The organism is Providencia sp. wls1943, from assembly GCF_009706275.1.
GTDB classification, from domain to species: Bacteria; Pseudomonadota; Gammaproteobacteria; order Enterobacterales; family Enterobacteriaceae; genus Providencia; species Providencia zhijiangensis.
In genome coordinates this window covers 1-57671 of sequence record NZ_WLTU01000011.1, presented here as the reverse complement: position 1 = coordinate 57671, position 57671 = coordinate 1, and the positions used below count along the sequence as shown (strand labels likewise).

The 57671-nt window shown below is 42.9% G+C and carries 49 protein-coding genes, 1 tRNA gene, 2 rRNA genes and 2 pseudogenes (1 of these 54 running past the window's edge); 35 read left to right on the top strand and 19 right to left on the bottom strand.

Annotated features, from left to right (window positions below; genetic code table 11):
* On the top strand, positions 1 to 6 hold the final stretch of the coding sequence (locus GKR48_RS05330) for a hypothetical protein (protein WP_230088607.1). It extends 783 nt beyond the left edge of the window; 6 of the gene's 789 nt are visible here — the last part of the coding sequence; its start codon lies off the left edge, out of view; it ends in the stop codon at positions 4 to 6.
* A gap of 620 nt (positions 7 to 626) precedes the next feature.
* Here GKR48_RS05330 and GKR48_RS05325 read toward each other — a convergent pair.
* Positions 627 to 1844: pseudogene (locus GKR48_RS05325) on the bottom strand (IS3 family transposase).
* A 624-nt stretch (positions 1845 to 2468) separates the two neighbouring features.
* Between GKR48_RS05325 and GKR48_RS05320 the strand changes: the two are divergent.
* From GKR48_RS05320 to GKR48_RS05260, 13 genes are all read left to right on the top strand, one after another.
* A complete protein-coding gene (locus tag GKR48_RS05320) occupies positions 2469 to 3017 on the top strand; it encodes a tyrosine-type DNA invertase (RefSeq protein ID WP_154627310.1) in 549 nt (182 codons plus the stop codon).
* A 396-nt stretch (positions 3018 to 3413) separates the two neighbouring features.
* Positions 3414 to 3728: a helix-turn-helix domain-containing protein gene (locus tag GKR48_RS05315; protein WP_154627309.1), complete on the top strand. Its 315-nt coding sequence runs from the start codon at positions 3414 to 3416 to the stop codon at positions 3726 to 3728.
* Between the two features lie 10 nt (positions 3729 to 3738).
* Entirely contained in the window at positions 3739 to 3969 is a 231-nt protein-coding gene (locus tag GKR48_RS05310; protein WP_154627308.1) for a helix-turn-helix domain-containing protein, read from the top strand.
* Between the two features lie 204 nt (positions 3970 to 4173).
* On the top strand, positions 4174 to 4710 hold the full coding sequence (locus GKR48_RS05305; protein ID WP_154627307.1) for a fimbrial protein: 537 nt from the start codon (positions 4174 to 4176) through the stop codon (positions 4708 to 4710).
* 68 nt (positions 4711 to 4778) lie between these two features.
* Positions 4779 to 5315 (top strand): fimbrial protein, encoded by a 537-nt coding sequence (locus GKR48_RS05300; RefSeq protein WP_154627306.1) that lies wholly within the window; start codon positions 4779 to 4781, stop codon positions 5313 to 5315.
* A gap of 92 nt (positions 5316 to 5407) precedes the next feature.
* Positions 5408 to 8077, top strand: coding sequence for an outer membrane usher protein (locus GKR48_RS05295; protein WP_154627305.1), 2670 nt, complete (start codon positions 5408 to 5410; stop codon positions 8075 to 8077).
* A 56-nt stretch (positions 8078 to 8133) separates the two neighbouring features.
* Positions 8134 to 8922 carry a fimbria/pilus periplasmic chaperone gene (locus GKR48_RS05290; RefSeq protein ID WP_154627304.1) on the top strand — a complete coding sequence of 263 codons (789 nt, stop codon included), beginning with the start codon at positions 8134 to 8136 and terminating at the stop codon, positions 8920 to 8922.
* Positions 8923 to 8961: 39 nt separating this feature from the next.
* Positions 8962 to 9570 carry a fimbrial protein gene (locus GKR48_RS05285; protein WP_154627303.1) on the top strand — a complete coding sequence of 203 codons (609 nt, stop codon included), beginning with the start codon at positions 8962 to 8964 and terminating at the stop codon, positions 9568 to 9570.
* 10 nt (positions 9571 to 9580) lie between these two features.
* Positions 9581 to 10117 carry a fimbrial protein gene (locus tag GKR48_RS05280; RefSeq protein WP_230088605.1) on the top strand — a complete coding sequence of 179 codons (537 nt, stop codon included), beginning with the start codon at positions 9581 to 9583 and terminating at the stop codon, positions 10115 to 10117.
* A gap of 10 nt (positions 10118 to 10127) precedes the next feature.
* On the top strand, positions 10128 to 10625 hold the full coding sequence (locus GKR48_RS05275) for a fimbrial protein (RefSeq protein ID WP_230088604.1): 498 nt from the start codon (positions 10128 to 10130) through the stop codon (positions 10623 to 10625).
* Between the two features lie 2 nt (positions 10626 to 10627).
* Entirely contained in the window at positions 10628 to 11140 is a 513-nt protein-coding gene (locus GKR48_RS05270; RefSeq protein ID WP_154627316.1) for a fimbrial protein, read from the top strand.
* Positions 11141 to 11158: 18 nt separating this feature from the next.
* The gene (locus GKR48_RS05265; protein ID WP_154627301.1) at positions 11159 to 11689 is read left to right on the top strand and encodes a fimbrial protein; all 531 of its coding nucleotides are present in this window, start codon (positions 11159 to 11161) and stop codon (positions 11687 to 11689) included.
* 6 nt (positions 11690 to 11695) lie between these two features.
* Positions 11696 to 12562 (top strand): MrpH family fimbial adhesin, encoded by an 867-nt coding sequence (locus tag GKR48_RS05260; protein ID WP_154627300.1) that lies wholly within the window; start codon positions 11696 to 11698, stop codon positions 12560 to 12562.
* A 735-nt stretch (positions 12563 to 13297) separates the two neighbouring features.
* Here GKR48_RS05260 and GKR48_RS05255 read toward each other — a convergent pair.
* Together GKR48_RS05255 and GKR48_RS05250 are read right to left on the bottom strand one after the other, a co-directional pair.
* Positions 13298 to 14507, bottom strand: a pseudogene (locus GKR48_RS05255) (tyrosine-type recombinase/integrase).
* Between the two features lie 209 nt (positions 14508 to 14716).
* Positions 14717 to 14811 (bottom strand) — tRNA-Sec (locus tag GKR48_RS05250).
* A 282-nt stretch (positions 14812 to 15093) separates the two neighbouring features.
* Between GKR48_RS05250 and prlC the strand changes: the two genes are divergently transcribed.
* Positions 15094 to 17136 (top strand): oligopeptidase A, encoded by a 2043-nt coding sequence (gene prlC / locus GKR48_RS05245; RefSeq protein ID WP_154627299.1) that lies wholly within the window; start codon positions 15094 to 15096, stop codon positions 17134 to 17136.
* Positions 17129 to 17899, top strand: coding sequence for a 16S rRNA (guanine(1516)-N(2))-methyltransferase RsmJ (gene rsmJ, locus GKR48_RS05240; RefSeq protein WP_154602148.1), 771 nt, complete (start codon positions 17129 to 17131; stop codon positions 17897 to 17899). Before prlC ends, rsmJ begins: the two co-directional genes overlap by 8 nt.
* A gap of 83 nt (positions 17900 to 17982) precedes the next feature.
* Here the strand turns inward: rsmJ and gdhA are convergent, their stop codons facing one another.
* Complete coding sequence (gene gdhA / locus GKR48_RS05235) at positions 17983 to 19317, bottom strand: NADP-specific glutamate dehydrogenase (protein WP_154627298.1); 1335 nt, start codon at positions 19315 to 19317, stop codon at positions 17983 to 17985.
* A gap of 268 nt (positions 19318 to 19585) precedes the next feature.
* A complete protein-coding gene (uspA, locus tag GKR48_RS05230; RefSeq protein WP_006657449.1) occupies positions 19586 to 20020 on the bottom strand; it encodes a universal stress protein UspA in 435 nt (144 codons plus the stop codon).
* Between the two features lie 433 nt (positions 20021 to 20453).
* Between uspA and uspB the strand changes: the two genes are divergently transcribed.
* On the top strand, positions 20454 to 20789 hold the full coding sequence (uspB, locus tag GKR48_RS05225; RefSeq protein ID WP_036950083.1) for a universal stress protein UspB: 336 nt from the start codon (positions 20454 to 20456) through the stop codon (positions 20787 to 20789).
* A 99-nt stretch (positions 20790 to 20888) separates the two neighbouring features.
* Here the strand turns inward: uspB and pitA are convergent, their stop codons facing one another.
* Positions 20889 to 22376, bottom strand: a complete 1488-nt coding sequence (gene pitA, locus GKR48_RS05220) for an inorganic phosphate transporter PitA (protein ID WP_154627297.1) — start codon at positions 22374 to 22376, stop codon at positions 20889 to 20891.
* Positions 22377 to 22754: 378 nt separating this feature from the next.
* Here pitA and GKR48_RS05215 point away from each other — a divergent pair, with 378 nt between their 5' ends.
* Both GKR48_RS05215 and GKR48_RS05210 read left to right on the top strand, forming a co-directional pair.
* A complete protein-coding gene (locus tag GKR48_RS05215) occupies positions 22755 to 23951 on the top strand; it encodes an NAD(P)/FAD-dependent oxidoreductase (protein WP_336431118.1) in 1197 nt (398 codons plus the stop codon).
* A gap of 485 nt (positions 23952 to 24436) precedes the next feature.
* Complete coding sequence (locus GKR48_RS05210) at positions 24437 to 25135, top strand: pirin family protein (protein WP_154602147.1); 699 nt, start codon at positions 24437 to 24439, stop codon at positions 25133 to 25135.
* A gap of 99 nt (positions 25136 to 25234) precedes the next feature.
* Here GKR48_RS05210 and pckA read toward each other — a convergent pair whose 3' ends face one another.
* The 4 genes from pckA to GKR48_RS05190 form a co-directional block, all read right to left on the bottom strand.
* On the bottom strand, positions 25235 to 26854 hold the full coding sequence (gene pckA, locus GKR48_RS05205; protein ID WP_154627296.1) for a phosphoenolpyruvate carboxykinase (ATP): 1620 nt from the start codon (positions 26852 to 26854) through the stop codon (positions 25235 to 25237).
* Between the two features lie 203 nt (positions 26855 to 27057).
* Entirely contained in the window at positions 27058 to 27930 is an 873-nt protein-coding gene (gene hslO / locus GKR48_RS05200) for an Hsp33 family molecular chaperone HslO (protein WP_154627295.1), read from the bottom strand.
* A 28-nt stretch (positions 27931 to 27958) separates the two neighbouring features.
* Complete coding sequence (gene hslR / locus GKR48_RS05195) at positions 27959 to 28399, bottom strand: ribosome-associated heat shock protein Hsp15 (RefSeq protein ID WP_154627294.1); 441 nt, start codon at positions 28397 to 28399, stop codon at positions 27959 to 27961.
* A gap of 67 nt (positions 28400 to 28466) precedes the next feature.
* Complete coding sequence (locus tag GKR48_RS05190; RefSeq protein ID WP_154627293.1) at positions 28467 to 30566, bottom strand: IgaA/UmoB family intracellular growth attenuator; 2100 nt, start codon at positions 30564 to 30566, stop codon at positions 28467 to 28469.
* Between the two features lie 277 nt (positions 30567 to 30843).
* Here GKR48_RS05190 and nudE point away from each other — a divergent pair, with 277 nt between their 5' ends.
* Positions 30844 to 31398: an ADP compounds hydrolase NudE gene (gene nudE / locus GKR48_RS05185; protein ID WP_108479672.1), complete on the top strand. Its 555-nt coding sequence runs from the start codon at positions 30844 to 30846 to the stop codon at positions 31396 to 31398.
* A gap of 96 nt (positions 31399 to 31494) precedes the next feature.
* Here nudE and mrcA read toward each other — a convergent pair whose 3' ends face one another.
* On the bottom strand, positions 31495 to 34035 hold the full coding sequence (mrcA, locus tag GKR48_RS05180; RefSeq protein WP_272521967.1) for a peptidoglycan glycosyltransferase/peptidoglycan DD-transpeptidase MrcA: 2541 nt from the start codon (positions 34033 to 34035) through the stop codon (positions 31495 to 31497).
* Between the two features lie 116 nt (positions 34036 to 34151).
* Here mrcA and pilM point away from each other — a divergent pair, with 116 nt between their 5' ends.
* The 11 genes from pilM (at position 34152) to trpS (ending at position 43911) form a co-directional block, all read left to right on the top strand.
* Positions 34152 to 34997, top strand: a complete 846-nt coding sequence (gene pilM / locus GKR48_RS05175) for a pilus assembly protein PilM (RefSeq protein WP_154627291.1) — start codon at positions 34152 to 34154, stop codon at positions 34995 to 34997.
* A gap of 1 nt (position 34998) precedes the next feature.
* Positions 34999 to 35538, top strand: a complete 540-nt coding sequence (locus GKR48_RS05170; RefSeq protein WP_154627290.1) for a PilN domain-containing protein — start codon at positions 34999 to 35001, stop codon at positions 35536 to 35538.
* Positions 35531 to 36073, top strand: coding sequence for a hypothetical protein (locus tag GKR48_RS05165; RefSeq protein ID WP_154627289.1), 543 nt, complete (start codon positions 35531 to 35533; stop codon positions 36071 to 36073). Before GKR48_RS05170 ends, GKR48_RS05165 begins: the two co-directional genes overlap by 8 nt.
* Entirely contained in the window at positions 36060 to 37103 is a 1044-nt protein-coding gene (locus GKR48_RS05160; RefSeq protein WP_154627288.1) for a transporter, read from the top strand. The genes GKR48_RS05165 and GKR48_RS05160 overlap by 14 nt, the downstream gene beginning before the upstream one ends.
* Positions 37104 to 37608: 505 nt before the next feature.
* A complete protein-coding gene (aroK, locus tag GKR48_RS05155; protein WP_036950109.1) occupies positions 37609 to 38130 on the top strand; it encodes a shikimate kinase AroK in 522 nt (173 codons plus the stop codon).
* 40 nt (positions 38131 to 38170) lie between these two features.
* On the top strand, positions 38171 to 39259 hold the full coding sequence (aroB, locus tag GKR48_RS05150) for a 3-dehydroquinate synthase (protein ID WP_154627287.1): 1089 nt from the start codon (positions 38171 to 38173) through the stop codon (positions 39257 to 39259).
* A gap of 284 nt (positions 39260 to 39543) precedes the next feature.
* Positions 39544 to 40473, top strand: coding sequence for an SPOR domain-containing protein (locus GKR48_RS05145; protein ID WP_154627286.1), 930 nt, complete (start codon positions 39544 to 39546; stop codon positions 40471 to 40473).
* Positions 40474 to 40556: 83 nt separating this feature from the next.
* Positions 40557 to 41393, top strand: a complete 837-nt coding sequence (dam, locus tag GKR48_RS05140) for an adenine-specific DNA-methyltransferase (RefSeq protein WP_154627285.1) — start codon at positions 40557 to 40559, stop codon at positions 41391 to 41393.
* Between the two features lie 36 nt (positions 41394 to 41429).
* Positions 41430 to 42104: a ribulose-phosphate 3-epimerase gene (gene rpe, locus GKR48_RS05135; RefSeq protein ID WP_108479679.1), complete on the top strand. Its 675-nt coding sequence runs from the start codon at positions 41430 to 41432 to the stop codon at positions 42102 to 42104.
* Positions 42101 to 42787 (top strand): phosphoglycolate phosphatase, encoded by a 687-nt coding sequence (locus tag GKR48_RS05130; RefSeq protein WP_154627284.1) that lies wholly within the window; start codon positions 42101 to 42103, stop codon positions 42785 to 42787. Before rpe ends, GKR48_RS05130 begins: the two co-directional genes overlap by 4 nt.
* 80 nt (positions 42788 to 42867) lie before the next feature.
* Entirely contained in the window at positions 42868 to 43911 is a 1044-nt protein-coding gene (gene trpS / locus GKR48_RS05125) for a tryptophan--tRNA ligase (protein WP_154627283.1), read from the top strand.
* A gap of 76 nt (positions 43912 to 43987) precedes the next feature.
* Here trpS and GKR48_RS05120 read toward each other — a convergent pair whose 3' ends face one another.
* Together GKR48_RS05120 and GKR48_RS05115 are read right to left on the bottom strand one after the other, a co-directional pair.
* Entirely contained in the window at positions 43988 to 44533 is a 546-nt protein-coding gene (locus GKR48_RS05120) for a toxin-antitoxin system YwqK family antitoxin (RefSeq protein WP_154627282.1), read from the bottom strand.
* A 261-nt stretch (positions 44534 to 44794) separates the two neighbouring features.
* Entirely contained in the window at positions 44795 to 45472 is a 678-nt protein-coding gene (locus GKR48_RS05115; RefSeq protein ID WP_132497197.1) for a hydrolase, read from the bottom strand.
* Positions 45473 to 45735: 263 nt separating this feature from the next.
* On the opposite strand from GKR48_RS05115, the gene GKR48_RS05110 reads away from it, so the two are divergent.
* Entirely contained in the window at positions 45736 to 46614 is an 879-nt protein-coding gene (locus tag GKR48_RS05110; RefSeq protein ID WP_154627281.1) for a pirin family protein, read from the top strand.
* Positions 46615 to 46646: 32 nt separating this feature from the next.
* On the opposite strand, the gene GKR48_RS05105 is transcribed toward GKR48_RS05110, so the two are convergent.
* From GKR48_RS05105 to sodA, 3 genes are all read right to left on the bottom strand, one after another.
* Positions 46647 to 47552 carry a LysR substrate-binding domain-containing protein gene (locus tag GKR48_RS05105; RefSeq protein ID WP_154627280.1) on the bottom strand — a complete coding sequence of 302 codons (906 nt, stop codon included), beginning with the start codon at positions 47550 to 47552 and terminating at the stop codon, positions 46647 to 46649.
* 36 nt (positions 47553 to 47588) lie between these two features.
* The gene (gene yiiM, locus GKR48_RS05100) at positions 47589 to 48269 is read right to left on the bottom strand and encodes a 6-hydroxyaminopurine reductase (protein ID WP_272521999.1); all 681 of its coding nucleotides are present in this window, start codon (positions 48267 to 48269) and stop codon (positions 47589 to 47591) included.
* A 141-nt stretch (positions 48270 to 48410) separates the two neighbouring features.
* Positions 48411 to 49037, bottom strand: a complete 627-nt coding sequence (gene sodA / locus GKR48_RS05095) for a superoxide dismutase [Mn] (protein WP_132497200.1) — start codon at positions 49035 to 49037, stop codon at positions 48411 to 48413.
* Between the two features lie 397 nt (positions 49038 to 49434).
* Here sodA and acs point away from each other — a divergent pair, with 397 nt between their 5' ends.
* From acs to actP, 3 genes are all read left to right on the top strand, one after another.
* Positions 49435 to 51390: an acetate--CoA ligase gene (acs, locus tag GKR48_RS05090; RefSeq protein ID WP_036965034.1), complete on the top strand. Its 1956-nt coding sequence runs from the start codon at positions 49435 to 49437 to the stop codon at positions 51388 to 51390.
* 205 nt (positions 51391 to 51595) lie between these two features.
* Complete coding sequence (locus tag GKR48_RS05085; RefSeq protein ID WP_006663518.1) at positions 51596 to 51907, top strand: DUF485 domain-containing protein; 312 nt, start codon at positions 51596 to 51598, stop codon at positions 51905 to 51907.
* Positions 51904 to 53553, top strand: coding sequence for a cation/acetate symporter ActP (actP, locus tag GKR48_RS05080; protein ID WP_154602125.1), 1650 nt, complete (start codon positions 51904 to 51906; stop codon positions 53551 to 53553). The genes GKR48_RS05085 and actP overlap by 4 nt, the downstream gene beginning before the upstream one ends.
* Before the next feature lie 58 nt (positions 53554 to 53611).
* Here the strand turns inward: actP and GKR48_RS05075 are convergent, their stop codons facing one another.
* The 3 genes from GKR48_RS05075 to GKR48_RS05065 all read right to left on the bottom strand — a co-directional run bounded on the left by GKR48_RS05075 (position 53612) and on the right by GKR48_RS05065 (position 57654).
* Positions 53612 to 54040 (bottom strand): hypothetical protein, encoded by a 429-nt coding sequence (locus GKR48_RS05075; RefSeq protein ID WP_154627279.1) that lies wholly within the window; start codon positions 54038 to 54040, stop codon positions 53612 to 53614.
* 450 nt (positions 54041 to 54490) lie between these two features.
* Positions 54491 to 54606 (bottom strand): 5S ribosomal RNA (gene rrf, locus GKR48_RS05070).
* Positions 54607 to 54748: 142 nt separating this feature from the next.
* Positions 54749 to 57654: ribosomal RNA gene (locus GKR48_RS05065) — 23S ribosomal RNA — on the bottom strand.
* Positions 57655 to 57671 lie beyond the last annotated feature (17 nt).

Genomic DNA, 57671 nt, shown 5'->3' with positions numbered 1-57671 from the left:
CTATAAATGAAAATACAAAATTTTATTTTGACCATAAAAAAGGATTTAATTTAAAATCAGCAATAGAATTAGATAATAAGCATGGTATTTTCTGGAAGGACGTTTTAAGTAAAATCAATACTGAATGTGATTGTATAAGACTCAAGAAATGCGATTGTAGTTTGTCATGTAAACATTATGATGGATTCGGAGATAATCTATTAAATAATACATTAACGTATATTAACACAAAGAACCCTAAAAAATATAAGCCTATATTAACACCTATTCTTGAAAAAAAGTGGTATTATTTAGGGAAAAGTTTTTTTAGTTGGAGCTGTGGGCCGTATAAAAAATCTAGAGTTAGCTAATGATGATGATGATGATGGGTATTGGCCCTTCATCATTACTCTATATAACCATCATTAATATTTCATTGATATACAATATTATTATTGGCTTATTCTTATTTCTTTAAAAAATCTTCAACATTCGCTCTTCCCCTCTAATTATTTTTAATTAGTGATACCTTTTCGAAAGAATCGTTTCTTGATTGGATGATAAATGGTTTGCTATCATGATAGAAATTTTTTCACCGGTAGATAAACGAGCAGCCAATTAACACGAATATGTTTGAACTGTAGTGGTCAATAAAATTTGGTCACAGTTTTAGAGCTTTTCCAATATAATCGTTCTGACTCATTGGGCGTTAAGCCACCGTTATATTGATGCGGTCTAATCTGACTATAATACCCAATGATATATCGGGTTATTTCTTGCTGTGCTTCTATAAAATTACGGTAACCTAAAATAGGTACCCATTCTGTCTTTAAGCTTCGAAAAAATCGCTCCATCGGCGCATTATCCCAGCAATTACCTCGTCGAGATAAACTTTGCTTTATCTGATAACGCCATAGTAATTGGCGATATTGACGGCTTGTATAATGACTTACTTGATCTGAATGAAACAGCATATTTCTTGGCTTACCTCTTGATTCAAAAGCCATTGATAATGCTTTTCCCGTTAGTTGGCTATCGGGTGAAAATGACACAGCCCAACCAACGGGCTTTCGAGCAAATAAATCCATCACAACCGCAAGATACATCCAGCGATTACCTGACCAAATATACGTTACGTCACCTACCCAAACTTGGTTTGGCTCCGTGACTGCAAATTGTCGCCCGAGATGATTCGGTATTTCAACGTGCTCTTGAGTTGATTTTGTATATCGATGCTTCCGTGTTTGGCAACTCACCAAGCCAAGTGATTTCATAATCTGAATTGCACGATAGCGCGTTAAAGGAACCTGTTTTGTCTTCGATACAATATCAGCAATAGTACGAGCACCCGCAGAACCGCGACTGCTTTTATGAACTTCTTGAACAAGGGGCTGAAGCCGAATTTGCTCCGCTGATGGTGTTTTTGCACGGTGACGCCAGTATTGATAGCTACTGCGATGAACACTGAACACGTTACACAGTTGTTTAATACTAAAGCGCCGGCTGAGTTTCTCGATCAGCGAGAATTGTTCAGAGAGTCCGACATCACCAGCGCTGTAGCCTTTTTTAAGATCTCATTATGCTCTTCAAGTTGCGCGATTTTCTTTTTTAATTCACGGATTTCAACCTGCTCAGGCGTCATGGGTGACGCTTTCGGTGAAATGCCCTTGCGTTCTAGCTTGAGTTGCCGAACCCATTTGTCCATGGTTGATTTACCGACGCCCATCGCGTTGGCGGCCTCGACCACGGAATAGTTTTGGTCAAGCACCAGTTGAGCCGCTTCAAGTTTGAATTCTGCGCTGAAAAGCCGTCTTATACGTTTTACCATAATTGTCACCTATCTGTTTATGAGGTGATGATATCACCTCTGAGTTGGTGACCAAATTAACTATGCCATTACACGCTTAGTGTATAGAATAAACTTCCTGATCCTTTATCGCAGGAAGCTGATGTCAACATTCGCGTCCGCGTTGATTCCTTCTATTACATTACCACCCAAAGCAAAAAGTCGTACACCCAAATAAGTACATTCACTTAAAATAATTTCTCTTCACTAAGCAAGTTAAGTAGCTTATCTCATCAATTTAGTTATTCAGAAATACGGTATAAGTTGATATGGTTATGTCGGTATAACTTAGTGTTAGAGCTTCTACTGTATAATTACAATAAAATTCTTAAGCTAAAATCAAAAAAAAACAAAATATGAATTAGTTTATTGATTAACAAGGAAAAATCAGAAAAAACAGCTTTTATAAATTAGTTTGCATTATTTTGTGAGTAGCTTTTTCCTTCACATCCATAAATAAACTAACAATAACTTTACAGATATAAATTTTAGTTAATTACGCTTTGATTGCAAAGTTAGTGGACAACAAATGAATTTTTATTCCAACCATAGAATAAAATCATGATATTTATCTAAAAATTAATGTGTTAAGTTATATAATTTAGATATGATTGGCTTTTTCTGACTAAAATGGGAAACACTCATGTCCACTCGTAAGTATTTAACTCCCCAAGAAATATCTCGACTTTTAGCTGCTTGCCGTTTATCTCGACACCCCGAACGTAATTCTTGCTTAATTTATATGAGCTTTATACATGGATTGAGAGCAAGCGAAGCCCTATCGCTAAAACTATCTGATCTTAACTTAGAAAGTAAAGAGCTATATGTACATCGTTTAAAGAATGGCTTTTCAGTGAATCATCCACTCATTGATGAAGAAATCCCACTTATTAAAGCTTGGTTAAATGTAAGACGTACATGGAAAGGAGAAGAAAGTCAGTGGCTATTTTTATCAGAAAGAGGAACAGCTATGACTCGTCAGCGCTTTTATCAACTGTTTTCACGACTCGGCGAGTTAGCTAAGCTGACTTTAGGTATTCATCCTCATATGTTAAGGCATGCATGCGGTTATGCATTAGCGGATAAAGGTGCAGATACGCGTTTAATTCAGGATTATTTAGGACATACCAATATACAACACACTGTGCGATATACGGCAAGTAATCCAGCAAGATTCCGAGGAGTATGGTGAACAACACTAACTAAAAGAGTTGTCAAAATGTACCAAATTGACAAACGTAATAAATTAGGTGCATCTTAAGTTAAATGAAAATACTCGTCAAATACGTAGCGTGTAAATAACGCTATGTATATATTATTAAAATCAAGCGAGCTCCATTATTAAAAATCATTGAATTTGTTAATTTTTTCACTTTTTAAAACCCTTCATAACTCTCCACTCTTACACACTGTAATGTTTTGAATTATTTATCTTGAATCATTTTACCAATTATTTCTTAAATAAAAAATAATAATCAATATTTAATATATTATTCTAGGCAAGCATTACGTTTGTCAATTTGGTACATTTTGACAATAGTTAAACAACCGTTAATAGGTGACTCATTTATTTCACGGAGAGAATTTTATGCAATCTAACTTATCTCCTAAGGAAATTGTTGGGAGCAATATACTTAGAGCCCGTCGAGCAAAAGGCTTAAGTGGTTCTGATCTAGCTGATTTACTTTTATGCTCACAACAACATGTGTCACGTATTGAGCGTGGAGTTATTCGGCTGCATTTAGAACAAATTCAGCAAATTGCTAGCTCGCTTGATGTCGATATCAATTATTTATTAGATGGCGTTGGATTTCAAAATAGCTCAATAAATTATATCCATAATATGGAGTATTATTTTAAATCTGAAGGGTTATTTTTCCTATCTAGTCAATGTCTGAAATAGGTTTGACATTATGTTAATTATCACAAAAACACAAAATTTTAATATTATTGTCGGAAGGAAAATAAAAAAATACAGAAAGGAAATGAAATTAACCGCCGAGGAGTTAGGGCAATATATTGGCGTAAGCCAGCAACAAATTTCTCGTTATGAATCAGGTGAAAACCATATAAACATTGATTTTCTGGCTCAGTTTTCAGAGTTATTTAAGGTGCCAATCCAAGTTTTTTTAACAGACGACTAAATATATTTTTTGATTTTAATTTTTAATTAACAACTCAATTTTATTTTTTAGGATTTGATTTTTTGAATCAAGTCTTCGGGCTTTGCTTTTTCCAGTTCTTTTCCAGTTCTTTTCCAGTTCATTGCAAATTGAGTGTCTGCAATGAGCAATGAAAACTGACACTCATACTTTATTTATTTAACAAAAACATAGGACTATATATTCATGAAAATGAAATCTATTGCAATGGCAACTTTTATGGCTCTAGGATTGGCTTCTGCAGCAAATGCTGCTGATCAAGGCCACGGTAAAGTAACGTTTAAAGGCGCTATTATCGATGCCCCATGCTCAATCTCTCCTAAATCAATCGACCAAACTGTTGAATTAGGTCAAATTTCTAACATGGCATTAGTTGATGGTGGTAAATCAACTCCACGCCCATTTGAAATCGCTTTAGAAAACTGTGATATCACTAAACTGACTAAAGGCGTTCAATTAACCTTTAGTGGTGCAGCTGCATCTTTCGATAATACAAATAAAACATTAGGTATTGTTGGTACTGGTGCTGGTGCTGGTGTTCAGATCACTAATGGTAGCGGTAATGTGGTGACTTTAGGAACAGCTGCACCATTCCAACAAATTCAAAATGGTAATAACACCCTGAATTTCGCAGCTTACTTAAAAGGTAATGGTGGCGATATCAGTACGATCACTGCCGGTGACTTTAGCTCAGTAGCGGATTTCACTCTGTCTTACGAGTAATTCATCCTGAGCCAACAAAATTCATTTGTTGGCTCATTTCGACTGAATTGAGTGTAAGAGAGGAAGCAATGAATAATTCGATAACCTTTGGAATGTTTTCATTGATCTTAAGTTTAAGCCTGTTAACCGCAGCATCAACTGCAAAGGCTCAAGGCTCAGTGAATATGAATGGAAGCATTATTGAAACAGCATGTGCTATTGATGTCGGCAGCCGTGATCAAACTATTGATATGGGAAGTATTGCACTGACTCAAATTCGCCGTGATGGGCAAGGACCTGCTCGCCCTTTTGTTATCCGATTAGTGAATTGTGTTCTTGAACGCCAAAGTCCTGATAAGCCGAATTGGCAATACTTTCGTATAACATTTGATGGCTCTCATGACAGGGGGTTATTTGGTGTTAACGGACAAGCTCAAGGTGTTGGATTACAAATTCAACGTGAGGGGGATGGTGAAATTGCCATACCAGGACAAGGAATGTCCGTAAATTTACTGACGGCAGGAACAAAAGATCTCACCTATCGGCTGCGATTGGTGGCAAATAATCGCCCATTAGCATCAGGTCAATACCACAGTCAACTACGTTTCAAACTGGATTATGAATAGTCGGTTCCTCTCATGAATGAGGATCGCCTTTAACAGGTGAGCTTCACAAGCGAAATGACATTACGCATAAAAGAACACAAAAGAAGGTCGAGATGATGACCCTGAATTTCATTCACACGCCTGTGTTACGGATAACTCGGCCTTGCAGATTAGGGCTTTTAGTCGCATTGGCTATTAGCTTTGGTGGTCACGCATCCGATATTAAATTTAATATGGATATGCTAGACGTCAATGATCGTAGCAATATTGATTTAAGCCAATTTTCGCGCCCAGGTTACCTCATGCCTGGTGAATACAGTTTTACGGTTTTCTTAAACAAACAAAGCATGCCGGAAGAAACTGTCTTTTATTATGCACCTAAAGATGAATCGGATGAGAGCCTCCCTTGCCTGAGTCCCACTTTAGTTGAAAAGTTCGGTATCAAGCCTGAATTGATGTCAACATTAAAGTGGTGGCACGATGGACAGTGTTTATCTCTTGAAAGTTTACCCGGAACTGAGGTTAAAGCCGATCTTGCGACTTCTGCTATGTATATCAGTCTGCCGCAAGCCTACCTCGAATATACCGCTGAGAATTGGGATCCCCCAGCTCGCTGGGAAGAAGGGTTACCTGGTGCACTGTTTGATTACAACCTCAATGCCCAAGTCGGACAACAAACTCGTTCAGGACAACAAACCAACTACAGTACCAGCGGTAATGGTGTTGCTGGTGTTAACTTGGGAGCTTGGCGTGCTCGTGCAGACTGGCAAATGCGTATTGATAAGCAACAAGGACAAAGCACGACTACGTCCTTAGATTGGACTCGCTATTATGTCTACCGAGCCATCAAATCATTAGGCGCAAAACTCACCTTAGGTGAAGATTATCTAACCTCTGATATTTTTGATAGTTTCAGATTTACAGGGCTTAGCTTGGTTACGGATACCAATATGCTACCGCCTAATCTACGTGGGTATGCTCCAGAAATTACTGGGGTAGCAAAAAGCAATGCAACCGTCATCGTAAGCCAACAAGGACGAATTATTTATCAAACTCAAGTTGCTGCGGGTCCATTTCGTATCCAAGACCTGAACGATGCATTAGCAGGGCAAATCGATGTCGAAGTTAAAGAACAAGATGGCTCAACACAGAGCTTTACGGTAAATACTGCAAGTGTTCCGTATTTAACACGACCTGGACAACTGCGCTACAAATTAGCCGCTGGACGCCCAACAAATTGGCGTCACCATGTGAGCGGCGATACGTTTGCAAGCGGTGAGTTCTCTTGGGGAGTTAACAACGGCTGGTCACTCTATGGTGGTGGAATTGGCGCGGAAAACTATGCATCAGCGGCTATTGGGGTTGGTCGCGACTTAATGGCATTTGGTGCATTATCATTCGATATCACCCATGCTCGAGCGCATTTAACTAATTTAAGTGATGTGGGAAATAAAACGTATCGCGGTAGTTCATACCGCTTAAGTTACTCAAAACGTTTTGATACTTATAACAGCCAAGTGACATTTGCAGGATATCGATTCTCTGAGCAAGGCTTTATGAGTATGTCTGAGTATTTGGATGCTCAGGAAACGGGTGCTCGTCAATACAATAGCAAAGAAATGTATACCATTTCTTATAACCAGCAATTTTCAGAGTTAGGGCTCAGCGCATTTATCAACTATTACCACCAAACCTATTGGGATCAGCCCGATAATGACCGCTACAGCATTTCATTAGCGCGCTATTTTGATATTGGTAAATGGAAAAACCTTAGTCTCAACTTGACTGCGTATCGAAATCGTTATCGTGAAAGTAATGATGATGGTGTATATGCCTCGCTCACAGTGCCCTGGGGAGAAAAAAGCTCTGTTAGTTACAACAGTAGCTGGGATAAAAATGATAACTCACAGCGTGTGAATTACTACAGCACTATCGATGAAAGAAATAATTACCAACTAAGTACGGGGTGGGCACGTTCAGGCGCACTCGTGAGTGGCTATTACACCCATCAAGGAGATTTAGCACAGCTCAATGCAAATGCAACTTACCAACAAGATCGTTATCGGTCAGCGGGATTCTCTTTACAAGGTGGCTTCACTGCAACGGAAAAAGGTGCAGTACTACATCGTAGCAGCCAAATTGGCGGTACTCGCATATTTGTTGATACCGATGGTGTACCTAATATCCCATTACGTGGTTATGGATCTATTGTACGTACCAACCGCTTTGGACAGGCAGTTATTAGTGATGTGAATAGCTATTACCGTAACCAAGTTAGTGTTGATTTGAATGCATTGCCAGATGAAGCGCAAGTCTCTCAATCGATAAAGCAAGGTACTTTAACCGAAGGAGCGATTGGCTACCGTCAATTTGATGTTGTCGCTGGAAGCAGTGCAATGGCGTTGTTAAGGCTGTCGGACAATAGCACACCGCCTTTCGGAGCAATTATCTTAAACGGTCGTGGCCAGCAGGTCGGTATGGTGGGTGATGATGGAAATGCCTATCTCACGGGTTTAAACGCAAAAGATACCTTGCAAGTCCGCTGGGATGACCAAGTGCAGTGTGAAATAACACTCCCTGATACCTTGCCAGAAGATGAATATTTGCAAGCAAACTGGTTATTACCGTGCCACAACCCAGGAACAAAAGCCGCATCGCCAGCAACCATAAAGACGCAATCAGCCAGCCGTGCATTAGACGCTGTGCCGAAGGCATCAGAACTTGTTGTGCCAGTTGTTGAAAAAACAGTTCCAAAGGAATCAAGTCGTTGGTTACAAAAATAATAAAAATGATGGTATGCAAAAACGGTGAGTTCTCCTTAACCCTAGAAGATAACAATATGATGAATAACAAGATGAAAAATAAAATGATGAATAAAAAAAATACCCATAGAGCAGCATTTGCATTGGTTGGAGTTGTATTAACTTCAGCAACGCTATCTTCTGCTCAAGCAGCGGTTGCATTAGACAGAACTCGAGCGATTATTACGGGAGATGAAAAATCGATAAGTTTAAATATTAGCAATGAAAACAAACAATTACCTTATCTCGCTCAAGGTTGGGTGGAGAATGAAAAAGGTGAAAAAATAAGTGACCCATTTACGGTATTGCCACCAGTACAGCGTATTGAGCCTGGTGCAAAAAGCCAAATAAAAATTCAAGCTCTGCCAAGTGCCGCTTCGCTGCCACAAGACAGAGAATCAGTGTATTACTTTAATTTGCGAGAGATCCCACCGAAAAGTGATAAGCCCAATACACTGCAATTGGCATTACAGACACGTATCAAATTGTTTTATCGGCCGAAATCAATTATTCCAACACGTGAACAAATGGATAACCCATGGCAAGAAAAAGTGACTCTTACGCGCCAAGGTAACCAATATACGATTAACAACCCAACCGCATATTACGTTTCTTTTGTCGATGCAGTACCAAGTAAAAATGGACAAACAGTCACCGGTTTTGAGCCAGTAATGGTGGAACCAAAGAGCAGTAAAGCACTAAACGTTAGTGCAGATGCATTAGGCAATAAACCTGTGCTGACCTATATCAATGATTATGGTGGTCGCCCAACGCTGTCGTTTACATGTCAGGGAAATAACTGCCATGTGGTACCTGAAAAAAAATAGACTGATTTGAAATGCGTGATGAAATAGCAGGAGAATATCATGGCAAACACAAGCAGGATGCTCCGTTATGTGGGCTTAGGAAGTTTAGCGCTGAGTTTATTCAGCAATGTGGCCGCGGGAACAGCCCTAAATAAAGTTGATAACTGGGATGTCGACGGTTCACATGGCACGCTATATGTTCATGGTGCCTTGACGGAGAGTGCTTGTCGCTTAGCAATGTCATCAGCATACCAAACGGTTAATTTGGGGACTGTGGGAACAGGGCAGCTTCAGCATATAGGGCAAACAGGTAACCCAGTTGCGATTGAACTACGTTTAGAAGATTGTCTAAGCGGTGAAAGCCGCAGCCGCACTATGCAGGGAAATCTTTTGTGGAGTCAGCAAATGCCAGCAATGAAGATTCGCTTTTTGGCTCCTATAGATATTCAAGACGCTCGCTTGGCTGCGGTTGCAGGTGTTCAAGGGATTGGTCTGCAATTCAGTGATGCTACGCGTTCACCAATTAACTTAGGTGAATACAGCACACCACAGCTGGTTTCACCTGGACAAAATCAATTAACTTACTATGTGACACCAGTTCGTACCTCTGCTCAACTAAATGCTGGGGCTTATCAGGCGTTAATTAGATTTCAGGTAAGTTATGAATAGGAGCATGGAGATGAGAGGAGCTTATTTTCTTACGATATGCTTTAAAACGCTTGTCCTAGCAGGAGTATTTCTCTTCGGCGCACTGATTTTACTAAGTTTTTCTCACAAAGCAATCGCTGCTAATTTAACCACGAATATTCAAATTCGTGTAACAGTATATGGTGAGCCAGAATGTACTCTTGGCGGTGCAACAACGACTTCTGTCGATTTTGGCGATATACATCAAGCAAGAATTGATGGCACCTATGGTCGCTCGCCCATCAATTACAATTTGGTATGTAATGGCTTACATAAGAATGCATTAAAGATGACGCTGAGGTGGACGGATAGACAAATCAATGGCGAATCATCAGTAACAACGAATCTTACCAATTTAGGTATCGCTATTTACCGTGATGGGACTCGGTTGAGTAATGGTGCAACACTCAATTTTAATTATGGAAATTCGCCTGCTTTATATGCCGTCCCCGTTAAACCTACAGGGGTAAATTTAACATCAGGTGGTGATTTTACTGGCAATCTTACGATGGTATTGGATTACCAATAGGATGATATCAATGAAATTATTCCGTTATCTTCTCTCGGTCTGCATGATGCTTAGCCTATTTAGCCAAAGCCAAGCAGCAACACTTGGTATCCAACTAAAAGGTCGATTATTGGTGACACCGCCCGAGTGCATTTTGAATAACAACCAGCAAGAAACTATACATTTTGGCGATATATTGCTCCCGCGTATCGATGGAGTTCAATACAAGCGCACTGTACCGATGGGACTCAGCTGCACAAATCTAGTGAAAAACGCTATAAAACTCACGCTTGTCGGTGATGGAACATCATTTAATAGCAATGGCGCATTGAAAACGAGTAACCCAAAACTAGGGCTTTCTTTTTATGTGAACAATGCTAAGCAAGTTATTAACCAGCCTTTCAATGTGTTATATACAGCGCTGCCAACCTTAGAAGTTGCTCCGGTAAAAAATAGTGACGCCAATTTTACGAATACTGATGGCGGATTTTTTACAGCGCTGGCAACACTGAAAATTGAGTATCAGTGAGAATGATTATGTGGAATAACAATCAAATTAAGCATTGGATGGCAGGATTTATAATGGTGATGTCCATATCTTCAGCACAGGCGAATTGGGCATTTGATGGCACGTTAATTATTCCCCCTGTATGCCAATTAAGCCATGACGACCCTATCAAAGTTTCATTTGGTAAAGTTGGTGTACGAAAAGTCAATGGTACCGCTTTCAAGCAACCTATTCCCTTTCAACTAGATTGTGTTGGCGATATGGCTCAACCGTGGGATATCAGCTTAATATTCGGAGGAACACCCGCAGGGAATGGATTTGATAATGCGACATTAAGAACGGTGACACCGTTGAATAATGGCAAATTAGGAATTCAAATTCAGAAAAATGGACAACCCCAACCATTGAATGAAGCTTTTTTGATTAATGCCGCTTCTCTGCCATCCCTTTCAGCGGTTCCGGTTATGCGTTCGGGAAGCGAACTCGTTGGGGATAATTTTACTGCATCAGGCACGTTAACCATTATTTTTGAATAGGAGGCAGCTGTCATCACTATGAATATTAAACGTAATATGAGCTTTGCCTTTGGCTTATGGTTTTTGGGTACCACCATGGCCTTTTCTGCAAATGTGGAATTTGATGGTACGCTGATTGAGGATGCTTGTGATGTTTACCCCGGCGATGAATCTATTGAATTAGATTTCGGTACAATAGTTGATAAATACCTGTATCTGAATACTCAAACAAATAGCCAACCTTTTACCATTCGATTAATTAATTGTGATTTAGCATTAGGCCATGAAGTAAAAGTCACATTTATTGGTGCAGAAAGTTCAGCTTTACCTGGTTTACTGGCGTTAGATGCTGGAAGTCAAGCATCCGGAGTGGCGGTTGGTATTGAAAGTATTTCTGGCGCAGCTATCAAAATTAATAGTGGTAGTTATACCCAAGGGTTATATGCCGGAAATAATAATGACCTAAGATTTCAAGCATATGTAAGGGCCGAACCAACCGCATTGCAAAATAAATCAATTGTGCTCGGTTCATGGGCTGCGAGCGCCACGTTCAAATTAGATTATGAGTAAACCATTATGTCTTCTAAAAAAACAAAAATACATGGGATATTAAATACAGGCCGTTTGAGTATTTTATTATTAATCATCGCGCTAACGTCTCTATTTCCATCTCGTCCTGCCAATGCAATCGCATATGTAATGCCTGTGAGCATTACCTCTGGGGCTTGGCCTCGTGTTGAGATGGACATTCTCTCTTGGAGTGAAGCAAGCGGTGTTACTAACCCTTGTTATGGGCCAAATGAATGCTGGATAGGCCCTGATGTTCTGTATGCATCTGGTGCACCGTCATTGAGCGGCTCTTGCTTTGATTATGGTAACTGCATTCAAATTAACCAATATCAAACAGCAGAACAAGTTGCGGCTGCTTTTCGTAGTGCAAAAGGTATTCCTTATCGTGCATCGTTTGTCATTGATAGCCCAGATGCAACTTGTATTGGATTATTCTATGTTAACCATAGACCAACTGCGGGTGTTAGGAATGCCATCCAATGGCCTGGTAGTGTCTGCGGTAAAATTCCACCTACAAATCAAACATGCAGTATTTCTTTACCTTCCTTTGTTGATCACGGGGCAATTAGCAACACAAGCCTAAACGGTAAGAAAAATTCAGTTTCTGGCAATATCGCCTGTACACAAGCTACAAATATCAATTTATTTGCTCGTTCAACAACAGGTGAGCGTTATGTATATTTAAATTCGACGCCTAACTTTTATTCAAATCCATTAATTAATAATCAAAGTGGTTGGAATGGTGCCAATATGAATATTTCTGGAAATAATGCGTCGAATCCATTTACATTTACGTCTGAATTACATTCATCCGGAACGGTAACCCCTGGATATTATACTGGTAATGCTGTAGTCATCATTGCATTTAATTAGTTAATCAAAACATTAAAACGCAACTATTCACCAATATGATATACGAACAGCGTATTCCACTTAAAATACGCTGTTTTATCGATATTAATAAGCTGTAACCAGCTTCATATTGACGAGTTTTTTATTAATTAGATATTAAAATTTCAGGTATAATTCTAAATTCGTAGAAAATTTGTGGTTGGTTAGTGTCGTAGAAATAAATAATAAAGAAATGTTATCGCACGAGATGGTAATACTGATATTAAATTCTTCGAATGTGATATGAAGCATATCCAAACGAGTTATAGAAGCACTTATCGAAACTCAGTATAGCTTATTAATATCATTGAAGCTAAATGGCTAGAATGTCAAAAGAGGAGCTAGCAGAACTTAAATATGCTTCGGCAATGATCAGACTATAATGCAATGAATTTATAATTATCTGATGAATCTATTAATTCCCACTCGATCTTTACTAATAGATACATCGAAATAGTAGGTATTGAACTTGAAAACCTTATAAACAGAATTCAATAACTAAAATAACTAAAATAACTAAAATAACTAAAAAATTATAGTTTTAATTTTCTCAATAAACTTGAATAAACACCCTAAAAAAAATAAAACTCTACTTATAATAAAAAAAACAGAAGTAACATATCACCTTTAAAAAAAACACCTTTAATTTAGTAATGAAATGCTAACATCGTAAAAAATCAATCTATCTCATACAGTAACCATATGAGATAGATATAATTACTTAGAATCCATACTCACCACATTCCCTACCCCACACTCCAACTCATCCATGTAATCCGCATACCATTGCATCATTTCCCTGCGCCCATCCATATACTGAGCATGATTATACGTGCCACGGATCGCATTCTTATCGATATGTGCAAGCTGTGTCTCAATCCATGCTGAATTAAATCCTTTCTCATGTAAAATCGTGCTCATCGTGTGGCGGAAGCCATGCCCTGTTAGTCTTCCTTTATACCCCAACAACTCAATAACCTGATTCACACTTTCCTTACTGATCGGCTTTCTATGGTCATTACGGCCTATAAAAACAAGCTCATAATACCCTGACAGTGGTTTGAGTGAATTAAATAACTCGATCACTTGTTTTGATAGCGGTACAACATGCGGTCGCTTCATTTTCATTACTTCAGCAGGTATCTCCCAAATCCCTTTTTCTAAATCAATATCCTGCCAACGAGCAAAGCGGAGCTCTTGTGTTCTAACAGACGTTAGCAAAATAATTTTAGTGGTAGTTTTAGTGATTATACTGCCTGTATAACCAGCTAGATCCTTCAAAAAATAAGGCAACTCTTCAATTATTAAGAATGGGAAATGCTGTTTCTTAGGTGGAGTTAGAGCAGAAGCCAGATCAGGGGGCTGGATTATATTCCGCTCGACCGGTAATAATTGCATAGCGAAAGACCTCACCACAGCGTTGACGGACTTTACGCATTTTCTCTAAGGCTCCGCGTTTTTCCATCTTACGCAAGGTTTCAAGTAGCACTAAGGGCTTAATCTCTGCTATCGGACGCTTACCGATATAAGGAAAGATATCCTTTTCAAAGGTATCAATAATTTCATCACGATAACGTAGTGACCAGCGATCCGCTTTAGAGGTGTGCCATTCACGAGCGACTGCTTCAAAGGTACTTTCAGAAGCTAAGTGCTTTTCTAATCGCGCTAATTGCTTTTGTTCACTTGGATCTTTATTTTGAGCCAATAATTTTTTCGCATCATCACGTTGGTTTCTTGCTTCCGCTAATGTCACTTGCGGGTAAACACCAATAGAAAGCATTTTTTCTTTACCTGCAAAGCGGTACTTCATTCTCCAATATTTAGAACCATTGCGATTAACTATCAGATATAACCCACCTGAATCAGAAAGTTTGTAGGGCTTATCTAGCGGCTTTGCCGTTTTAATTTTTATATCACTCAGAGCCATAACAAAACCTCCGTAATCCCTATCTGTTACAAAGAAAATGAGAATTTGGGGGTGCAAGATATACCATACCTAAATGCACCCCCGATTAACACCCCCAACTGGGGGTTGGTGTGGGGTAACCCCAGTTGAGCCGAGTTGACTATGAAATGTTTTTATATATTGAATTTAAAGGGTTTAATTGACTTCAGTGGAGGTGTATTGAACTTGAGTGGCGGAAGATCACAGGAGTCGAACCTGCCCGGGACTGCTGGCAGCCCCAACTGGATTTGAAATCCAGCCGCCTCACCGGAGACGACGATCTTCCTCTATTTGGTAGGTGTTCGATTATAAACTGAATTATTTATTTTCCAAGGTATTGTAAGAACAACCATTCAAATTATTGATGCACACCAATAATGTCGCGCCATTCTCAAAAACTGATAACAAAAAGCACAAATGTGATATTGAGGTTTGCACAATTGCCCCCATATACTTATTTATGTCTACATACGGCGCGCTGATTTCAAAATCACCCCGCCAACACTTTAATTGTCAGCACAGTAAGCCTTGGCTCCCGAGCGCAAGCCTGCATTCAAGGATGTTTTTTATGACAAACTCATTATTAGCCAATTCCGCATTGCCCCGTTTTGAACATATTGAACCAGCACATATTTTCCCAGCAGTTGAACATGTTTTAGGCGAATATCGCCAAACCGTTGAAAATATTCTGGCGGCCAACAGCCACTACACTTGGGACAACCTATGCCAACCATTAGAAGAAGCGAGCGATAAACTCTCCCGCGTTTGGTCCCCAGTGAGCCATCTACATTCTGTTAAAAATAGCCCTGAACTGCGTGAAGCTTATGAACAATGCCTGCCATTACTGTCCGAATTCAGTACATGGATGGGACAACATGAGCCACTGTATCAAGCTTATAAATCCCTCAAAGAAGACGCTGGATTTAATCAATTAAGCCAAGCTCAACGTAAATCTATCGAAAATACCCTGCGTGATTTTGAGCTGTCCGGTATTGGTTTACCTGCTGAAAAACAGCAACGTTATGGTGAAATCGTCGCACGTTTATCGGAAATCGCCTCTAAGTTTGGTAATAACGTCCTAGATTCCACAATGGGTTGGTCAAAACTCATTAAAGATGAAAACGAACTGGCAGGTATGCCAGAAAGCGCTATCGCCGCAGCAAAAGCGATGGCGGAATCCAAAGGTGAAGAAGGCTACTTACTGACATTGGATATGCCAAGTTACCTGCCAGTTATGACCTATGCGGATAACGCTGAACTGCGCCGTGAAATGAGCTATGCCTATAGTACCCGAGCTTCAGACCAAGGCCCGAATGCTGGTAAATGGGATAACAGCGAACTTATTGATGAATTAATGGCGCTACGACATGAACTGGCTCAACTGCTTGGTTTTAAAAACTTCGCAGAAAAATCTCTCGCAACAAAAATGGCGGAATCCCCTGAACAAGTTTTAGGTTTCCTAAATGATTTGGCTAACCGCGCTCATCAGCAAGGTAAAGAAGAACTCGCGGAACTGACCGCATTTGCGAAAGAAAATTATGGTGTTGAAACCCTCGAATCTTGGGATTTAGCCTATTACAGCGAAAAACAAAAACAGCATAAATTCTCACTTAATGATGAGCAATTACGTCCTTATTTCCCAGAACAGCGCGTATTAAATGGGCTATTTGAAGTGGTTCACCGTATTTATGGTTTAACGGCGAAAGAGCGCCATGATGTTGAAACTTGGCACGATGATGTCCGTTTCTTCGAACTGTATGATGATACCAATACCCTACGCGGTAGCTTCTATCTCGATTTATATGCTCGCGAGCATAAACGCGGCGGTGCATGGATGGATGATTGCGTGGGTCGCATGGTGCATAAAGATGGTGCGCTGCAAAATCCTGTTGCTTATTTAACCTGCAACTTTAATAAGCCGCTAGGGGATAAACCTGCTTTATTTACCCACGATGAAGTCATCACCCTGTTCCACGAATTTGGTCATGGTCTCCACCATATGCTGACCCAGATTGATGTGGCCGATGTGGCGGGTATCAATGGGGTTCCATGGGATGCTGTTGAATTACCAAGCCAATTTATGGAGAACTGGTGCTGGGAGCCTGAAGCCCTTGAGTTTATCTCCGGTCACTATGAAACTGGCGAGCCATTACCATCCGATATGCTACAAAGCATGCTAGCTGCGAAAAACTACCAGTCTGCGATGTTTGTACTGCGCCAACTGGAGTTTGGTCTGTTTGATTTCACCTTACACGCAGAATATGACCCAGCAAAAGGCGCGCAAGTGATGCCAACACTGTATGCCATCAAAGAAAAAGTTGCAGTGGTGCCATCACCAAAATGGGGACGTTTCCCACACGCATTTAGCCATATTTTTGCAGGCGGTTACGCTGCGGGTTATTACAGCTATTTATGGGCGGATGTCCTGGCTGCTGATGCCTTTTCTCGCTTCTCTGAAGAAGGCATTTTTAATCGCCAAACTGGCCAATCCTTCCTCGACAATATTTTAAGTCGCGGGGGCTCTGAAGCGCCGATGGTACTGTTCGAACGTTTCCGTGGTCGTAAGCCAGAGTTAGATGCGATGTTGAAGAGCTACGGTATTCATGGCTGAGAAGATTGCTATCCAATTAATCTGTGAAGAGGGTGCCGATATCGGCACTCTCAATCAACTTGCTGAAAAATGGCAACTCACGCATACACCTGACGCCTTGATGGCATTGGTGTTAACCCCCGAAAACCTGCAATTACGCAAAATGGATGAGCCAAAATTAGGCGGCATCTTTGTGGATTTTGTCTCAGGTGCAATGGCGCATCGCCGTAAATTTGGTGGTGGGCGCGGTGAGGCAGTTGCTAAAGCGGTGGGGATCAAAAAAGAGTATCTACCCGATGTGATTGATGCAACAGCTGGTCTAGGACGCGATGCTTTTGTACTGGCAGCTTTGGGCTGTAAAGTGCGAATGTTAGAGCGTCATCCGGTGGTGGCTGCACTGCTTGATGATGGTTTGCAACGTGGCTATCAAGACCCTGAAATTGGGGAATGGTTACAATCACGAATGTCACTGATCCACGCATCAAGTATTACCGCATTAGCCGAAATAACTGAAGCGCCAGACGTGATTTACCTCGACCCGATGTACCCACATCGGCAAAAAAGTGCATTAGTGAAAAAAGAGATGCGGGTGTTTCAGTCATTGGTCGGGGCTGATGATGATGCAGATTCTTTACTGGCACCAGCCATTGCGCTGGCAAAACGCCGTGTTGTGGTTAAGCGACCTGATTACGCTGAACCGCTTGCGGGGCAAAAAGCACCTTCAGCAGTCACAACCAAAAGCCATCGATTTGATATCTATCCCTGTATTAAACACAGCGATTAAAACGTAACGGCGAAGGGCGTTTGTACGGTTTATCACAGACAAACTTGCACGACCGCCCTTTCGCTTACGTTTTGAGTTAAACCTTACACAACGCCTTGTGCAAACATAGCGTCAGCGACTTTAACAAAGCCTGCAATGTTCGCGCCTTGGACGTAGTTGGTTTGTTTGGCTTCGCCACCGAATTCAACACAGTGGTGGTGAATGTCCAACATGATGTGGTGTAAACGCGTATCCACTTTTTCTGCTTTCCAGCTTAAGCGTGCTGCGTTCTGCGCCATTTCTAGACCAGAAGTTGCAACACCGCCAGCGTTTGCTGCTTTACCTGGAGCAAACAGAACACCTGCTTCAAGGAACAGCTCAGTTGCAGGAATAGTAGTTGGCATGTTTGCGCCTTCCGCGACAGCTTTAACACCGTTTTGGATCAGCACTTTAGCCGCTTCCACATCCAGTTCGTTCTGTGTTGCACATGGCAGTGCGATATCCACTGGAACACCCCAAGGTTGCTTGCCTGCTAAGTAAGTCAAACCAAACTCTTTCGCGTATTCTTCAACACGGCCGTAGTTGTTTTTGATAGCTTCTAAGCGTGCTAGTTTTTCAGGGGTGAAACCGGCTTCATCCACGACAGTACCGCTAGAGTCGGATGCAGTAACGACTTTTGCACCTAATTCCATACATTTTTCAATGGTGTACTGAGCAACGTTACCCGAACCTGAAACCGCCACTCGCATGCCTTCAAAGCCTAAACCATGGCGTTTGAGCATCGCATCAGTGAAGTAAACAAGACCGTAACCGGTCGCTTCTGGACGAATTAGGCTACCACCAAATGACAGACCTTTACCGGTGAAAACGCAAGAGGTGTCATTAGACAGTTTTTTCATCATCCCAGTCATAAAGCCAACTTCACGACCGCCCACCCCGATGTCACCAGCAGGAACGTCAGTATCAGCCCCTAAGTGGCGATAAAGTTCTGTCATTAATGCTTGGCAAAAACGCATCACTTCACCATGGCTTTTTCCTTTAGGGTCAAAGTCAGAACCGCCTTTTGCACCGCCCATTGGTAGGGTTGTCAGTGCATTTTTGAGGGTTTGTTCGAAACCTAAGAATTTCAGGATGGATAAGTTAACGGATGGGTGGAAACGCATGCCGCCTTTGAATGGACCAATCGCAGAGCTAAATTGAACACGCCATGCGCGGTTAACTTGTACCTTGCCTTGATCGTCCATCCAACACACGCGGAACTGGATCACTCTTTCTGGCTCAACGAAGCGTTCGAGAAGTGCTTGATCGCGATATTTTGAATTTTGTTCAATGAAAGGCCAAAGAGAAGTGAATACTTCACGCACTGCTTGCAGGAATTCAGGCTGTGAAGGGTCTCTTTTTTGGACAGACTCCAAGAATGAAGATAGTGTTTGCGCCATCTTTGTCTTCCTTTTTCAATGTGGATATTGTTGTGAGGTGCCTCACTATTTCTTATCTTTTTTTTTAGGAAATGTGAGGTCGATTTGTGTTTGCCTATTGAATATATCATTAGTTTATATTCTCAATTCAAGGTTTTTTTTTACTCATTTGAAAAAAAAATTGCTTGACCTGCCAATCACTCCCTTCAGACGATTATTTTGTCGCAAAAAAAACGCCTGCATAAGCAGGCATTTTCAGTGAATAATATTTCAATTTGTCTGTAATAAATTATTCTTCTTCATCATTCAGTGGAACAATCAGCATATCCACATGAACAGTATTGATTAGCTGGCGAGCTGAAGACATCAACTTGCTCCAGAAATCTTGGTGATGTCCGCAAACAACTAAGTCCATGTCGTATTTTTTGATAGCATCCACTAACACCTGACCTAAGTCACCGCTACCGCTGAGGGTTTCTTGGATGTCATAACCCGCACCTGCGGAAAGGTCTTTTAGTGAATTACGAGTTTCATCAGTGATGCGCTGTTGCATATCACCTAAATTCACATCGATAAGACCGGTGTACAGATCCGAGTAATTAACATCAACATGGATCATAGAGACTTTGGCTCCGTACGGTTTTGCCATAGAAACTGCTTTATCCAGTAAAACTTTACTTTCAGGTGATAAATCAACCGCAACAAGAATATGTTTATAAGCCATAAGTAAACTCCTTCCAAATGCTGATTTAACTGGTGGTTAACGACGTTCACCAATATCTTATGAATATACTATACCTGCTAATCGCGATAACTAAGTGTCGTTTTGATCACATCTAGCAGATTAATTTTTAAGGATTAAAAGACAGAACATTTGATAAAACAATAACATCATTCATTCAATATTAATATATATCGGCTCAAAATTCGAATTACCGCAATGCCAGTAAGTGTAATCAACAATCTGTAAATTAACAGCTCGTGATGGCCGCTTTTTTGAAGTCAAAACTTGAACCATCTGCACTTTTTTTAAGCAATGAATTGTGTTTAAGTAACGACATGCCCTACAATGAAAATAAATGATGTTAGTGCAATATTTTGGCGGTATTTCCTTTAGTGACAACGGGGCAATTTAGGTTCGTTCTAAGGAGGGGATTATGTTCAGTGTAATTGCATTATTTTGGGCACTCTGCATTTTGTGCATCTTAAATATGATGCGCTATTTTTCATCTATTCGCGTTTTATTATCTATTCTGAGGGATTCTGATCCCCTACTTTATCAATCCGTTGATGGTAATGGCTTTTTCACGACTCACGGCCAGCTGAACAAGCAATTGCGCCTGGTCCGCTATATCAATACCAAACAGTACCTTGAGCACTACGATCCTGATGTGATATTCCGTTGTGAACGTATTCGTAAGCAGTTTATGTTGATCAGCCGGTTGAGCATTTTAGTCGTTGTGAGTTTGGTCTATATGGTGATAGCCAATTAACCTCGCGTTTGTTATTCCCTTTATTCTAAGCAAAAAAATAGTGATGACCGGAAACCGATCATCACTATTTTAAAATGCTTTTGTCTTATCTAACGCTAATTAGATAATCTTCAGCGCAATCCAGTACAGTACACCAGACAGAATGATGGAAACAGGAAGCGTCAGTAACCATGCAAGCGCAATGCTCTTAATCGTCTTGCTCTGAACACCACCACCATCAACGACCATCGTACCCGCTACCGCAGAAGAGAGAACTTGGGTTGTTGAAACAGGCATACCTGTATAACTTGCCACACCGATAGAGACCGCCGCAGTGACCTGAGCCGATACACCTTGTGCGTAAGTCATACCTTTCTTACCGATTTTCTCACCGATAGTCACCGCAACACGCTGCCAGCCGAACATGGTACCTAGCGCCAGTGCTAACGCAACAGCAACGATAATCCATAACGGTGCATACTCAACAGTATACAGCAGGTCATTACTCAGCTTTTTCAGTAAGCTTGCATCTTTCGCGCTAGTTTCTGGTAACTTCGCCACCGCATTCGCAGTATCGGAGATACACATTAACAAGCGACGAGTTTGGTTGCGCTGGTCAGGTGTTAACTCATCATAGCTCTGAATGCCACTGAGCATCTTCTGAGCTTGACTTAAGATGATCGGGGTACGTGAACTATCACAATGGAACTCGCCTTCTTCAGGCTTGCTCTCAGCGACCATTGGCGTATTTTCAATCGCGTGGTTTAACGCTGGTTTATGTGTTTCATAGTATTGTTGCAGATGAACCACCGCATCATGCGTTCTCGCGATATCATAACCGTTAGAATTCATGTTAACGACGAAGCCTGCTGGCGCAACACCGATTAACACCAGCATAATCAGACCGATACCTTTTTGCCCATCGTTCGCGCCGTGAGAGAAACTCACGCCGACAGCAGACAGGATCAATGCAGTACGCGTCCAAAATGGGGGTTTACGTTTACCATCTTTCTTCTCACGCTCAGCTGGCGTTAAGTGAATACGGCGACGTTTTTTGGTTCCACTCCAATAACGGCGTAGCACAAAAATCATCAGCCCAGCAATCACAAAACCGATAGCAGGAGAAAGAATTAAGGACATGAAAATGCTGATCATTTTAGGAATATTCAGCGCATCAACCACCGAAGATTCAGTCACAATTGCGTTGGTCAAACCAACACCAATAATTGCACCGATCAGCGTGTGAGAACTTGATGCAGGAATCCCTAAATACCAGGTTCCAAGGTTCCAGATGATAGCAGCCAGTAGCAATGAAAAGACCATTGCAAGGCCGTGAGCAGAACTCACGTTAAGGAGAAGGTCTGTTGGTAAAAGATGAACAATGGCGTATGCCACGCTCAACCCTCCCAGCAAGACACCGAAAAAGTTAAATACCCCGGCCATGACAACCGCAAACTGAGCACGCATTGCTCGGGTGTAGATCACCGTCGCGACCGCGTTAGCAGTATCATGAAAGCCATTAATCGCCTCATAGAACAGCACAAATAACAGTGCTAGAACTAACAAAAGACCTGTGTAAAATTCTAAACCTGTAAAAAGATGTAGCATAGACGTTAAGCCATTATATGTTGGACATGAACGCGGCGCATTATCAGTGACAAACGCTAGCGGTGGAAGCGAAATCTGACCTTTTTTTGATTTAAATACTAATCAAAAAACCATCAAACACAAACTATCCCTTTAATATCATCCAGTTACCATAATTAAAGTTATTCTGAATTTTTGAAACTTTTTTTATGATAATTTGTGAAAATCTGGGGGAAATAGTCTTTTTTCGCGATTTTTCCTAATTATAATACGTCTACCATACTTTTCATTAATTCTTCGATGATCCGTTGCATTACAACCGGCGCTAAATCGCGTAAAATAGCGGTATTAATTATCGTAATTACGATTAAAATCAAATATATATAGAGAATTCCAATTGTGAGAAATATCGATGTTATTATTTTAGGTGCAGGTGCTGCTGGGCTATTTTGTGCTTCACTCGCGGGTAAGCGCGGTTTAAACACCCTTGTGCTGGATAATGGCAAAAAATTAGGGCGTAAAATTTTGATGTCCGGTGGTGGTCGATGCAATTTCACCAATATGTACGCCGATCACAATAACTATCTCTCGACTAACCCTCATTTTTGTAAGTCAGCACTTGCTCGCTATACACAGTGGGATTTTATTGAGCTTGTTGGTAAATATCAGATCCCTTATCACGAAAAGACCTTAGGACAGCTATTTTGCGACAATAGTGCGCAAGATATCGTCGATATGCTGAAAAGTGAGTGCGATCAGCCCAATGTCACTATCAAGCTACGCAGTGAAGTCACCCAAGTCGACAAAACAGATGACGGATATGTTGTCACGGTAAATGGGGATCAAGTAAGTACTCGCTTACTGGTGGTTGCGACTGGGGGGCTTTCAATGCCAGGTTTGGGTGCAACTCCGTTTGGCTATCGCCTTGCCGAACAATTTGGGCACAGCATTATCCCTACCCGTGCTGCACTCGTTCCCTTTACCTTACACAAGCCTCTACTTGAAGCGCTGCAAGCCCTCTCTGGGGTTTCCGTGGCGGCAACCGTCACATCCGCCAGCGGCGTCCTATTTAAAGAAAATATCCTGTTTACCCACCGAGGGTTATCCGGTCCAGCGATTTTACAGATTTCAAATTACTGGCAACCTGGAGAGTATGTGAGTATTAACTTACTTCCAGATCTTTCATTGGGGGAATTTCTGACCAATGAGAAACAGCAGCGCCCTAATCAATCACTCAAAAATACCTTAGCGACGCTGTTGCCTAAACGCTTAATTGAAGTTTTACAACAACTTGGACAGATTCCAGATTGCCCACTCAAGCAGCTCACCCACGCACAGATTGATGCTCTCGATGACACACTGCATAACTGGCAAGTACAACCCAACGGCACAGAAGGCTATCGTACTGCGGAAGTAACCCTTGGCGGCGTTGATACTCATGAAATTTCATCCAAAACCATGGAATCGCTCAAGTCTTCCGGCCTCTATTTTATTGGAGAAGTGATGGACGTGACAGGTTGGTTAGGGGGATACAATTTCCAATGGGCGTGGAGTTCCGCTTCTGCGTGTGCGGAAAACTTACCCCATCAAGCTTAATCGCTCACCCTTTTATGAAATTATTTAATCCATTGAAAAATAATGGATATTATTTAATTTCAACCAAATCAGGCAGTTGAGCACTGGGTTTAAATAAATCTAAAATTGGTTAAAAATAACGCTTTACAAACGATAGTGATAACTATTATCATTATCACATCTTCCGCAGGCGACTTAACTTAGTCAGTCTCTTGTAGGAGGTACGACATTGCTCACATTGCTTCCAGTGTTTACTTTAGCCAGCTTATGCTGGCTATTTTTTTATCTGTGCCCTGCTATTGATACACTGTATCTCCCCCCTGCTAAAACTTGCCATTTCATACCGCAAATCATCTTAGTGATACCTCGGAATCTTATTCAAATTTTTTGGATCCTATGGTTAATACCGCCTACTTTTCTCTTTCTGCAATTTGGCTAAACTGTCATCAACAAGTTAAGCAAGAGCCCAATGAAAATTGGATATCCGCTTTTAAGGAGATGACTCAATGATCTATTTACGCCAAGCAAATGAACGCGGACACGCAAACCACGGTTGGCTGGACAGTTGGCACACTTTCTCGTTCGCTAACTATTATGATGAGAAATTTATGGGTTTCTCAGCGTTAAGAGTCATCAATGAAGACTACATCGCTGCGGGACAAGGGTTCGGTACTCACCCTCATAAAGACATGGAAATATTGACCTACGTACTGGATGGTGCAGTTGAGCACAAAGATAGCATGGGCAATATGGAACAGATCCCAGCGGGTGAATTCCAAATCATGAGCGCGGGAACAGGTGTTCGTCACTCTGAATACAACCCAAGCAATGAAAAAGAGCTGCGTTTATACCAAATTTGGATCATTCCAGATAAAAATGGCATCGAACCACGTTACGAGCAAAAACGCTTTGATTCGACAAGTGGTAAGCAATTGGTGTTATCACCAGATGCACGCGATGGCTCACTGAAAGTTAACCAAGACATGACCTTATGGCGCTGGGCATTGCCAGCTAATGAGCAAAGCACCTACGACATCGCAGAGAAACGCGTTGTTTGGATCCAAGTCGTTAAAGGCAATATTGAAGTTAACGGGCAGAAAGCGACGGCTAGCGATGGCTTAGCCATTTGGCAAGAAAATCAGTTAACCATTAAAGCTGATGAAGACAGTGAAATTTTAGTTTTTGACTTGCCTGCTGCGGAATAACTTTTCAGGTAAGTAAACGCTAACACCAATGGGAAAGGCTCTACACCATGAAGTTATCTTCAATGGTTGTAGAGCCTTTTTTATCTGAGCTACCCGAAATTACAGTTTAGGACCGGCTTTAACCAGTGCCGCACCTGCAGGGGTATCAGTGTACTTATCGAAGTTCTTCACGAAACGATCCGCTAAGTCTTTAGATTTTTCATCCCACTGAGATTTATCAGTATAAGTATTACGTGGGTCAAGGATATTGGTATCCACACCCGGTAATGCTGTTGGGACTTCTAAATCAAATACTGGTAGCTTGATGGTATCGGCTTTTTCGATATCGCCACTTAAGATAGCATCGATGATTGCACGAGTATCTTTAATAGAGATACGTTTGCCTGTACCGTTCCAGCCTGTGTTAACTAAGTATGCTTTCGCACCTGCTGCTTCCATACGCTTCACCAACACTTCCGCGTATTGCGTTGGGTGCAGAGATAAGAACGCCGCGCCGAAACATGCAGAGAATGTTGGAGTTGGTTCAGTCACACCACGCTCTGTACCCGCCAATTTCGCTGTGAAACCAGACAGGAAGTGGTACTGAGTTTGTTCTGGCGTTAAACGAGAAACGGGTGGTAACACACCGAATGCATCTGCCGTCAGGAAGATAACTTTTGTCGCGTGACCCGCTTTAGAAACTGGTTTTACGATATTATCGATGTGGTAAATAGGGTAAGAAACACGCGTGTTCTCAGTTTTAGAACCGTCATTAAAATCAACTGAACCATCAGCCAATACCATGACGTTTTCCAATAACGCATCACGTTTGATTGCGCCATAGATGTCTGGCTCAGCTTCTTTAGACAGGTTGATAGTCTTCGCGTAGCAACCGCCTTCGAAGTTGAATACGCCGTCATCATCCCAACCGTGCTCATCATCACCAATTAACTTACGTTTTGGATCTGTAGACAGTGTGGTTTTACCCGTACCAGACAGGCCGAAGAAAATCGCAACGTCGCCTTCTTCACCGACGTTTGCTGAGCAGTGCATGGAAGCGATGCCTTTTAATGGCAGCAGGTAGTTCATCATAGAGAACATCCCTTTCTTCATTTCACCGCCGTACCAAGAACCGCCGATTAACTGCATACGCTCAGTTAAGTTGAAAGCAACAAAGTTTTCTGAGTTCAGACCTTGTTCTTTCCAATTCGGGTTAGTGCATTTTGCACCGTTCATCACGATAAAGTCTGGTTCAAAACCCACTAATTCTTCATCAGAAGGACGAATAAACATGTTTTTCACGAAGTGAGCTTGCCATGCAACCTCAGTGATAAAACGGACTTTCAGACGAGTATCTGCGTTCGCACCACAGAATGCATCCACAACAAACAAACGTTTACCTGATAACTGCTCAGTCACTAAGTGTTTCAGGCTGCTCCAAACCTCTTGGCTCATTGGTTTGTTATCGTTTTTACCTTTACCTTGGTCAGCCCACCAAACGGTATCACGGGTGACATCATCGCGAACGATATATTTATCTTTTGGGGAACGTCCTGTAAAAATACCGGTATCAACAGCAACAGCACCTAATGTAGTGACAGTACCGCGTTCATAACCTTCAAGACCTGGCTTGGTTTCTTCCTGAAATAACAGCTCATAACTTGGGTTATAAACAACTTCAGCGACGTCATGAATGCCGTACTTTTCGAGATCCTTCAGGGTAATGCTTTTAGCGCTCATTATATTGCTCCTGGTAAACATAGCTATTCTGCCGACGATCATAAATCTTTACGACTAATTAACAGCGATAGCTATCAAAGAATTGAAAAAGCATAATTTTTTTTAATTCATAATGAGACTTAGAGCACGTTATAATTCTTTAAAATTATAAAAAAAGGGTGCAAAATTGCACCCTCGTCACATAATTAGGTTGCTAAATCGTATCAGTGAAGTTGCTGATTTGGCTCATTATTTAACCCGATGATATCGGATTCAATAAATACATAGTGTGAGCCACAATATTCACACTCCATATCAATTTTCCCATCTTTGTGCAAAATATCCATAACATCTTCATGGGTTAATGTTGCTAAAGACGCTTCACAACGTTCACGTGAACAAGTGCAACGGAACTCAACAGATTGTGGGTCATATAGAGTGACATCTTCCTCATGATACAGACGATGAAGTACCTCTTTCACATCTAATTCGCTGAGCTCTTTGCCTTTGATAGTCGCAGTCAGTTGCACTAAGTGATCAAAAAACTCGTGGCTAGTCTCTCCTGCAGCAGGTAAAACTTGCAGCAACATCCCGCCAGCAATCGCTTTGCCATCTTGTTCACTAACGCGGATAAACAAGCGAGTCGGTAACTGTTCAGATTGGCGGAAATAAGCATCAATACTCTCTTCAATGCTGTTGCCTTCAATCGCCACAATCCCTTGATAACGCTCACCTTGTTTTGGTGTAATCGTGATGACAATAAACCCGTTACCAATCATTTGCTGTAACGTACTTCCCGCAACAACAGGGCCATCAACACGTGCAACACCGCGCATTTGTTGTAAGTTATTACCGTTAATCACGGCTAACTTAACTGGGCCATCACCTTGGATTTGAACGGTAATATCACCATCAAATTTTAAAGTAGCAGTCAGTAAGCTGGTCGCAACCAGCAGTTCGCCCAGTAGCATTTTGACAGCTTCTGGGTAATCATGATTTTCTAGAATATGATGAAAAGTCTCATCGACAGTAATCATTTCTCCACGTACCGCATGCTGTTCAAACAGAAAACGGTGGAGTTGGTCTTGTTTAGCCATAATTTCTCTCTATTACTCAGGCAGTCTATTAAGACGATTCATGGGAATTCGTGTGTTTAAATTTTAGCAGAGTCCGACGCTCTTTTTTATCGGGACGTCTGTCAGGATGTGGCATCGTGAGTGCATTCATCTTACGTGCCATCGCCATCTTTTCGCGTTGTTCAAGGCTTTCTACGGTTTCACGGTAGAGTAGCTGAGCTTCTGGTGCGCCTTTACGTTGATTGCTGATCTCGAGTACTTCGACAATCCGCTCATCATTTCCTTGGCGTACTTTTATCATCGCACCCAATTCAACAATTTTGCCCGGCTTACTTCTTTGCCCATTATAATGAACTTTTCCGCCATCAATCATCTCACGAGCAATTGAACGTGTTTTGTAAAAACGTGCAACCCATAGCCATTTATCAAGGCGAGCTGGCTCAGCGGATGATGGCTTTGTTGAAGATTGATTTGTCGATAACGGCTTCATGGTGCCTCCTCACACTTAGTTTGAATGCCAAACCAAAATGAGGCTCCATGGTCAGGGAAGGATAATACTATCTAGACTCGGAAGGATTATCTGCCTCATAGCATTTATCGTAATATTCAGTGATTTTACGCAAACGCCGTTTGTTATTCAAAACTCGAATAATAATTAATGTTCCATTTATCAAGGTACAAATGATCAAGAAGAAAACCAACATTGAGCGGCAGACATATTCTGATAACACATCTTCATCCAAGCGCTCATGAACCACCACTTGCAATGTGCCATTGGCATCTGTCGAAATGTTCGTGATAACCCCTTCAACATCAAACGGGGTATTAATCAGAATGCTGGATAAACGCTTTAACTCATACCATCGCTGGACTTGGTTCATTTCGCTCAGTGAACTCACTGGCATTAAGTCTACCAGCGGACGGTTTTCATCGCTGATCAACAACACCCCACCCGGTGGTGGACTATTGAGTTTACGAACTTCCTTCTCAAGTTCTTGCTTGATGAAATCATATGTGGTGTCTTCAACTAAGTTTTCCAAGGCATCAGCACTTCCTGCACGTAATAAAACATGCGCACCACTTAATTTTCCTGAAGACGCTTTATTCACCAACCCCGGCCAATCATCCACACTTCCACCCAAGTTAGACAATGCGCTTTTGAGTTTAATGCAATGATCTTGCTGATCACACAATGCGTTGGTTTTTAATATGATTTCTGAAAAATCGAAAATAATATTCATTCCAGATTTCATGATTTCACGCTGTAATCTTGGGTTAATTCCCGCGGCATCTTTATCTGGATGCAATTGGTTCTTTACGCTATTCAATAAATCGGTGGCTCGATTCACAATCTCAGATTGCGGCTCAGTAATCAGGTTAATATTATTCCAATACACACCCGAGCAATCGAAAGGTACAAACAACGCTTGGTTGGCATCATTCAAATTAGGTGGTCGATAACACATCCCCATTCCCTTCGCTGATAATGTATCTCCAACTCTAATTTTACGGGCGGTTAAATCTGAAGGATCAACGACACTGACTTTTTTCGCACCTTCAATCCACGCAAACCCTAATTTCACTGGCAAGCTAATCGATTGATAAGAAAACACCATCACCAAAACGAACAATGCACTGAAAAACATCAGCACATTCTTTTTAAATCGTTTATAGGGGTAATAGCGTTCCTCTTCATGAATAGAGAGACAACGACCGTATCGTAATACCTCTCCTGTCGAATAGAGATCAATATTGGTAGGGTGGCCTAATTCATATTTTAAGTAGGGAAGCCAATAGCTAGGATAGTGTAAGTCCACGCCCCCTATCGAAATGGTAGAAGAGTACTTTTTATCTAACTCTCCGTACAGTTCCCAGTGTTTGGCTTGCCCATAAATACATTGCACATCTTGATAGGGTTTAGGAAAAAGGCGTAAACGGAATAATAAAAACATCCCGAGGATAAACACCACTGCAGCTAGTGTCAGCCCCCATCCTTGAAAAATGGGAATAGAAACAATCGTCAGATAGCCGATAAAAAAACTGAGGCTTACCACGATCGCCCCTAACCACCCAGAAGAATTATGGAGTCGATGCTCCTCTTTACTTTCCTTACGCATCTTCAACAATTGAATGGTGTTCGGTTCCCCTTCATGGATATCAGCCTCAGGTTGAGACCTAGACTCCTCTGAAGGAACTTCCCATTCATAGCTAAATTCTTTCAATGAGTGGCTATTGAGAGCAACAATTAAAGGCAGATGATCCGTTTCCACAATTTCCATGACATTTTGTCGTTGTAAAAACGGTTCTAGTTGAGAAGGCAACTGCACTTCAATCGTATCAATAAAATAGCGCCAACCCTGCCCTTGCTCTTGACGCAAATTAAATCGCGTAATGGCATTGCAGATAGTGGCAACCGTGGCATTTTTTCGTATTTGCCATGCAGTTTGGGAAGACGAATGAAGGTTTTTAGATGCACTGTGATTAAGATACTGGGTGATAGTCTGGAAATCAGACTCAATCATTTTTTTAAACGCGGGTGTCGCTAGAGAGGGTATTTGATAGACACTAGAACGCCGTCCCCGCCAGAAAAACAGAACGGAAACCATTATAATTAGGCTAGCTATGATCAGAGCCAGTATAATGACGGTGTTTAGCATTTTTTTCTCAACAGAATTGTCTACCTAAAAAGCATAGCAACGTAATGCTTTTCACTATATAAGCCAATTCCTATTCTCTTCCAGTTTTTGTTTTATTTTACAATATGTTGTAAATAAAATGTTTTACTTATTAATCAGTCCGACTTTCATAAGTAGATTATACTAACAGCATTTTCTCCACCCTATACTCTCTATCATTTTTTTTTGATATGCGTCATAGTTAAAGACAATGTATGCTTGCCCTCATGGATCCCATTCACCTGATTCGGAAATCGTTATGACAGAGTTAAAAAAACCAAAAATCCTGAATATTCAAGATGTTGCTAAATCAAAATTATTCAGTATCCAATCTGTTGACCTCGAATTTAGTAATGGTGAAAAACGTGTTTATGAAAGAATGCGCCCCGCAAAGCGTGAAGCGGTTCTTATCGTCCCCATCATTGATGATCACCTGATTCTGATCCGAGAATACGCCGTGGGTATCGAAAACTATGAGCTAGGCTTCCCTAAAGGAGCTGTAGACCCAGGAGAAGCCCCTCTTGAGGCTGCTCAGCGCGAACTCAAAGAAGAAATCGGTTATGGGGCTCGCCAAATTACCCCTTTGGCAAAACTCACCATGTCCCCATCTTACTTTTCCAGCAAGATGAACATACTTATAGCTAACGACCTATTTAGCGAAAAACTTGAGGGGGATGAGCCAGAACCACTGCAACAAGTCAAATGGCCGATTGCACGTATGATGGAGCTCCTTGACCACCCAGACTTCAACGAAGCCCGCAATATTAGTGCGTTGTTTTATGTGGAACGTTACTTAAAGAATAACGCGAAATAACGCCACATCAATATTCAATTTATTCAACACCCTAAATAATTACACCCCATGCCAAACGGCGATGGGGTGCAGTTTATTTACGCTCAAAACAGCTCATTAGAATAGCTCTTGGCTGACTCCATTTTCCGTTGAAATGGTCGTTCCAACCTCTTGTACCGCGCGCTCTTTCGGCTCAGTTCCTTCGATAAAGTATTCACTACGAGAAGGTCCGCCGGATGAGAGTTTACCTGTACGAGTATCAATAGTGACTGAAATAATCCCTTTTGGCGGTTGCATGATTTTCACCGGAACACCGTCAAGGGCTGCTTTCATGAAGTCATCCCAAATCGGCTGAGCACTCTTCGCTCCCGCTTCACCACCACTTATTCCAGTACGGCCTAATGTGCGCTTGTTATCATCGAAGCCAATCCATGCAGAAGCGACAATATCGGGGCCATAGCCGGAGAACCACGCATCTTTCGAGCTATTCGTGGTACCTGTTTTCCCGCCAATGTCTCGACGACCACCCAGATCACGACCCGCACGCCAACCAGTACCTGACCAACCTGGCTCACCATAAATATTTGTTACCATCGCATCGCGAATTAAGAACGCCAGCGGTGTACTAATAACATGCGGGGCATATTGGTCTTCAGGGCTCTGCTGCTCTGCAGCCGTAGACAGTGCCATGGTTGGCTCTTGTTCCATCACATTATTATTCGACTGAGTTACTTCCTCTGTTGCATCTTCGCCTTCAGAATCACTCAACGCAATCGTACGTGCTGTATCCCCATAAATGACCGGAATATTTGTACACTCTGGGCATGCAATTTTTGGTTTCGCTTCGAAAATCACTTCATCGCTGTGATTCTCAATCTTCAAAATATAGTAAGGATCAACAAGGTATCCCCCGTTCACCATCACGGCGTAACCACGCACCATTTGCATTGGGGTAAATGATGGAGCGCCCAACGCCAACGCTTCTGTGCGGTTAATATTCTCTTTCGGGAAACCAAAACGCGTTAAATAATCCGCGGCATAATCCACACCCATGGCGCGCATCGCACGTACCATCACCACGTTTTTCGATTCACCTAAGCCTTGGCGTAGACGAATAGGACCCGCATAGCGCGGTGGTGAGTTCTTCGGACGCCAGTCTGAACCGGCGCCCGCATCCCAACGGCTAATCGGCACGTCATTGAGTAATGACGCTAACGTTAAGCCTTTATCCATCGCAGCGGTATACAAGAATGGCTTAATATTTGAGCCCACTTGGCGCAATGATTGCGTCACGCGGTTAAATTCACTCATATTAAAATCAAAACCACCCACAAGGGCTATCACTGCACCATCATTCGGATTCAATGCAACAAATGCCGCGTTCACATCAGGGACTTGTGCTAACCACCAGCTATCTTTAACCTGACGAACCCAAATTTGCTCACCCGGCTGCACAACTTTGTTCACCGCAGATGGCGTGCCACCTTGCTGAGTATCCGAAATAAACTTACGCGCCCAGCGCACACCCGCCATCGTAATTTGGATGTCCGAGCCATCCGCCAGCATCACTTTCGCATCGCTGCTACTTGCCGAAAGAACGACAGCCGGAACCAATGAGCCGTAGTTCGGTAATTTTTTCAGTTTCTCCAGGATTTTCTCTTTATCCCATGCGGCTTGGCTTCCACTCCATAACACTTCCGCAGGACCGCGATAACCATGGCGAATATCGTAATCTATCAAATTATTACGTACGGCTTCGGTCGCCGCTAACTGGTCTTTACGCACAACCGTGGTGTACACCTTATAACCATCGGTATAAGCATCTTCACCGTATTTTTCATACATCGTTTGGCGTGCCATTTCCGCTAAATAAGGCGCGGAAAAATCCACTTTTGGAGCGTGATAAGAGGCGACAATTTTTTCGCTTTTCGCTTGCTCGTACTGGTCTTGCGTGATGTATTTTTCTTCTAACATCCGCATTAGTACTACGTTACGGCGGTTAACCGCACGGTCATAAGAGTAAAGTGGGTTGAATGTTGACGGCGCTTTCGGTAGACCAGCAATCATCGCCATTTCACTCAACGTCAACTCATTGACTGTTTTACCAAAATAAACATAAGCGGCGGCCCCCACACCATAAGCACGGTTACCTAAATAAATTTTATTCAGGTACAGCTCCATAATTTCATCTTTGGTAAATAACTGTTCGATACGAATTGCCAAAAATGCCTCTTTTGCTTTACGCATCAAGGTTTTTTCTGGGCTTAAATAAAAGTTTCTCGCCAGCTGCTGAGTAATGGTACTCGCCCCTTGCGATGCATGACCCGATGAAGCCATCACAGTCACTGCACGGAAAATACCAATGGGATCAATACCGTGGTGCTCATAGAAGCGGCTATCTTCTGTTGCAATAAAGGCATGCACTAACATCGGAGGAATGTCAGCTAATGGCAATGGAATACGGCGTTTTTCACCATATTGGGCGATCAGTTCATTGTCTGCACTGAATACCTGCATTGGCGTTTGCAGACGAATGTCTTTCATTGTTGCGACATCAGGCAGCTCACCTTCGACATATTTGTACATGCCATAAATCGAGGCGCTTCCCAAAAAAATGCAACAGAAAACCAGAATTAAAAAATATTTTACGAACTTCACCGAAGAATTCCCATATGCAACTGACAGGCGGGTTTAGATATCACTACTGCATAGTATAAAGCTTATACAGCACAATAGAAAACGTAATTTAATTGTTAATGATAAGGATATTATGTATGTATTCACCAAAATGGCACATCGGAATTGAGCTATCACAGCACCACATTCAGTTAGTTGCAGTAAAAAAACATCGCAAATTCTGGTCGTTATGTGAATGCTGGCAACAAGCACTACCTTTTGACAGCGCATTGCATGCCCTTGATGAACACCGCGTAATTTTACGCAATATTCTGCGACAATGGCGTCAGAAATTACCTAAAAACTGTTCTGTTTCTATTGCGTTACCCTCATTGAGATCGCTCCAAAAACAAATCTCACTTCCCAACCAAATGAGCCTACAGCAACCAGAACTAAGCTGGTATTTACAGGCGCAAGTTGACCAACTTTTCCCCATGCAAGCTCAAGAGCTTGCTGTAGATTATCGGATCATTGGACAACAAGTTTACTTCAATGCCGCACGCCAATCTGATATTACCTTTTGGCAAGATTTATTACAGGAGAGCGGCTACCACTTGCTAGCTGTCGATATTGCCCCCATCGCGCTACGTTACCTTGCTCGGCATGCTCAGTTGCCTAACGAATGTTGGCTTGTTTACTATCGCCAAAACGAATGGTTTTGGTCAGGACCTATCAGCCAACCTGCAAGTTATAGTCATATTCAAAGCGATAATCCGGCTCAAGATAATCAGTCAGTGCACATTAACCAAATTCAATCCTTATTAACTGACGATCCTGAAGCCTTAAAATTACCGATTTACTGTATTAGTGACCACGATATTCAAGGCGTTGAATATCGATGGGATTTACTGCAAGCTTTTCATCAATACCCCATCAAATTACCCCGCCAATTGGGGGATTTTGTGATTGCCGCAGGGCTGGCTCTGCGTCATGGGGATCTTTAATATGTATCAGGTTAACTTCCTACCTTGGCGAACCGATAAGCTCACTCGCCAACGACGCTATTTTTTAATGGTGACGGGGATCAGCTGTATTTCTGTTATCGTTATCTTTGGTTATTTAATCAGTTTGCTTCTAGAGGATATATCGCAAGCCCATTTATACCTTGCAGCTCAACAGAAACATCAACAGCACATTGAACAGCTAAAGACACAATTACAAGCGCAACAACAACAGCTAGAAAAATTCACGCTTCAGCAAAATCAGCGTCAAGCCTATGCGCAACATAACCATGCCTTACTCAACCTATTAAGGTCGCTATCCAATCTCACGCCATCTAAAAGCTGGCTATCCTCCTTTCAACTACGTGAAGGTCGTTTAGAAATTAAAGCGCTCAGTTATCGCTTTCAAGACCTGAACTTACTGTTAACCCAATTTGACCAAGCACCCCAAGTTGATAACGTGCAACTGCGTACGTTACGGCGGGTTGCTGCCATTAACCAACTGCACCTTATTGCCGATTATCGAGGTGTCGTTGATGAATAAACACTTTGCCGCTTTTTGGTACCGCCCCCTTTGGCAGCAATATTTAACGATATCGTTGATTTTGGTGGTAAGCATTGCCGCTGGCTATACCTTCATATTGCAAGACAAGCAAAATCAATGGGTAGATTTACAACAAAACGGTTCTGTCTTGCACCGACAAAATCAAGTAAGTAGCCAGTTTTTCGCCCAAAATCCGACTCGGGTTTGGCTAGCACAGGAACTCGCTTCATTCCCTTCTAATGAAGAAATTACTTTAGATCCTCAGTTCTTTGTTCTGCACTTACAGCAGCTCATTGCAAATAACAATGTTGTCTTAAATCAGCTTCAGTCATCGGATCCGTTGAATTCTGAGTACCAACTTGAGATCCAAGGAAAATTTAAGGATCTCCTCGAATTTATGCAATCACTCACCCATACGCTACTCCAGCAACATTGGCAATTTTCTGACGTTATTTTGACGGCTAAAAATCAGCAACTCACTGCCAATTTATCGCTCTCATTTATCAAGGATGAACAACCTAATGAGCAACACTAATTTTTTCGTTCCCATATTAATGTTAATGCTATGCGGCTCTTTCTTCGGGTATGCCGAAACACCCCGAGACCCTTTTGAACCCATATCCCCAACAGAAGAAGATACCCAGCTCTTAGACACCATCATTCCACCTAAAGCGCCGGAAATAATTCTCACCGAAAAAATTTTTCCATTAGTCTCTATCGATGCTCAAACCGTTCATCAACAGCTCACGGAGCCTGACATGCGCCTACTATCCGATAAAGGCATCGCCCACTTTGATGTCACCACCAACAGTGTGATTATTACTGACACCAAAGAGCGCTTGACATTAATTGAAACATGGCTTGTTCAAAAAGATATTCCCCAGCAGCAAGTGCAAATCACCGCCCACATCATCAGTAGTTCGCGCACTGCTTTACAAGCACTAGGCTTAGAGTGGGGAATGCTAGGAGAGTCAGCGACTGATGGGCACCATAGCCGCTATAACCGTTACAGCAGCCAATCAGGGCAAATGGCATTGAATGTATTACAGCTCGGGGAAGGCTTACTTGAAATGAAGCTGAACGCACTAGAAAAAGAAAATTTACTGTCGATTATTGCGAGCCCACGCTTGGTGGCATCCCACAAACAGCCCGCCAGCATCCAACAAGGCAGCGAAATTCCCTATGTCACCACCTCCGATAAAAAAAGCCATGTCCAGTTTAAAGATGCGGTATTAGGTATGGAAGTCACACCAACCATTGCCCGAGATGACAGAGTGGAAATGGTATTAAAAATCAGTCATAACTCCCCAGATGCCGCTCTCACTATCAATCCCAGCCAACATCTGGCCATTAATAAACAAGAAATAGCAACCTCTGTCACCATTAAAAATAATAATACGTTAATACTTGGCGGTATTTTTCAACAGAAGCAAGAAAAAACGGATTCAGGCATCCCATTTCTTTCACAAATTCCGCTATTAGGGAGTTTATTTATCAATAAGACACAACACGTTGATAAACGTGTTTTACTGGTATTTATTACACCAAAACTTATTAAGATTTAGCGTAAAAAATAACGCCTATACATTCAATTAGTTGAATGTTTAATTCCTCAAAGTACCGTGAAATTATTACTTTTTGTGCCATAAACATACCGGATAAATTTGACGCTGAGGTCGTTTTAGCATACAAGGTTATCCATTGAGTGTTCTAACTATCGGTAGATGAAAGAACAAACTATCAGCCGCTTATAAAATAGCTACAGAAATTTTGCTTTATAATTAACAGGTTCCATTCATTTAGTAGAATAAACAACCTGCTAATAAGCTCGCTAAACAGTGCATTATGTAATGTAGACGGCTCAAATATATAGAAACCCGCAACGAAGAATATGGCACTTTGTTTTCTAAGTGCCATATTTATATAGTTGCAATTCAGGTTGATGTATTGAGATAATTTTCTTATCTGATCTCACATCATCACTTATGAGGTTTCAGTTTAGGTCCCGCCGCTAATTCGATTGGCGGGGCGGGTGATCATTAACGAATAATCGTAGTAATACCAAAAAACATGGCAGAGAAACGCAATATCTTTCTGGTTGGACCAATGGGAGCCGGAAAAAGCACTATTGGTCGTCAGTTAGCTCAACAGCTTAATATGGAGTTCTTTGACTCCGATCACGAGATTGAAAAACGCACCGGCGCAGATGTAGGTTGGGTATTCGACCTAGAAGGTGAAGAAGGCTTTCGCGATCGCGAAGAGAAAGTCATCAATGAACTCACTGAAAAGCAAGGCATTGTCTTAGCGACAGGTGGTGGCTCTGTTAAATCCAAAGAGACGCGTAACCGCTTGTCCGCTCGTGGGGTTGTCGTGTATCTCGAAACCACCATTGAGAAGCAACTATCCCGCACACAACGTGATAAAAAACGCCCTCTTTTACAAGTGGATGAGCCCGCTCGCGAAGTTTTAGAAAAGTTAGCCGATGAACGCAATCCTATGTATGAAGAGATAGCGGATATAACAATTCATACTGATGAGCAAAGCGCAAAAGTTGTTGCCAACCAAATCATTGAAATGTTAGAAAAAAACTAATTTTTATACATCAGAAGTCATGAATTCAAGGTAAAGCAAGATGGAAAAAGTCACTGTTACTCTGGATGAACGCAGTTATCCAATCAATATTGCACCTGGTTTGTACCAAGGAAAGGATGCATTTTGGCCACTAACTGCGGGTCAGCGAGCAATGATAGTGACTAACGAAACTCTCGCTCCGCTTTACCTACATAAGATCCAAACCGTCCTTGAAGCCTCAGGTGTCAAAGTCGATTCCATCGTCTTACCTGATGGCGAACAGTACAAATCTTTATTCATCATGAATGATGTTTTTACGGCATTACTCGAAAAGCACCATAACCGTGACACTACCCTCATCGCCCTTGGTGGGGGAGTAATCGGTGACTTAACTGGATTCGCAGCAGCCAGCTACCAGCGTGGTGTGCGCTTCATTCAAGTTCCTACGACGTTACTCTCCCAAGTGGACTCTTCGGTTGGTGGAAAAACCGCTGTTAACCACCCTTTGGGTAAAAATATGATCGGGGCATTTTATCAACCGGCATCTGTCGTGATTGACCTTGATTGTTTAAAAACCTTACCTAAGCGCGAACTCTCTTCTGGTCTGGCCGAAGTCATTAAATACGGCATCATTCTTGATGGTGAATTTTTTAGCTGGTTAGAAAAAAATATCGATGCGTTAATGGCATTAGATAACCAAGCCATGGCGTACTGCATTCGCCGTTGTTGCGAGCTGAAAGCACAAGTGGTCGCCGCCGATGAAAAAGAAACCAGCGGGCTACGTGCACTATTAAATTTAGGGCATACCTTTGGTCATGCTATCGAAGCCGAAATGGGCTACGGCGTATGGCTCCATGGAGAAGCTGTTGCTGCTGGTATGGTTATGGCTGCAAAAACCGCTGAGCTGATTGGTCAATTTACCTCGGAACAAACAGAACGCATCATCGCCCTTTTAAAGCGTGCCGAGCTACCTGTTACTGGTCCTGCAAAAATGCAACCTGATGACTATTTACCTCACATGATGCGAGATAAAAAAGTCATGGGAGGCAAATTGCATCTTATCCTTCCAACCACTATCGGTAATTCAGAAATGCGTTCCGATGTGGATGCCTCAACAGTCATTGCCGCTATTTCGGCTTGCATGCCATAAATCATTACTGAACTAAGTAAAAAGCATTAATTGGCTTCTGAATATTTTCAGGGGTTTTAAAATGTTACTGGCAGATATCAACTAAAGCCGTTAAATTATACGCACGCCTAGCACCTATAACGAGTAACGAAGTAAGGTGGTCGCAATCTCATTGAAATTGGAATGAAATTGCTAAACAATCTATTCTTTAAAAGTGAGCAGAAGCAATTGCTTAGTCGTGAACAGGTCGTAATGATAAGAGACATTTTATCTCTACACAGGCGAACTAATTTCGGGAGAGGAAAATGGACGAATTTAAACCAGACAATCAGCCTCAAGTGCAGAATGATTTAAGGCCTGATACATCAGATAGACCAACCGGACGTGCGCGTCCTGCTGCGGCAGCTAAGCCAAAAATTGCGTTATCACGTCAACACATCATGATCGGTGTCGGCGTTTTAGTGCTGCTGCTACTGATCATTGCAATCAGTTCCGCATTAAAAGCACCAACAGAACATGAGAAATTACAAAATGATAGCGCTAATCAGCGTAATATCGATTTATCAGGTTCTTCATCACTGACCAACTCAGATACTCAATCCACAACGCAACCTCAAACAGGTCAAGCGCAAGAGTTAAATGGTCAGCAAATTAACCCAATGCCAACTCAAGCAGACACTCAGACCCAACAAAATGGTCTTGGTGAACGTATTGAAATTCCTGGTGATGTTGCCGATGCTCTCAACCAAGGTCAAAACCTGCCGTCTGAAAGTACCACGACGCCACCACAAAATGTGACACCGTTGACGCCTCCGCAAGTTAAATCTGTGGAAAAACAGCCAACAGTAAAACCAGTCACACCAGAGAAAACGCAACCAAAAGCGACTAAGCCAGTTGAACAAAAACAACCTGCTCAGCCAAAAACAACCACTAAGCCTGCAACCAGCACAAGCCAAGGTGGTAGTACCGTTGCAGCACCCTCTGGAAGCTATACATTGCAATTAAGTAGCGCAAGTCGTTCAGATACACTGGAAGCTTTCGCAAAAGAGAATAAACTTGCTAACTATCAAGTGTATAAAACCATTCGTAATGGTCAGACTTGGTATGTATTGATCCACGGAAATTACAGCTCAGTGAGCGAAGCAAAAAGTGCAATTGCGTCCTTACCAGCCGCAGTGCAAGCGAAAAAACCGTGGGTGCGTAATATGAAACAAGTTAAACAGGATCAAAAATAACAACGTTTTTCCCCGGGCGCATAATGTTGTCCTGAAAGAGCCGCCAAGTGGCGGCTCTTAAACGATTGTAATAATAAGACGGCATGAAAAAAAAACGCGCTTTTTTAAAATGGGCTGGGGGTAAATACCCGCTTGTGGACGAGATCAAAAAACATCTTCCACAAGGAGATTGCTTAATAGAACCTTTTGTTGGTGCAGGATCGGTATTTTTAAATACCAACTACGATTCGTACGTACTTGCGGATATTAACAGCGATCTCATCAACCTCTACAACACGGTTAAATATCGCTCTGATGCTTTTATCGAAGAAGCTCAGCAACTGTTCACACCTGAATTTAATACCTCTGAACAGTATTATTTAATGCGCCAAGCATTTAACCAATCAGATGACCCTGCTAAACGTAGCATTCTCTTTTTGTATCTTAACCGCCACTGTTATAACGGGTTATGCCGCTATAACCTAAGCGGTGAATTCAATGTGCCTTTCGGACGCTATAAGAAACCCTATTTTCCGAAAGACGAATTACTGTGGTTTGCTGAAAAAGCCCAGAAAGCGACCTTTGTGACGCAGTCTTACAGCAAAACATTACTCGATGCGCAGGATGGCTCAGTCATCTACTGCGATCCACCTTATGCACCTCTGTCTGAGACCGCTAACTTTACGGCCTATCACACCAACGCCTTTAGTGCGCAAGAACAACAGAATCTGGCTTTTTTGGCACATAAGTTGTCATCTGAGCGCAAGATCCCAGTTCTTATCTCAAATCATGAGACCCCAGTGACCCGAGAGTGGTATTATCAAGCACAGTTGCATATCGTAAAAGTGCGTCGCACCATTAGTAGAAATATTTCGAACCGTGCCAAAGTCAATGAGCTTTTGGCTTTATATGCGGAAGCGGGAGCATCTAAAAAACCATAGGTGCTGTCAGATAACGACGAATAATCGGAGACAATTATGAAAGATTTTCTCATTGCCCCATCTATTTTATCTGCTGACTTTGCACGTTTAGGCGAAGATACCGCCAAAGTTCTTGCTGCAGGCGCAGACATTGTCCATTTCGATGTGATGGACAATCACTATGTACCGAACCTCACGTTCGGTGCACCAATCTGTAAAGCCCTGCGCAACTACGGTATTACCGCCCCGATTGATGTTCACTTAATGGTTAAACCGGTCGATCGCATTATTCCGGATTTCGCTAAAGCGGGTGCAACTCACATTAGCTTCCACCCAGAAGCCAGCGAGCACATCGATAGAACCTTGCAACTCATCAAAGAAAACGGTTGTACAGCGGGTCTGGTATTTAACCCAGCGACCCCACTTAGCTATCTCGATTATGTGATGGATAAAGTCGATATGATCCTGCTGATGTCGGTTAACCCAGGCTTCGGTGGTCAATCATTTATCCCACAAACCCTGAACAAATTGCGCCAAGTTCGTAAACTGATTGACGAAAGTGGTTATGATATTCGTTTAGAAGTCGATGGTGGCGTGAAGGTCAATAACATTGCAGAAATTGCCGCAGCAGGTGCAGACACCTTCGTTGCTGGCTCCGCGATTTTTGATCAGCCTGATTACAAAAAAGTCATCGATGAAATGCGCCAAGAATTGAAAAAGGTATCTCAATGACATATGCGGTTTTAGAGAGTATTAAAGCGATTGCGTTTGATTTAGATGGAACCCTTGTTGACAGCGCCGGCGGTTTAGCCGACGCCATCGACAGAACCCTCGAAGAACTAAATCTACCTCCAGCAGGCAAAGAGCGAGTCTCCATCTGGGTCGGCAACGGCGCAGATATGCTTGTGCAGCGAGCGCTAGAATGGGCGGGTATGACGGTCACGCCAGAGCTAAAAAAGCAAGCTCGCATCCGCTTCGATGAACATTATGCAACCACCGTAAATACCGGTAGTCAGTTGTTCCCTGAAGTCAAAGAGACTCTCGAAATAATTGCGAAACACAACTTGCCAATGGCAATTGTGACTAACAAACCAACCCCATTTGTGGCGCCATTATTAGAAAAACTGGGCATCGATAGCTACTTTTCATTAGTGCTTGGTGGCGACGATGTGGTGAAAACCAAACCGCACCCAGCGCCGCTCTATTTAACAATGGGCCAGTTCGGTTTACGCAAAGAAGAATTGCTTTTTGTCGGCGATTCCCGTAATGATATTATCGCAGCCCACAATGCAGGCTGCCCAAGCGTAGGGTTAACCTACGGTTACAACTATGGTGAACCAATTGCAACTACCGAGCCTAGCTACGTGTTAAGCCACTTTTCTGAGCTACTCTCCGTTATTGATTTATCAAAATAAAATCCCCAATAATTCGAGTCGCCAACGGTGTGACTCGAAACTTAACAGGGTATAAAAATACTACAAGGACATACAAAGAAATGAGCACTCCCACTGAGAAATCTAAACAAACCCAGAAACCTATTGTATTCAGCGGCGCACAGCCTTCCGGTGAATTAACCATCGGTAACTACATGGGTGCGTTACGTCAGTGGGTTAAGATGCAAGATGATTATGATTGCATCTACTGTATCGTTGACCAACACGCGATCACCGTTCGCCAAGACCCTGTTGAGCTGCGTAAAAGAACCCTCGATACATTAGCGCTCTACTTAGCGTGCGGTATTGATCCGAAGAAAAGCACCATTTTTGTTCAGTCACATGTACCACAACATGCACAACTGAGCTGGGCGCTAAACTGCTACACCTATTTCGGCGAACTGAGCCGCATGACCCAGTTCAAAGATAAATCTGCTCGTCATTCAGAAAACATCAACGCGGGTCTGTTTGACTACCCAGTTCTGATGGCTGCCGATATTCTGGTTTATCAAACTAACCAAGTTCCTGTTGGAATTGACCAGAAACAGCACCTTGAACTGAGCCGTGATATTGCTCAGCGCTTCAATGCCATTTACGGGGATATTTTCACCGTACCAGAGCCATTTATCCCAACCGATGGCGGCGCACGCGTGATGGCATTACAAGAGCCAACCAAGAAAATGTCTAAGTCTGATGACAACCGCAATAACGTGATTGCGCTGTTGGAAGATCCGAAATCCGTTGTGAAGAAAATCAAACGCGCAATGACCGACTCTGAAGAGCCACCACGTATTTGCTACGATGTTGAAAACAAAGCGGGTGTTTCTAACCTGTTAGATATCCTTGCTGGCGTGACAGGCAAAAGCGTGAAAACGCTGGAAGCCGAGTTTGAAGGCCAAATGTACGGTCATCTGAAAGGTGCTGTCGCTGAAGCAGTTTCTGACATGTTGACTAACTTACAAGCTCGTTACCATGAGTTCCGCAACAATGAAGCGCTGCTAAACCAAATTATGGATGAAGGCGCGACGAAAGCAGCGGCTCGCGCTCAAGAAACCTTAGACAAGGTTTACAATGCGATCGGCTTTGTGAAACGTCCACAGCTGTAATCTTAAGTCGCTATTTAATAGCAAAAAGCCAATTAACTCTCACTGTTAATTGGCTTTTATTTTATCTGTAGTCCACTTACTTCGCGGTGTATAACTTACCGTCTTTAATCAGTCCCTGCTTTAATAGCTCGCCATCTTGTCCACGCTCTTCAAGAACACCTTCCGCGACTCCATTCACAAAACTCGTTTTAAGATGTAGATTATTTTTCGGTGTATCGTAGTAGGATTTATAATCGCCGTTGAGTCGGTCATTACTGTATCCCATCTCAGTATCTAAATTCCCATTAGGATGGTAAGACTTAATGACGCCATCCACTTTGCAATTTTTTATAGGAATAAACATTTTTGGCTGACCATTTTTATAATAAACCGTGATGCTCTTATCTAAGCAGTTGTTTTTCACCCACGATTTAAACTGAATGGCACCATTTCCATAACGTTCGATATAGTCCCCGTCCGGTGCTCCTTCAGGAATATCCAGCTCTGGCATTCTCAAGCTTTCTAGCTCTTTAAACTCATCTAACTGTACACCCTTGTTGTCATACTGAGGTGCTGGCTGAAAAAGGCAGCCAGACAACATGAAGGCAACAGAAAATGCCATGGCGATATTAGTCGTTTTCATAACAACCCTTTTATGTGTATACAAAAAACATAGAATGCCATGATATTTCATTTTATCTTCAAGGAAATGAAAGGGAATTCTCTTATTTTGAAGAAAAGAAAGATGTCATTTTACTTTTAGTCACATAAAAATGCCCGATAGCAATTTATCGGGCTGGCAACTACACCAAAAGGACTCACTTGTTCATACTATTTTCAAAATGCTTAGCGTATGAATAAGCAGCCTTTACCAAAGGTAAAGGCTGAAAGAAATCAGAGGCAATTAACGGTTAGAATCTAATTGCTCATTATTACTGACAACATCCTGAGCTTTCATATAGCTCTCAATAAGCAGTTGGTAAGCAGGGAAGATTTGGGTATACGCTTGAGCCCATTCAGCCGCATCTTCACGATTCCATGTTTTCTGTAATTCAGAGGCAACAGCTGCAGTGTCCATTGGCACGATCCCAGCTTGAACGACTCGCGCTAATGTAATTTCTTGCGCCATCTTGCTATAAGTACCAGAAGCATCAATCACCACAAATACTTGATAACCATCCGCTACCGCGCTAATTGCAGGAAATGCCATACATACACTGGTAATTGTTCCAGCAATAATCAGCTGCTTTTTACCCGTCGCTTTTACTGCTGCAACGAACTCTGGGTTATCCCACGCATTTATTTCGCCACGGCGAGCAATATATTGTGCATGTGGTGCATTTTGGTGGATTTCAGGGATCAATGGGCCATTCGGACCTTGTGGTACTGAGGCGGTTGTAATGACAGGCATTTTTGCTAACGATGCCATTTTTGCCAGAACAGAAGCTCTAGCGCGTAATTCCGTCATTGGCATATCACCAACTGTTTGGAATAAACCACTTTGATGGTCTATCAATAACATGACTGCATCATCTGGGTTAATAACAGGACGCTGACCATTGAAGTTTGCTGGATTGCTCATAATAGAACCTCTTAATCGATAAAGTCGTAAACATTATTAGATTAGAAAATAGAACACTGACTGGCTCTTTTTCTTGCTGCTTACAGTAATACACCGATTTTTAGCTGAGTAGTCCGGATTTTGGTAAACTCTGTCCTATAAATAGGATAATAGCCCTAATCCTGTTGTCCTGTTTTTGCAACAATGAAACCTATTTTTGCTACTACTCGTCCTCTGCTGACTCTTCTATTATTTGCTCATCAAACAAATTTAGGAGTCACACCATGAAAAAGATTATTGGTATTTATCAATCCCCACGTAGCCACTGGGTTGGTGATGGTTTCCCTGTTCGCTCCATGTTTAGTTATAGCAACCATGGGAAATACCTGAACCCATTCTTACTGTTGGACAGAGCGGGGCCACACCCATTCCCAGCATCTGAAGGGGATAATCGTGGTGTTGGCGAGCATCCACATAAAGGCTTTGAAACCGTCACTATCGTGTATGACGGCGAAGTGGCTCACCACGACTCTACGGGGGAAGGCGGTGTTATCGGACCTGGCGATGTGCAATGGATGACCGCGGCATCAGGAATACTTCATCAAGAATATCAGTCTGATAACTTTATGAAAAATGGCGGTACTTTGGATATTGTGCAGTTGTGGGTCAACTTACCCGCTAAAGATAAGCTGGCTGCACCGGGTTACCAATTGCTGACTCGCGATGCTATCCCGACCATTAACTTGCCAAATGAAGCGGGCACATTACGGGTCATTGCAGGGGACTATCTAGGCAATACCGGCGCCGCACGCACATTTACCGCGCTTGATGTTTGGGATCTGCGTCTGAATAAAGGGAAAGTCGTGGGATTGCCAACCAAAACTGGTCGCAACGTTGGACTGGTAATGTTGAAAGGCAGCCTATTTGTGGATGGTCATACTGCATTGAATGAAGGTGAGTTGATGATCCTCGATGCTACTGATAGCAATGTGCTATTAGAAGCCACCACCGATGAGGCTTTAGTGCTGCTGCTCAGCGGTGATCCTATCGATGAGCCAGTGGTGGGATATGGCCCATTCGTGATGAATACGAGCCAGGAAATCAACGAAGCCGTGAATGATTTTAATAGCGGTAAATTTGGTCGGATCCCGAATGCCAGCTAACTATAAAGTCCTCTGAATTTTTTCAGGGGACTTTATTTTTTCCCTGCCGCCATATTCTCTGCCAAATAAGTGAGAAATAACTGAACTGCGGGTAACAACCCTTTACGGGAAGGGTACACGGCATGAATGATATCTTCCGGAAATTGCCATTGCGGTAACACCTCCACCAGCTCCCCACTTTTTAACTCATTTTCAACCACACCTCGGGGTATACGGGCGATCCCCAGCCCTCTTACCGCAGCACGGTATAACGTTAAAATATCGGTGGTGGCTAGCTTGGGAGTAACATGCACTGTCACACTGAGATCATCACTATTTTTTAAAGATAGCGAATAACGCTGTGAATGCTCCGTATTGGCAAGAACTGGGTAATCCACCAGCTGCTCTGGAGTTGATGGTGCTCCTTTTTCACGGAATACGCTTGGATTTGCAACTAAGATCCGCCGAGAATACCCTAGCACTTTCATCATCATCCCTGAATCATCAAGGGGTAATGAACGTACGCGTAATGCCAAATCTAACCCTTCACTGATCACATCGACGGGGCGGTTAACTGCCAGAATTTGCACATCGATATCAGGGTATTTCTCCATAAAATCAATCAGTAAATCCTGCAAATAGACTTGCAACAAAGTAACGGGGCAAGAGAGCTTAATGGTACCTTTGGGGTGTGTTTGTACTGAGCAAATCAGTTCATGGGCAATATCCGCTTCTTCCACGACATTCTTACATTGCTGATAAAAAACTTGCCCAATGTCAGTGACATGAAATTGCCGTGTTGACCGATAAATCAGTGAGACATTTAGTTTTTGCTCCAAGTCGGCAATACGACGACTGAGTTTTGATTTTGGGATCCCAAGCGCCGCACCAGCTTGAGAAAAACCACCATATTCAACGACTTTAACGAAATAATAAAGGTCATTTAAATCGTACTGCATGTTGTTTTCCTCAATCCTAATGACAGTGATAATCCATCAGCTGCGTCGACCAAATAAGCGATGGCTAAATTCTTCAATTTTATGATGCTCTAACCGATTTTGCATCGTCAGGCTCCAACTCGCAGATAGCCCTGCCGCAGACAATAATCGACGGTACAACTCTTCATCATACGGCGCATGGAAAGCTATCATAACCGCTTCTTGCATCGAGATATCACTATTACGGCTCAGTAGTTTTAGCGAGGTATCCGCACCGACATTGCCACCTTTAATGACTCTATATAACCAGCCACAGCGACCTTCGTCCTGCATGATTTGAGCAAAGTTTTCCACGCCCGTTAACCCATTGAGTTTATAGCAAGGGGAACGCGGTTGGGTGACTTGAATGCGCGCATCACCCCAAGAATAAATATCACCGATAAAAACGTTTTCTTCGGTCATTCCTTGAGTTGACAGGTTTTCACCAAAAGCGGAAGGAAGGAATAAATCCTCTAATTGCGGGTATCGTTGTCGCCAAAATTCATAATGTTCTTGCGGGTAATGGCATAGCGCCCTATCTGGCCCACCGTGAAAACGCGTTTCTGCTTGTTCATCCCCTTCAATTCCTAAACTGTTTAAGGTTAATACCCCATCCACGGCTCGCTTATGAATCGCACTCACGCCACAATGGGCTGTGCTTTGAATGGTACCAATAAAAACTTGAGGATGTATTTTCACCGTTTTGCTCCCGATAACCCCGCCAGAAAGAGTTTTCATCATAAAGAATGGCCATAGAGATAACAACGTTATACCGACGGTAAAAACAAAAAACGCGGCTCCGAAGAACCGCGCTTATCAAAAAATCAGTTAGCAAAAAAATTACTTGGTTTTTTCTGCGAAGCGTTTTGCTGCTTCATCCCAGTTCACAACTGACCAGAAGGCTTTGATGTAGTCAGGGCGACGGTTTTGATATTTCAGGTAGTAAGCGTGTTCCCAAACATCTAAGCCAAGGATTGGGTAACCTGAAGCGCCAGAAATCGCTTCACCCATTAATGGGCTATCTTGGTTTGCAGTAGAGACCACCGCCAGTTTGCCATCGGCTTTTAATACCAACCATGCCCAACCAGAACCAAAACGGGAAGCTGCGGCTTTTTCGAACAGATCTTTAAAGGCATCAACACTACCAAAGTCACGCTCAATGGCGGCTTTCAGTTCGCCTTGCAGTTCAGTACCTAATTTTAACCCTTTCCAGAACAGACTATGGTTTGAGTGACCACCCGCGTTGTTACGTACAAAAGTACGTTGATCAGCTGGGATTTGATCTAATTTTTGGATTAATACATCAATATCTAACCCCGCCAGTTCAGGCAGTTTTTCTAAGGCAGTATTGGTGTTATTCACGTAGGTTTGGTGGTGCTTGGTGTGATGGATTTCCATGGTTTGTTTATCAAAATGAGGTTCCAGCGCATCGTAAGCATAAGGTAAAGCAGGTAATGTGTAACTCATATTGTTTGTCTCCAGTGACTTATCTTTCTACCTCACAGACTGAATTAGGATTTCAGTAACTGCGTGTTTTTAACCACGCACCCATTATAGTTATTTTAGTGTTAATGAAAATCATTATCATATCCATGTGAATTCTGTGGATTTTTCCAACAACTATCATCAATAGATTATTCAGTAACTAATACCACTATAGTTCGCCTTTGTTTTTCTTTAATTCTAATGTTAGTTATATTTTTGAATTTTTATTTCAATCATGGATTTAGCATCAAATGATCATACTGCAAATCCCATTACTATTAATACGTGATCTTCCGCTCAAAAGAAAAACAAAATAACCATCCATACTTCAGTTAACTGTTTTTTGACATACTATTAACATCTGCAAGGAGATAATAATATGACACAAATAACTAAACATCCCGTTCCTGCTAATATTGCTAAAAATGCCCTGATAAACGAACAACAGTATAACGATGAGTACCAACGCTCGATTCAAGACCCCGAAGGATTTTGGGGCGAAAAAGGGAAAATCGTTGATTGGATTAAACCTTACACTCGAGTTAAGAACACCTCATTCGACCCTGGACACGTTAATATCCGCTGGTTCGAAGATGGCATTTTAAACCTGAGCGCTAACTGTTTAGACCGTCACCTAGCCACTCGTGGCGACCAAACCGCTATCATCTGGGAAGGGGATGACCCAACCCAATCAAAAAATATTACATACCGTGAGCTGCACCATGATGTGTGCCAGTTCGCAAACGTCCTGAAAAAACAAGGCATCCGCAAAGGGGATGTCGTCGCTATCTATATGCCAATGGTGGTTGAAGCCGCTGTGGCGATGCTGGCATGTGCACGTATCGGTGCTATCCATACTGTCATCTTTGCCGGATTCTCCCCTGAGGCGGTCTCTGGGCGCGTTATTGACTGTAAAGCCAAGCTTATCATCACCTCTGATGAAGGCTTGCGTGCAGGTCGTGCTATCCCACTGAAAAAGAACGTGGACGATGCACTGCAAAACCCACAAGTCACTACCGTCGCGAATGTGATTGTTTATCGCCGTACAGGTAATGCACCAAGCTGGATTGAAGGCCGTGACCTTTGGTGGCACGACGTTATCCAAGGCGTAAGCGCGGATTGCCCACCAGAAGAGATCAATGCCGAAGATCCACTGTTTATTCTCTACACTTCCGGCTCCACAGGTAAACCTAAAGGGGTTCTCCACACCACTGGCGGTTATCTGGTCTATGCTACGCTGACATTCAAATACACCTTTGATTATCATGAAAATGAAGTCTACTGGTGTACTGCGGATGTGGGCTGGGTAACAGGTCATAGCTACCTGCTTTATGGACCGCTATCCAATGGGGCAAAAACCTTAATGTTTGAAGGTGTGCCAAACTACCCAGCTGTTAACCGTATGGCTCAAGTCGTTGATAAGCACCAAGTCAATATCCTGTATACCGCACCAACCGCTATTCGTGCACTGATGGCAGAAGGTGATAAAGCGATTGAAGGCACCCAGCGCGATTCTTTACGTATTTTGGGATCGGTCGGTGAGCCAATCAACCCAGAAGCGTGGGAATGGTTCTACAAGAAAATGGGGAACAGCCGTTGCCCTGTTGTGGATACATGGTGGCAAACAGAAACAGGCGGCTTCATGATTACGCCTCTGCCGGGGGCAACTATGTTGAAACCGGGTTCTGCAACACTACCATTCTTTGGTGTTCGCCCTGCATTGGTTGATAACCTTGGTGAGCCTCTCGATGGCGCAACGGAAGGTAACTTAGTCATTGTGGATTCTTGGCCGGGTCAAGCTCGTACCCTGTTTGGTGACCATGAACGTTTCGAACAAACCTATTTCTCCACCTTTAAAGGCATGTACTTTAGTGGTGATGGGGCGCGTCGTGATGAAGATGGCTATTACTGGATCACTGGTCGTGTTGATGACGTGCTGAATATTTCAGGTCACCGTTTAGGGACAGCAGAAATTGAATCCGCCCTCGTTTCACATCCGAAAGTGGCTGAAGCTGCCGTCGTGGGTATTCCTCATAGCATCAAGGGACAGGCAATCTACGCCTATGTCACCTTAATTTCTGGCGAGGAGCCATCCCCAGAGTTGTACACTGAAGTGCGCAATTGGGTTCGTAAAGAAATTGGTCCGATTGCCACGCCAGACGTTTTACATTGGACTGATTCTTTACCGAAAACGCGTTCCGGTAAAATCATGCGCCGTATCCTACGAAAAATTGCATCAGGTGATACCAGTAATTTTGGAGATACTTCCACACTGGCAGATCCAGGTGTTGTCGAAAAACTGCTAGAAGAAAAACAGTCAATGAGTATCTCGTAGCTATTTAAATAGTTGTGTAGATAGCTCATGGCACTACAGGTCGCCTTCGGGCGACCTAAAATCAATACTCAGCATCACTCAATCAGCAGAAAGTAGAGTCTGACCGAATACCCAGTTAATTCCTTGGGTAGCCATGTGTCGCCCTAAAATCCGCCTTTTGAGCTATCAGAGTATGCCAATAATACAATAACAGAGGAGAACTCTGATGAATGCTACTGCTTACGAAAAGGTCGAGGCGAACCCTCTCTTTCAAGAATTAGTGAGAAAACGTAGTCGCTTTTCATGGTTGTTATCTGCAATAACGTTAGTTCTGTATGTTGGTTTTATCTTTCTTATCGCGTTTGATCCAAGCTGGCTAGGTACCCCAATCACTGAAGGTTCCTACATCACCCGCGGTATTCCTGTGGGCGTTGGGCTGATTGTGATCTCGTTTATCTTAACGGGTTTATATGTCATCCGTGCTAACAGTGAATTTGACCGCTTAACCGCCGAAATCTTAAAAGAGGTAGAAAAATGAAAGTCTTGCTCTCACTTATTCTGTTTTTTACCTCGTCCATGGCACTCGCTGATGCCCTGACAGGCAATGTTGAGCGTCAACCTGTCAACGTTCAAGCCATTGTGATGTTCTTGCTGTTTGTGGGTTTTACCCTCTATATCACTTACTGGGCTTCAAAGAGAACGCGATCTCGCTCTGACTACTATACTGCCGGCGGAAAAATTACAGGTTTCCAAAATGGAATGGCGATTGCGGGTGACTTTATGTCCGCAGCTTCATTCTTAGGGATCTCCGCACTGGTTTATACCTCGGGATACGATGGGCTTATCTACTCCATCGGTTTCTTAATTGGCTGGCCAATTATTCTGTTCTTAATTGCCGAGCGCTTACGAAATTTAGGTCGCTATACTTTCGCGGATGTTGCGTCATATCGATTACAACAAAGGCCTATCCGTATTCTGTCCGCAATGGGCTCCTTAGTGGTAGTGGCACTGTACCTAATCGCTCAAATGGTTGGAGCAGGAAAACTGATTGAGCTGTTATTTGGGCTTAACTACCACATTGCCGTCGTGATTGTTGGGATACTGATGGTGCTGTATGTGCTATTCGGCGGGATGCTCGCAACCACATGGGTACAGATCATCAAAGCCATTTTGCTACTCGCAGGCGCAACCTTCATGGCTGTTATGGTCATGAAACATGTCGGCTTCAACTTCAATACGTTATTTAAAGAAGCCGTTGAAGTACATAAAAATGGTATCGCCATTATGAGTCCCGGAGGACTGGTTTCCGACCCAATATCCGCCTTGTCGCTCGGGTTAGCCTTGATGTTCGGTACCGCAGGTTTACCTCACATCATTATGCGCTTCTTCACCGTTAGCGATGCAAAAGAAGCCCGTAAGAGCGTGTTCTACGCGACTGGATTTATCGGTTACTTCTACATTCTGACATTTATCATCGGTTTCGGGGCTATCGTTCTGGTTAGCTCAAATCCTGACTTTAAAGATGCAGCAGGCGCCTTAATAGGTGGTACCAACATGGCAGCGGTACACCTCGCTGATGCCGTGGGTGGAAACTTCTTCCTTGGGTTTATCTCTGCGGTTGCTTTCGCCACCATTCTCGCTGTTGTTGCTGGTTTAACATTGGCGGGTGCGTCTGCGGTTTCCCACGACCTGTATGCGATGGCGATTAAAAATGGTAAAGCCGATGAACGCGATGAATTGCGTGTATCAAAAATTACCGTGGTGATCCTCGGCTTTGTAGCGATTGGTTTAGGGATTTTGTTTGAGAAACAAAATATCGCCTTCATGGTGGGCTTGGCCTTCTCTATTGCGGCAAGCTGTAACTTCCCAATTATCTTGCTATCAATGTATTGGAGCAAGTTAACCACGCGAGGAGCGCTTGCAGGTGGTTGGTTAGGCTTGATAACCGCTGTCGTACTCATGATCTTAGGTCCAACAATCTGGGTGACTATTCTGCATCATGAAAAACCAATTTACCCTTATGAATACCCAGCATTCTTCTCATTGATTGTCGCGTTTACTGCGTCTTGGTTATTCTCAGTCACCGATAATTCAGAGAGAGGCAAAATGGAAAGAGCTCGCTTTAAAGAGCAGTTTGTACGCTCACAGATTGGCTTAGGGATTGAGCAAGGTAAATCTCACTAAATTCATCAATAGAAACAAAAAAGCGACTCAAATGAGTCGCTTTTTTTAATGCTTAGAATTAATTGGCGTAAGATCGTTTTTCTATTGCTAGCCAATCTTCTACTGAAGTGTAAAAACCTTGAGGGTTACTTTGCTTTTCAGCGAGTAACTTTTGATACTCCGCTTTATCTTTAGGGGTATAACGCGAAAGTAGCTGTTCCAACATAGGGCGTTTATCAACAAACTTCGTCCCGATTCTAAAGCTTTTATATAAACCAGCCGCAATTCCAATACTAAGAACAACCACTGAGACAATCGCCATGGCGTTATTCTCTAACCCAAGATGATTTTTCACCATCACAAGTAAAGAGAAGGGTACAAAAAACATGACTAGCAGTGAAAGGATAATGGCACCATCTTGCCCATTGTTAAATTCATTCTCTTGCTGTTTATTCACAGAAATAATCTGCTCAAAAATCTGGCTATTGTGACTTTTCATTTTATTCATATAACCCACCTATTTGATGAATGTTCATCTTCTTTCAGCTAAATTTAACAATTCAATATCTTAATTGATTAAAAATAACCATTTTTAATAGTATATGAATAATGGAATTAAACATCAACTTAACAATTCTTACCTATTATATTTTACATTAGGCCAGCTATAGGAGGTTATCGAATAAAAACTAGAGAAGGAATAATGTGTTAGATGCTTAAATGATAATCAATTAATTTCTATGAGAGATTATTAATTTTAATCAATCATGAGAATGGTGGTTTTTATGGCTGGTTTTTTATCGCTAGGATAACGACTTTTCTTTGGATCACTGCGACGCTGATCATCAGATGGAGGTACTCTTTGAGTAAGAACAACCCAGCATAGGGGCTTCCTGCAATTTTCAGTACCCTGAATGCAAAAAAGCCACCCAATGGGTGGCTTCTCGGCTAATTTAATGTCTGGCAGTTCCCTACTCTCACATGGGGAGACCCCACACTACCATCGGCGCTACGGCGTTTCACTACTGAGTTCGGCATGGGGTCAGGTGGGACCACCGCGCTATTGCCGCCAGACAAATTCTGTTTATTCCCGTTTAGCCTTTCATTCACTAAACCAGAATATCAATCCTGAACAAGCTGTTGTGTCCGCCTCTCGGCGTCTCACACTTTATTGAATCAACGTCATCTCTCATCTCGAAAACACCTTCGGTGTTGTCAGGTTAAGCCTCACGGTTCATTAGTATTGGTTAGCTCAACGTATCGCTACGCTTACACACCCAACCTATCAACGTCTTAGTCTTAAACGTTCCTTTAGGACCCTTAAAGAGTCAGGGAAGACTCATCTCAAGGCAAGTTTCCCGCTTAGATGCTTTCAGCGGTTATCTCTTCCGCACTTAGCTACCGGGCAATGCCATTGGCATGACAACCCGAACACCAGTGGTGCGTCCACTCCGGTCCTCTCGTACTAGGAGCAGCCCCTTTCAATCTTCCAACGCCCACGGCAGATAGGGACCGAACTGTCTCACGACGTTCTAAACCCAGCTCGCGTACCACTTTAAACGGCGAACAGCCGTACCCTTGGGACCTACTTCAGCCCCAGGATGTGATGAGCCGACATCGAGGTGCCAAACACCGCCGTCGATATGAACTCTTGGGCGGTATCAGCCTGTTATCCCCGGAGTACCTTTTATCCGTTGAGCGATGGCCCTTCCATACAGAACCACCGGATCACTAAGACCTACTTTCGTACCTGCTCGAGCCGTCACTCTCGCAGTCAAGCTGGCTTATGCCTTTGCACTAACCGCATGATGTCCGACCATGCTTAGCCAACCTTCGTGCTCCTCCGTTACTCTTTGGGAGGAGACCGCCCCAGTCAAACTACCCACCAGACACTGTCCGCACCCCGGATAACGGGGCTACGTTAGAACATCAAACATTAAAGGGTGGTATTTCAAGGTTGGCTCCACGCAGACTGGCGTCCACGCTTCAAAGCCTCCCACCTATCCTACACATCAAGGCTCAATGTTCAGTGTCAAGCTATAGTAAAGGTTCACGGGGTCTTTCCGTCTTGCCGCGGGTACACTGCATCTTCACAGCGAGTTCAATTTCACTGAGTCTCGGGTGGAGACAGCCTGGCCATCATTACGCCATTCGTGCAGGTCGGAACTTACCCGACAAGGAATTTCGCTACCTTAGGACCGTTATAGTTACGGCCGCCGTTTACTGGGGCTTCGATCAAGAGCTTCTCCTTACGGATAACCCCATCAATTAACCTTCCAGCACCGGGCAGGCGTCACACCGTATACGTCCACTTTCGTGTTTGCACAGTGCTGTGTTTTTAATAAACAGTTGCAGCCAGCTGGTATCTGCGACTGGCTTCAGCTCCATGGGTAAACCACTTCACCTAATGCCAGCGTGCCTTCTCCCGAAGTTACGGCACCATTTTGCCTAGTTCCTTCACCCGAGTTCTCTCAAGCGCCTGAGTATTCTCTACCTGACCACCTGTGTCGGTTTGGGGTACGATTAATGATAATCTAGAGCTTAGAGGCTTTTCCTGGAAGCGGGGTATCAGCTACTTCGCCACCGTAGTGACTCGTCATCAGACCTCAGCATATAGTGAACCGGATTTGCCTAATTCACCTGCCTACATCCTTAAACCGGGACAACCGTCGCCCGGCCAGCCTAACCTTCTCCGTCCCCCCATCGCAATTATCACCAGTACGGGAATATTAACCCGTTTCCCATCGACTACGCATTTCTGCCTCGCCTTAGGGGTCGACTCACCCTGCCCCGATTAACGTTGGACAGGAACCCTTGGTCTTCCGGCGTGCGGGTTTTTCACCCGCATTATCGTTACTTATGTCAGCATTCGCACTTCTGATACCTCCAGCATGCCTCACAGCACACCTTCACAGGCTTACAGAACGCTCCCCTACCCAACAATATTTACATATCGCTGCCGCAGCTTCGGTGCATAGTTTAGCCCCGTTACATCTTCCGCGCAGGCCGACTCGACCAGTGAGCTATTACGCTTTCTTTAAATGATGGCTGCTTCTAAGCCAACATCCTGGCTGTCTGAGCCTTCCCACTTCGTTTCCCACTTAACTATGACTTTGGGACCTTAGCTGGCGGTCTGGGTTGTTTCCCTCTTCACGACGAACGTTAGCACCCGCCGTGTGTCTCCCGTGATAACATTCTTCGGTATTCGTAGTTTGCATCGAGTTGGTAAGTCGGGATGACCCCCTAGTCGAAACAGTGCTCTACCCCCGAAGATGAGTTCACGAGGCGCTACCTAAATAGCTTTCGGGGAGAACCAGCTATCTCCCGGTTTGATTGGCCTTTCACCCCCAGCCACAAGTCATCCGCTAATTTTTCAACATTAGTCGGTTCGGTCCTCCAGTTAGTGTTACCCAACCTTCAACCTGCCCATGGCTAGATCACCGGGTTTCGGGTCTATACCCTGCAACTCATTCGCCCAGTTAAGACTCGGTTTCCCTACGGCTCCCCTATACGGTTAACCTTGCTACAGAATATAAGTCGCTGACCCATTATACAAAAGGTACGCAGTCACACCACAAGGGTGCTCCCACTGCTTGTACGTACACGGTTTCAGGTTCTATTTCACTCCCCTCGCCGGGGTTCTTTTCGCCTTTCCCTCACGGTACTGGTTCACTATCGGTCAATCAGGAGTATTTAGCCTTGGAGGATGGTCCCCCCATATTCAGACAGGATAACACGTGTCCCGCCCTACTCGTCGAGTTCACAACACTAACACCTTCGGATACGGGGCTATCACCCTTTACTGCCGGCCTTTCCAGACCGTTCTCCTGATGCTAATGCTGATTAAGACTCTGGGCTGCTCCCCGTTCGCTCGCCGCTACTAGGGGAATCTCGGTTGATTTCTTTTCCTCGAGGTACTGAGATGTTTCAGTTCCCTCGGTTCGCTTCGTTTGACTATGTATTCATCAAACGATAGTGCAACGAATTGCACTGGGTTTCCCCATTCGGAAATCGTCGGTTATAACGGTTCATATCACCTTACCGACGCTTATCGCAGATTAGCACGTCCTTCATCGCCTCTGATTGCCTAGGCATCCACCGTGTACGCTTAGTCGCTTAACCTCACAACCCGAAGGTGT

Coding starts and splice junctions, on each gene's coding strand:
- GKR48_RS05320 (WP_154627310.1), top strand. CDS start 2,469: ATGTCCACTCGTAAGTATTTAACTCCCCAAGAAATATCTCGACTTTTA.
- GKR48_RS05315 (WP_154627309.1), top strand. CDS start 3,414: ATGCAATCTAACTTATCTCCTAAGGAAATTGTTGGGAGCAATATACTT.
- GKR48_RS05310 (WP_154627308.1), top strand. CDS start 3,739: ATGTTAATTATCACAAAAACACAAAATTTTAATATTATTGTCGGAAGG.
- GKR48_RS05305 (WP_154627307.1), top strand. CDS start 4,174: ATGAAAATGAAATCTATTGCAATGGCAACTTTTATGGCTCTAGGATTG.
- GKR48_RS05300 (WP_154627306.1), top strand. CDS start 4,779: ATGAATAATTCGATAACCTTTGGAATGTTTTCATTGATCTTAAGTTTA.
- GKR48_RS05295 (WP_154627305.1), top strand. CDS start 5,408: ATGATGACCCTGAATTTCATTCACACGCCTGTGTTACGGATAACTCGG.
- GKR48_RS05290 (WP_154627304.1), top strand. CDS start 8,134: ATGATGAATAACAAGATGAAAAATAAAATGATGAATAAAAAAAATACC.
- GKR48_RS05285 (WP_154627303.1), top strand. CDS start 8,962: ATGGCAAACACAAGCAGGATGCTCCGTTATGTGGGCTTAGGAAGTTTA.
- GKR48_RS05280 (WP_230088605.1), top strand. CDS start 9,581: ATGAGAGGAGCTTATTTTCTTACGATATGCTTTAAAACGCTTGTCCTA.
- GKR48_RS05275 (WP_230088604.1), top strand. CDS start 10,128: ATGAAATTATTCCGTTATCTTCTCTCGGTCTGCATGATGCTTAGCCTA.
- GKR48_RS05270 (WP_154627316.1), top strand. CDS start 10,628: ATGATTATGTGGAATAACAATCAAATTAAGCATTGGATGGCAGGATTT.
- GKR48_RS05265 (WP_154627301.1), top strand. CDS start 11,159: ATGAATATTAAACGTAATATGAGCTTTGCCTTTGGCTTATGGTTTTTG.
- GKR48_RS05260 (WP_154627300.1), top strand. CDS start 11,696: ATGTCTTCTAAAAAAACAAAAATACATGGGATATTAAATACAGGCCGT.
- prlC (WP_154627299.1), top strand. CDS start 15,094: ATGACAAACTCATTATTAGCCAATTCCGCATTGCCCCGTTTTGAACAT.
- rsmJ (WP_154602148.1), top strand. CDS start 17,129: ATGGCTGAGAAGATTGCTATCCAATTAATCTGTGAAGAGGGTGCCGAT.
- gdhA (WP_154627298.1), bottom strand. CDS start 19,317: ATGGCGCAAACACTATCTTCATTCTTGGAGTCTGTCCAAAAAAGAGAC.
- uspA (WP_006657449.1), bottom strand. CDS start 20,020: ATGGCTTATAAACATATTCTTGTTGCGGTTGATTTATCACCTGAAAGT.
- uspB (WP_036950083.1), top strand. CDS start 20,454: ATGTTCAGTGTAATTGCATTATTTTGGGCACTCTGCATTTTGTGCATC.
- pitA (WP_154627297.1), bottom strand. CDS start 22,376: ATGCTACATCTTTTTACAGGTTTAGAATTTTACACAGGTCTTTTGTTA.
- GKR48_RS05210 (WP_154602147.1), top strand. CDS start 24,437: ATGATCTATTTACGCCAAGCAAATGAACGCGGACACGCAAACCACGGT.
- pckA (WP_154627296.1), bottom strand. CDS start 26,854: ATGAGCGCTAAAAGCATTACCCTGAAGGATCTCGAAAAGTACGGCATT.
- hslO (WP_154627295.1), bottom strand. CDS start 27,930: ATGGCTAAACAAGACCAACTCCACCGTTTTCTGTTTGAACAGCATGCG.
- hslR (WP_154627294.1), bottom strand. CDS start 28,399: ATGAAGCCGTTATCGACAAATCAATCTTCAACAAAGCCATCATCCGCT.
- GKR48_RS05190 (WP_154627293.1), bottom strand. CDS start 30,566: ATGCTAAACACCGTCATTATACTGGCTCTGATCATAGCTAGCCTAATT.
- nudE (WP_108479672.1), top strand. CDS start 30,844: ATGACAGAGTTAAAAAAACCAAAAATCCTGAATATTCAAGATGTTGCT.
- pilM (WP_154627291.1), top strand. CDS start 34,152: ATGTATTCACCAAAATGGCACATCGGAATTGAGCTATCACAGCACCAC.
- GKR48_RS05170 (WP_154627290.1), top strand. CDS start 34,999: ATGTATCAGGTTAACTTCCTACCTTGGCGAACCGATAAGCTCACTCGC.
- GKR48_RS05165 (WP_154627289.1), top strand. CDS start 35,531: ATGAATAAACACTTTGCCGCTTTTTGGTACCGCCCCCTTTGGCAGCAA.
- GKR48_RS05160 (WP_154627288.1), top strand. CDS start 36,060: ATGAGCAACACTAATTTTTTCGTTCCCATATTAATGTTAATGCTATGC.
- aroK (WP_036950109.1), top strand. CDS start 37,609: ATGGCAGAGAAACGCAATATCTTTCTGGTTGGACCAATGGGAGCCGGA.
- aroB (WP_154627287.1), top strand. CDS start 38,171: ATGGAAAAAGTCACTGTTACTCTGGATGAACGCAGTTATCCAATCAAT.
- GKR48_RS05145 (WP_154627286.1), top strand. CDS start 39,544: ATGGACGAATTTAAACCAGACAATCAGCCTCAAGTGCAGAATGATTTA.
- dam (WP_154627285.1), top strand. CDS start 40,557: ATGAAAAAAAAACGCGCTTTTTTAAAATGGGCTGGGGGTAAATACCCG.
- rpe (WP_108479679.1), top strand. CDS start 41,430: ATGAAAGATTTTCTCATTGCCCCATCTATTTTATCTGCTGACTTTGCA.
- GKR48_RS05130 (WP_154627284.1), top strand. CDS start 42,101: ATGACATATGCGGTTTTAGAGAGTATTAAAGCGATTGCGTTTGATTTA.
- trpS (WP_154627283.1), top strand. CDS start 42,868: ATGAGCACTCCCACTGAGAAATCTAAACAAACCCAGAAACCTATTGTA.
- GKR48_RS05120 (WP_154627282.1), bottom strand. CDS start 44,533: ATGAAAACGACTAATATCGCCATGGCATTTTCTGTTGCCTTCATGTTG.
- GKR48_RS05115 (WP_132497197.1), bottom strand. CDS start 45,472: ATGAGCAATCCAGCAAACTTCAATGGTCAGCGTCCTGTTATTAACCCA.
- GKR48_RS05110 (WP_154627281.1), top strand. CDS start 45,736: ATGAAAAAGATTATTGGTATTTATCAATCCCCACGTAGCCACTGGGTT.
- GKR48_RS05105 (WP_154627280.1), bottom strand. CDS start 47,552: ATGCAGTACGATTTAAATGACCTTTATTATTTCGTTAAAGTCGTTGAA.
- sodA (WP_132497200.1), bottom strand. CDS start 49,037: ATGAGTTACACATTACCTGCTTTACCTTATGCTTACGATGCGCTGGAA.
- acs (WP_036965034.1), top strand. CDS start 49,435: ATGACACAAATAACTAAACATCCCGTTCCTGCTAATATTGCTAAAAAT.
- GKR48_RS05085 (WP_006663518.1), top strand. CDS start 51,596: ATGAATGCTACTGCTTACGAAAAGGTCGAGGCGAACCCTCTCTTTCAA.
- actP (WP_154602125.1), top strand. CDS start 51,904: ATGAAAGTCTTGCTCTCACTTATTCTGTTTTTTACCTCGTCCATGGCA.
- GKR48_RS05075 (WP_154627279.1), bottom strand. CDS start 54,040: ATGAATAAAATGAAAAGTCACAATAGCCAGATTTTTGAGCAGATTATT.